59 protein-coding genes and 1 tRNA gene (2 of these 60 only partly in view) are annotated in these 56,262 nt (G+C 54.1%); 36 read left to right on the forward strand and 24 right to left on the reverse strand.

Annotation, left to right across the window (positions count from 1 at the left end; all coding sequences use genetic code 11):
• From ubiI to E0L20_RS08690, 5 genes are all read left to right on the forward strand, one after another.
• On the forward strand, positions 1–186 hold the 3' end of the coding sequence (gene ubiI, locus E0L20_RS08670; protein WP_131633605.1) for an FAD-dependent 2-octaprenylphenol hydroxylase. It extends 1,017 nt beyond the left edge of the window; only the last 186 of its 1,203 coding nucleotides appear in the window; the start codon falls outside the window, past its left edge; it ends in the stop codon at positions 184–186.
• Between the two features lie 397 nt (positions 187–583).
• Positions 584–1,678, forward strand: a complete 1,095-nt coding sequence (gcvT, locus tag E0L20_RS08675) for a glycine cleavage system aminomethyltransferase GcvT (protein WP_131633606.1) — start codon at positions 584–586, stop codon at positions 1,676–1,678.
• 23 nt (positions 1,679–1,701) lie between these two features.
• Complete coding sequence (gene gcvH, locus E0L20_RS08680; protein WP_006178383.1) at positions 1,702–2,091, forward strand: glycine cleavage system protein GcvH; 390 nt, start codon at positions 1,702–1,704, stop codon at positions 2,089–2,091.
• A gap of 126 nt (positions 2,092–2,217) precedes the next feature.
• Positions 2,218–5,091, forward strand: coding sequence for an aminomethyl-transferring glycine dehydrogenase (gene gcvP, locus E0L20_RS08685; protein WP_131633607.1), 2,874 nt, complete (start codon positions 2,218–2,220; stop codon positions 5,089–5,091).
• A gap of 70 nt (positions 5,092–5,161) precedes the next feature.
• Entirely contained in the window at positions 5,162–5,905 is a 744-nt protein-coding gene (locus E0L20_RS08690; RefSeq protein ID WP_131633608.1) for an SDR family oxidoreductase, read from the forward strand.
• A gap of 59 nt (positions 5,906–5,964) precedes the next feature.
• Here E0L20_RS08690 and bglA read toward each other — a convergent pair whose 3' ends face one another.
• Together bglA and E0L20_RS08700 are read right to left on the reverse strand one after the other, a co-directional pair.
• Entirely contained in the window at positions 5,965–7,398 is a 1,434-nt protein-coding gene (gene bglA, locus E0L20_RS08695) for a 6-phospho-beta-glucosidase BglA (RefSeq protein ID WP_131633609.1), read from the reverse strand.
• Between the two features lie 116 nt (positions 7,399–7,514).
• Positions 7,515–8,246 carry a MurR/RpiR family transcriptional regulator gene (locus E0L20_RS08700; protein WP_131633849.1) on the reverse strand — a complete coding sequence of 244 codons (732 nt, stop codon included), beginning with the start codon at positions 8,244–8,246 and terminating at the stop codon, positions 7,515–7,517.
• Positions 8,247–8,296: 50 nt separating this feature from the next.
• Here E0L20_RS08700 and yqfB point away from each other — a divergent pair, with 50 nt between their 5' ends.
• Together yqfB and trhA are read left to right on the forward strand one after the other, a co-directional pair.
• Positions 8,297–8,608: a N(4)-acetylcytidine aminohydrolase gene (gene yqfB / locus E0L20_RS08705; RefSeq protein ID WP_131633610.1), complete on the forward strand. Its 312-nt coding sequence runs from the start codon at positions 8,297–8,299 to the stop codon at positions 8,606–8,608.
• A 165-nt stretch (positions 8,609–8,773) separates the two neighbouring features.
• The gene (trhA, locus tag E0L20_RS08710; protein WP_131633611.1) at positions 8,774–9,433 is read left to right on the forward strand and encodes a PAQR family membrane homeostasis protein TrhA; all 660 of its coding nucleotides are present in this window, start codon (positions 8,774–8,776) and stop codon (positions 9,431–9,433) included.
• A 110-nt stretch (positions 9,434–9,543) separates the two neighbouring features.
• On the opposite strand, the gene ygfZ is transcribed toward trhA, so the two are convergent.
• Entirely contained in the window at positions 9,544–10,524 is a 981-nt protein-coding gene (ygfZ, locus tag E0L20_RS08715) for a tRNA-modifying protein YgfZ (protein ID WP_131633612.1), read from the reverse strand.
• A 294-nt stretch (positions 10,525–10,818) separates the two neighbouring features.
• Between ygfZ and sdhE the strand changes: the two genes are divergently transcribed.
• Both sdhE and E0L20_RS08725 read left to right on the forward strand, forming a co-directional pair.
• Entirely contained in the window at positions 10,819–11,085 is a 267-nt protein-coding gene (gene sdhE, locus E0L20_RS08720; RefSeq protein ID WP_042716098.1) for an FAD assembly factor SdhE, read from the forward strand.
• Positions 11,066–11,476 (forward strand): protein YgfX, encoded by a 411-nt coding sequence (locus E0L20_RS08725; RefSeq protein WP_131633613.1) that lies wholly within the window; start codon positions 11,066–11,068, stop codon positions 11,474–11,476. Before sdhE ends, E0L20_RS08725 begins: the two co-directional genes overlap by 20 nt.
• A gap of 7 nt (positions 11,477–11,483) precedes the next feature.
• On the opposite strand, the gene fldB is transcribed toward E0L20_RS08725, so the two are convergent.
• A complete protein-coding gene (fldB, locus tag E0L20_RS08730) occupies positions 11,484–12,005 on the reverse strand; it encodes a flavodoxin FldB (RefSeq protein ID WP_131633614.1) in 522 nt (173 codons plus the stop codon).
• A 101-nt stretch (positions 12,006–12,106) separates the two neighbouring features.
• On the opposite strand from fldB, the gene xerD reads away from it, so the two are divergent.
• The 5 genes from xerD (at position 12,107) to lysS (ending at position 18,199) form a co-directional block, all read left to right on the forward strand.
• Entirely contained in the window at positions 12,107–13,003 is an 897-nt protein-coding gene (gene xerD / locus E0L20_RS08735) for a site-specific tyrosine recombinase XerD (protein WP_131633615.1), read from the forward strand.
• Between the two features lie 28 nt (positions 13,004–13,031).
• Positions 13,032–13,745: a bifunctional protein-disulfide isomerase/oxidoreductase DsbC gene (gene dsbC / locus E0L20_RS08740; RefSeq protein WP_131633616.1), complete on the forward strand. Its 714-nt coding sequence runs from the start codon at positions 13,032–13,034 to the stop codon at positions 13,743–13,745.
• A gap of 5 nt (positions 13,746–13,750) precedes the next feature.
• On the forward strand, positions 13,751–15,484 hold the full coding sequence (gene recJ / locus E0L20_RS08745) for a single-stranded-DNA-specific exonuclease RecJ (RefSeq protein WP_131633617.1): 1,734 nt from the start codon (positions 13,751–13,753) through the stop codon (positions 15,482–15,484).
• A gap of 89 nt (positions 15,485–15,573) precedes the next feature.
• Positions 15,574–16,672 (forward strand): peptide chain release factor 2 gene (prfB, locus tag E0L20_RS08750; RefSeq protein WP_108416304.1). Its coding sequence is split into 2 segments (ribosomal slippage): positions 15,574–15,648 and positions 15,650–16,672, totalling 1,098 coding nucleotides; the frame shifts between segments, so codons are not numbered across the junction.
• Between the two features lie 9 nt (positions 16,673–16,681).
• Entirely contained in the window at positions 16,682–18,199 is a 1,518-nt protein-coding gene (gene lysS, locus E0L20_RS08755) for a lysine--tRNA ligase (protein WP_131633618.1), read from the forward strand.
• Between the two features lie 38 nt (positions 18,200–18,237).
• Here the strand turns inward: lysS and idi are convergent, their stop codons facing one another.
• Positions 18,238–18,780, reverse strand: a complete 543-nt coding sequence (gene idi / locus E0L20_RS08760; RefSeq protein ID WP_131633619.1) for an isopentenyl-diphosphate Delta-isomerase — start codon at positions 18,778–18,780, stop codon at positions 18,238–18,240.
• Positions 18,781–18,942: 162 nt separating this feature from the next.
• On the opposite strand from idi, the gene actS reads away from it, so the two are divergent.
• The 4 genes from actS to E0L20_RS08780 all read left to right on the forward strand — a co-directional run bounded on the left by actS (position 18,943) and on the right by E0L20_RS08780 (position 21,653).
• Positions 18,943–19,686: an amidase activator ActS gene (actS, locus tag E0L20_RS08765; RefSeq protein WP_131633620.1), complete on the forward strand. Its 744-nt coding sequence runs from the start codon at positions 18,943–18,945 to the stop codon at positions 19,684–19,686.
• Between the two features lie 80 nt (positions 19,687–19,766).
• A tRNA-Gly gene (locus E0L20_RS08770) sits at positions 19,767–19,840 on the forward strand.
• Between the two features lie 70 nt (positions 19,841–19,910).
• The gene (locus tag E0L20_RS08775) at positions 19,911–20,441 is read left to right on the forward strand and encodes a P-loop nucleotide/nucleoside kinase family protein (protein ID WP_131633621.1); all 531 of its coding nucleotides are present in this window, start codon (positions 19,911–19,913) and stop codon (positions 20,439–20,441) included.
• A gap of 246 nt (positions 20,442–20,687) precedes the next feature.
• Positions 20,688–21,653 carry a sugar-binding transcriptional regulator gene (locus tag E0L20_RS08780; RefSeq protein ID WP_131633622.1) on the forward strand — a complete coding sequence of 322 codons (966 nt, stop codon included), beginning with the start codon at positions 20,688–20,690 and terminating at the stop codon, positions 21,651–21,653.
• Positions 21,654–21,754: 101 nt separating this feature from the next.
• Here E0L20_RS08780 and E0L20_RS08785 read toward each other — a convergent pair whose 3' ends face one another.
• From E0L20_RS08785 to E0L20_RS08800, 4 genes are read right to left on the reverse strand one after another with little or no spacing between them, the layout of a single operon-like run.
• On the reverse strand, positions 21,755–22,213 hold the full coding sequence (locus E0L20_RS08785; protein ID WP_004105511.1) for a PTS sugar transporter subunit IIA: 459 nt from the start codon (positions 22,211–22,213) through the stop codon (positions 21,755–21,757).
• Positions 22,213–22,506, reverse strand: coding sequence for a PTS sugar transporter subunit IIB (locus E0L20_RS08790; protein WP_131633623.1), 294 nt, complete (start codon positions 22,504–22,506; stop codon positions 22,213–22,215). Before E0L20_RS08790 ends, E0L20_RS08785 begins: the two co-directional genes overlap by 1 nt.
• 21 nt (positions 22,507–22,527) lie before the next feature.
• Complete coding sequence (locus tag E0L20_RS08795; RefSeq protein ID WP_004105509.1) at positions 22,528–23,898, reverse strand: PTS galactitol transporter subunit IIC; 1,371 nt, start codon at positions 23,896–23,898, stop codon at positions 22,528–22,530.
• Between the two features lie 3 nt (positions 23,899–23,901).
• Positions 23,902–24,438 carry an RpiB/LacA/LacB family sugar-phosphate isomerase gene (locus E0L20_RS08800; RefSeq protein ID WP_097402162.1) on the reverse strand — a complete coding sequence of 179 codons (537 nt, stop codon included), beginning with the start codon at positions 24,436–24,438 and terminating at the stop codon, positions 23,902–23,904.
• Positions 24,439–24,810: 372 nt separating this feature from the next.
• Here E0L20_RS08800 and E0L20_RS08805 point away from each other — a divergent pair, with 372 nt between their 5' ends.
• The 7 genes from E0L20_RS08805 to hxlB all read left to right on the forward strand — a co-directional run bounded on the left by E0L20_RS08805 (position 24,811) and on the right by hxlB (position 30,083).
• Positions 24,811–25,566: a DeoR/GlpR family DNA-binding transcription regulator gene (locus E0L20_RS08805; RefSeq protein ID WP_131633624.1), complete on the forward strand. Its 756-nt coding sequence runs from the start codon at positions 24,811–24,813 to the stop codon at positions 25,564–25,566.
• Positions 25,567–25,924: 358 nt separating this feature from the next.
• Complete coding sequence (gene gatA, locus E0L20_RS08810) at positions 25,925–26,374, forward strand: PTS galactitol transporter subunit IIA (protein ID WP_131633625.1); 450 nt, start codon at positions 25,925–25,927, stop codon at positions 26,372–26,374.
• Between the two features lie 21 nt (positions 26,375–26,395).
• Positions 26,396–26,689: a PTS sugar transporter subunit IIB gene (locus tag E0L20_RS08815; protein WP_131633626.1), complete on the forward strand. Its 294-nt coding sequence runs from the start codon at positions 26,396–26,398 to the stop codon at positions 26,687–26,689.
• Between the two features lie 27 nt (positions 26,690–26,716).
• The gene (locus tag E0L20_RS08820) at positions 26,717–27,970 is read left to right on the forward strand and encodes a PTS transporter subunit IIC (protein WP_131633627.1); all 1,254 of its coding nucleotides are present in this window, start codon (positions 26,717–26,719) and stop codon (positions 27,968–27,970) included.
• An 18-nt stretch (positions 27,971–27,988) separates the two neighbouring features.
• Positions 27,989–28,633 carry a ribulose-phosphate 3-epimerase gene (gene rpe, locus E0L20_RS08825; protein WP_131633628.1) on the forward strand — a complete coding sequence of 215 codons (645 nt, stop codon included), beginning with the start codon at positions 27,989–27,991 and terminating at the stop codon, positions 28,631–28,633.
• 122 nt (positions 28,634–28,755) lie between these two features.
• Complete coding sequence (locus tag E0L20_RS08830) at positions 28,756–29,508, forward strand: SDR family NAD(P)-dependent oxidoreductase (protein ID WP_131633629.1); 753 nt, start codon at positions 28,756–28,758, stop codon at positions 29,506–29,508.
• A 14-nt stretch (positions 29,509–29,522) separates the two neighbouring features.
• Positions 29,523–30,083, forward strand: a complete 561-nt coding sequence (gene hxlB, locus E0L20_RS08835; protein WP_131633630.1) for a 6-phospho-3-hexuloisomerase — start codon at positions 29,523–29,525, stop codon at positions 30,081–30,083.
• Positions 30,084–30,226: 143 nt separating this feature from the next.
• On the opposite strand, the gene E0L20_RS08840 is transcribed toward hxlB, so the two are convergent.
• From E0L20_RS08840 to E0L20_RS08860, 5 genes are all read right to left on the reverse strand, one after another.
• Entirely contained in the window at positions 30,227–31,297 is a 1,071-nt protein-coding gene (locus E0L20_RS08840) for an ABC transporter ATP-binding protein (protein WP_131633631.1), read from the reverse strand.
• The gene (locus tag E0L20_RS08845; protein WP_023309073.1) at positions 31,290–33,059 is read right to left on the reverse strand and encodes an ABC transporter permease; all 1,770 of its coding nucleotides are present in this window, start codon (positions 33,057–33,059) and stop codon (positions 31,290–31,292) included. Before E0L20_RS08845 ends, E0L20_RS08840 begins: the two co-directional genes overlap by 8 nt.
• Positions 33,060–33,139: 80 nt before the next feature.
• Positions 33,140–34,228 carry an ABC transporter substrate-binding protein gene (locus E0L20_RS08850; RefSeq protein WP_131633632.1) on the reverse strand — a complete coding sequence of 363 codons (1,089 nt, stop codon included), beginning with the start codon at positions 34,226–34,228 and terminating at the stop codon, positions 33,140–33,142.
• A gap of 168 nt (positions 34,229–34,396) precedes the next feature.
• Entirely contained in the window at positions 34,397–35,092 is a 696-nt protein-coding gene (locus E0L20_RS08855) for a response regulator (RefSeq protein ID WP_131633633.1), read from the reverse strand.
• Positions 35,076–36,716 carry an ATP-binding protein gene (locus E0L20_RS08860; protein ID WP_131633634.1) on the reverse strand — a complete coding sequence of 547 codons (1,641 nt, stop codon included), beginning with the start codon at positions 36,714–36,716 and terminating at the stop codon, positions 35,076–35,078. The genes E0L20_RS08855 and E0L20_RS08860 overlap by 17 nt, the downstream gene beginning before the upstream one ends.
• A 176-nt stretch (positions 36,717–36,892) precedes the next feature.
• Here E0L20_RS08860 and yjdI point away from each other — a divergent pair, with 176 nt between their 5' ends.
• Entirely contained in the window at positions 36,893–37,123 is a 231-nt protein-coding gene (gene yjdI / locus E0L20_RS08865; RefSeq protein ID WP_032660181.1) for a 4Fe-4S mono-cluster protein YjdI, read from the forward strand.
• Positions 37,124–37,133: 10 nt separating this feature from the next.
• Positions 37,134–37,406 carry a GNAT family N-acetyltransferase gene (locus tag E0L20_RS08870; RefSeq protein WP_008499687.1) on the forward strand — a complete coding sequence of 91 codons (273 nt, stop codon included), beginning with the start codon at positions 37,134–37,136 and terminating at the stop codon, positions 37,404–37,406.
• Positions 37,407–37,433: 27 nt separating this feature from the next.
• On the opposite strand, the gene E0L20_RS08875 is transcribed toward E0L20_RS08870, so the two are convergent.
• Positions 37,434–38,045, reverse strand: a complete 612-nt coding sequence (locus E0L20_RS08875; protein ID WP_131633635.1) for a LysE family translocator — start codon at positions 38,043–38,045, stop codon at positions 37,434–37,436.
• A gap of 115 nt (positions 38,046–38,160) precedes the next feature.
• Between E0L20_RS08875 and E0L20_RS08880 the strand changes: the two genes are divergently transcribed.
• Positions 38,161–38,613 carry an Lrp/AsnC family transcriptional regulator gene (locus E0L20_RS08880; protein WP_131633636.1) on the forward strand — a complete coding sequence of 151 codons (453 nt, stop codon included), beginning with the start codon at positions 38,161–38,163 and terminating at the stop codon, positions 38,611–38,613.
• A 55-nt stretch (positions 38,614–38,668) separates the two neighbouring features.
• Here E0L20_RS08880 and E0L20_RS08885 read toward each other — a convergent pair whose 3' ends face one another.
• Both E0L20_RS08885 and E0L20_RS08890 read right to left on the reverse strand, forming a co-directional pair.
• Complete coding sequence (locus E0L20_RS08885) at positions 38,669–39,898, reverse strand: amino acid permease (protein WP_131633637.1); 1,230 nt, start codon at positions 39,896–39,898, stop codon at positions 38,669–38,671.
• Between the two features lie 119 nt (positions 39,899–40,017).
• Entirely contained in the window at positions 40,018–40,479 is a 462-nt protein-coding gene (locus E0L20_RS08890) for a multidrug/biocide efflux PACE transporter (RefSeq protein WP_131633638.1), read from the reverse strand.
• 101 nt (positions 40,480–40,580) lie between these two features.
• Between E0L20_RS08890 and E0L20_RS08895 the strand changes: the two genes are divergently transcribed.
• The 3 genes from E0L20_RS08895 to E0L20_RS08910 all read left to right on the forward strand — a co-directional run bounded on the left by E0L20_RS08895 (position 40,581) and on the right by E0L20_RS08910 (position 43,717).
• Positions 40,581–41,447 carry a LysR family transcriptional regulator gene (locus tag E0L20_RS08895; RefSeq protein WP_131633639.1) on the forward strand — a complete coding sequence of 289 codons (867 nt, stop codon included), beginning with the start codon at positions 40,581–40,583 and terminating at the stop codon, positions 41,445–41,447.
• A gap of 93 nt (positions 41,448–41,540) precedes the next feature.
• Positions 41,541–42,719: an acetyl-CoA C-acetyltransferase gene (locus E0L20_RS08900; RefSeq protein WP_131633640.1), complete on the forward strand. Its 1,179-nt coding sequence runs from the start codon at positions 41,541–41,543 to the stop codon at positions 42,717–42,719.
• Between the two features lie 314 nt (positions 42,720–43,033).
• Entirely contained in the window at positions 43,034–43,717 is a 684-nt protein-coding gene (locus E0L20_RS08910) for an oligogalacturonate-specific porin KdgM family protein (RefSeq protein WP_131633641.1), read from the forward strand.
• Positions 43,718–43,901: 184 nt separating this feature from the next.
• Here the strand turns inward: E0L20_RS08910 and E0L20_RS08915 are convergent, their stop codons facing one another.
• A complete protein-coding gene (locus E0L20_RS08915) occupies positions 43,902–45,077 on the reverse strand; it encodes an oligogalacturonate lyase family protein (RefSeq protein WP_131633642.1) in 1,176 nt (391 codons plus the stop codon).
• Between the two features lie 297 nt (positions 45,078–45,374).
• Here E0L20_RS08915 and kduI point away from each other — a divergent pair, with 297 nt between their 5' ends.
• The 3 genes from kduI to araE all read left to right on the forward strand — a co-directional run bounded on the left by kduI (position 45,375) and on the right by araE (position 48,765).
• Positions 45,375–46,211 (forward strand): 5-dehydro-4-deoxy-D-glucuronate isomerase, encoded by an 837-nt coding sequence (gene kduI, locus E0L20_RS08920; RefSeq protein WP_131633643.1) that lies wholly within the window; start codon positions 45,375–45,377, stop codon positions 46,209–46,211.
• A 63-nt stretch (positions 46,212–46,274) separates the two neighbouring features.
• Positions 46,275–47,036, forward strand: a complete 762-nt coding sequence (gene kduD / locus E0L20_RS08925) for a 2-dehydro-3-deoxy-D-gluconate 5-dehydrogenase KduD (protein ID WP_042717044.1) — start codon at positions 46,275–46,277, stop codon at positions 47,034–47,036.
• A gap of 313 nt (positions 47,037–47,349) precedes the next feature.
• Positions 47,350–48,765: an arabinose-proton symporter AraE gene (gene araE / locus E0L20_RS08930; protein WP_131633644.1), complete on the forward strand. Its 1,416-nt coding sequence runs from the start codon at positions 47,350–47,352 to the stop codon at positions 48,763–48,765.
• Positions 48,766–48,849: 84 nt separating this feature from the next.
• Here the strand turns inward: araE and E0L20_RS08935 are convergent, their stop codons facing one another.
• The 4 genes from E0L20_RS08935 to E0L20_RS08950 are packed head-to-tail and all read right to left on the reverse strand — an operon-like array spanning position 48,850 to position 53,075.
• Positions 48,850–50,136, reverse strand: a complete 1,287-nt coding sequence (locus E0L20_RS08935) for an ABC transporter substrate-binding protein (protein WP_131633645.1) — start codon at positions 50,134–50,136, stop codon at positions 48,850–48,852.
• Positions 50,137–50,149: 13 nt separating this feature from the next.
• Positions 50,150–51,277 (reverse strand): ABC transporter ATP-binding protein, encoded by a 1,128-nt coding sequence (locus tag E0L20_RS08940; RefSeq protein ID WP_131633646.1) that lies wholly within the window; start codon positions 51,275–51,277, stop codon positions 50,150–50,152.
• A 12-nt stretch (positions 51,278–51,289) separates the two neighbouring features.
• Positions 51,290–52,192 carry a carbohydrate ABC transporter permease gene (locus tag E0L20_RS08945; RefSeq protein WP_131633647.1) on the reverse strand — a complete coding sequence of 301 codons (903 nt, stop codon included), beginning with the start codon at positions 52,190–52,192 and terminating at the stop codon, positions 51,290–51,292.
• A complete protein-coding gene (locus E0L20_RS08950; RefSeq protein ID WP_131633648.1) occupies positions 52,185–53,075 on the reverse strand; it encodes a carbohydrate ABC transporter permease in 891 nt (296 codons plus the stop codon). Before E0L20_RS08950 ends, E0L20_RS08945 begins: the two co-directional genes overlap by 8 nt.
• A 540-nt stretch (positions 53,076–53,615) precedes the next feature.
• On the opposite strand from E0L20_RS08950, the gene wzz(fepE) reads away from it, so the two are divergent.
• Positions 53,616–54,746 (forward strand): LPS O-antigen length regulator Wzz(fepE), encoded by a 1,131-nt coding sequence (wzz(fepE), locus tag E0L20_RS08955; RefSeq protein ID WP_131633649.1) that lies wholly within the window; start codon positions 53,616–53,618, stop codon positions 54,744–54,746.
• 34 nt (positions 54,747–54,780) lie between these two features.
• On the opposite strand, the gene E0L20_RS08960 is transcribed toward wzz(fepE), so the two are convergent.
• Positions 54,781–55,104: a cupin domain-containing protein gene (locus tag E0L20_RS08960; RefSeq protein ID WP_131633650.1), complete on the reverse strand. Its 324-nt coding sequence runs from the start codon at positions 55,102–55,104 to the stop codon at positions 54,781–54,783.
• A 136-nt stretch (positions 55,105–55,240) separates the two neighbouring features.
• Here E0L20_RS08960 and E0L20_RS08965 point away from each other — a divergent pair, with 136 nt between their 5' ends.
• Positions 55,241–55,933: an aspartate/glutamate racemase gene (locus E0L20_RS08965; protein WP_131633851.1), complete on the forward strand. Its 693-nt coding sequence runs from the start codon at positions 55,241–55,243 to the stop codon at positions 55,931–55,933.
• Here the strand turns inward: E0L20_RS08965 and E0L20_RS08970 are convergent.
• A protein-coding gene (locus E0L20_RS08970) for a LysR family transcriptional regulator (protein ID WP_131633651.1) crosses the window boundary here: on the reverse strand, positions 55,928–56,262 show its 3' portion. Its footprint extends 592 nt past the window's final position; 335 of the gene's 927 nt are visible here — the last part of the coding sequence; the start codon falls outside the window, past its right edge; the stop codon is at positions 55,928–55,930. The genes E0L20_RS08965 and E0L20_RS08970 overlap by 6 nt on opposite strands.

Genomic DNA, 56,262 nt, shown 5'->3' on the forward strand with positions numbered 1-56,262 from the left:
AAGCACAGCGCGGCGATGATGCTGGCGGGAATGCAGGGCTTCCGCGAGCTGTTTGCCGGGGCAAATCCGGCGAAAAAACTGCTGCGCGATATCGGTCTTAAACTGGCCGATACGCTTCCTGGCGTTAAGCCACAGCTCCTTCGCCAGGCGATGGGTCTTAACGACCTGCCGGACTGGCTGCGCTAAGTTAGACCCCCGTCACACTTTACTTCCCCGGCCTCCGCGCCGGGGAAATTCCCTCGTTTGAAATATTCTAATTCCACGCTGTTTTTCGCATTAGATAATCTAATGTCGTGTTTTTGAAGGGACGGAAATTCGGCCCATTTTTCCGCACGAAATATCACCATGTGCTAAATCCTGTTAGATCATTGTTAATTTTGTGCGGGTTTAATCGCATTTTTCCAGTGAATAACTCTGTAGGCTTTTCAACGTTTTTTGGTCATAAGCTAATGTGATGACCCGTTTTACCTTATGGTTAACCGCCGGTTTCGGTGGTAAGTTCAGGTAAAAGAGAACGTTTGCGTCGGCATTCGGGAACGAGGCCGATACCGGGTTTCACGGTGAATTTTTCAACGAGGACAAGATGGCTCAACAGACTCCTTTGTACGAACAACACGTGTTATGCGGCGCCCGCATGGTGGACTTCCACGGCTGGATGATGCCGCTGCACTACGGCTCGCAGATTGATGAGCACCACGCGGTGCGCACCGATGCCGGTATGTTCGACGTGTCCCATATGACGATTGTCGATCTGCGCGGCAGCCGCACCCGGGAGTTTTTGCGTTATCTGCTGGCAAATGACGTCGCCAAACTGAAGACGCCGGGTAAAGCGCTCTATACCGGCATGCTGAACGCCTCGGGCGGCGTGATTGATGACCTTATCGTCTATTACTTTACCGAAGATTTCTTCCGCCTCGTTGTAAACTCCGCCACCCGCGAAAAAGACCTCTCCTGGATTTCCCAACATGCCGAACCTTATGCCATCGACATCACCGTCCGTGACGATCTGTCGCTGATCGCCGTGCAGGGGCCGAACGCGCAGGCGAAAGCCGCGTCTCTGTTTACCGACGAGCAGCGCAAAGCAACCGAAGGCATGAAGCCCTTCTTCGGGGTGCAGGCGGGCGATCTGTTTATCGCCACCACCGGCTACACGGGTGAAGCGGGCTACGAAATTGCGATGCCGAACGAGAAGGCCGCCGATTTCTGGCGCGCGCTCGTGGAAGCGGGCGTGAAGCCTGCGGGTCTGGGCGCGCGCGATACGCTGCGTCTGGAAGCGGGCATGAACCTCTACGGCCAGGAGATGGACGAAGGCGTCTCCCCGCTGGCGGCCAACATGGGCTGGACCATCGCATGGGAACCGGCTGACCGCGACTTTATTGGCCGTGAAGCGCTGGAAATGCAGCGTGAGAAGGGCACTGAACAGCTGGTTGGCCTGGTGATGAAGGAAAAAGGCGTGCTGCGCGGCGAACTGCCGGTGCGCTTCACCGATGCCGACGGCAATCATCGCGAAGGCGTGATCACCAGCGGAACCTTCTCCCCGACGCTCGGCTACAGTATTGCACTGGCACGCGTGCCGGCGGGCATTGGCGACACGGCGGTGGTGCAAATCCGCAATCGCGAAATGCCGGTCAACGTGACCAAACCGATTTTTGTTCGCGCCGGTAAGCCGGTCGCCTAATCATTTTTATCAGGAGAACTTCAATGAGCAATGTGCCAGCAGAACTGAAATACAGCAAAGAACACGAGTGGCTGCGCAAAGAGGCGGACGGCACTTACACCGTAGGGATCACCGAGCACGCGCAGGAGCTGCTGGGCGACATGGTGTTTGTTGACCTGCCTGACGTGGGCACGACCGTTAGCGCGGGCGACGACTGCGCCGTAGCGGAGTCCGTAAAAGCGGCTTCTGACATCTACGCTCCTGTGAGCGGCGAAATCGTTGCCGTCAACGACGCGCTGAGCGATTCGCCAGAGCTGGTGAACAGCGAGCCGTATGAAGGCGGCTGGATCTTCAAGATCAAAGCCAGCGACGAAGCGCAGGTTGCCGCGCTGCTGGACGCGACCGCGTACGAAGCGCTGTTGGAAGACGAGTAATCCATTATCCCTCTCCCCTTTGGGGAGAGGGTAGGGTGAGGGGAACAGACGACACCCTCACCCCAGCCCTCTCCCTAAGGGAGAGGGAGAAAACACATTCACTGCACGTTTCAGGAACCATCGCTCATGACACAGACTTTAAGCCAGCTTGAAAACCGTGGCGCCTTCATTGAACGTCACATTGGGCCGGATGCTCAGCAACAGCAGGAGATGCTGAAGACAGTTGGCGCGGATTCATTAAACGCACTGATCGGCCAGATCGTGCCAAAAGACATCCAGCTTGCCACGCCGCCGCAGGTAGGTGAAGCCACCACGGAATTCGCCGCACTGGCGGAGCTGAAGGCCATCGCCGGCCTCAACAAGCGCTATAAGTCTTACATTGGCATGGGCTATACCAACGTGCAGCTGCCGCCGGTTATCCTGCGCAACATGCTGGAAAACCCGGGCTGGTACACCGCTTACACCCCGTATCAGCCAGAAGTCTCCCAGGGCCGTCTGGAAGCGCTGCTGAACTTCCAGCAGGTGACGCTGGATCTGACCGGGATGGACATCGCCTCCGCCTCGCTGCTGGATGAAGCCACCGCCGCTGCCGAAGCGATGGCGATGGCAAAACGCGTGAGCAAGCTGAAAAATGCCAACCGCTTCTTCGTGGCGGCGGACGTGCATCCCCAGACGCTGGACGTGGTGCGTACCCGCGCAGAGACCTTCGGCTTTGACGTGATCGTCGACGACGCCGACAAAGTGCTGGATCACCAGGACGTTTTCGGCGTGCTGCTGCAGCAGGTAGGTACAACGGGTGAAGTACACGACTACGGCGCGCTGATTGCCGAGCTGAAGTCCCGCAAGGTGATTGTCAGCGTTGCCGCTGATTTTATGGCGCTGGTGCTGCTGACGGCACCGGGCAAACAGGGCGCGGATATCGTCTTCGGCTCTGCGCAGCGCTTCGGCGTGCCGATGGGCTATGGCGGTCCGCACGCGGCGTTCTTCGGCGCGAAAGATGAATTCAAACGCTCCATGCCCGGTCGTATTATCGGCGTCTCAAAAGATGCTGCCGGTAACACCGCGCTGCGCATGGCGATGCAGACCCGCGAGCAGCACATCCGCCGCGAGAAAGCGAACTCCAACATCTGTACCTCCCAGGTCCTGCTGGCCAACATCGCCAGCCTGTATGCCGTGTTCCACGGTCCGGCTGGCCTGAAGCGCATTGCCAGCCGTATTCACCGCCTGGCCGATATTCTGGCCTGCGGCCTGCAGCAGAAAGGCCTTAAGCTTCGCCATGAGCACTATTTCGACACCCTGTGCGTGGACGTGGCGGACAAAGCGGCCGTGCTGGCGCGTGCGGATGCGGCAGAGATCAACCTGCGCAGCGACATCCACAACGCCGTCGGCATTACGCTGGATGAAAGCACCACCCGCGACGATATCCTGAACCTGTTCAGCGTGCTGCTGGGTGACGCGCACGGCCTGGATATTGATACGCTCGATAAAGAGGTCGCGCTCGACAGCCGCTCCATTCAGGAAAGCATGCTGCGCAATGACGCGATCCTGACGCATCCGGTGTTCAACCGCTACCACAGCGAAACCGAGATGATGCGCTATATGCACTCTCTGGAGCGCAAGGATCTGGCGCTGAACCAGGCGATGATCCCGCTGGGCTCCTGCACCATGAAGCTGAACGCCGCGGCAGAGATGATCCCGATCACCTGGCCGGAGTTCTCCGAGCTGCACCCGTTCTGCCCGCCAGAGCAGGCGGAAGGTTATCACATGATGATCAACCAGCTTTCCGACTGGCTGGTGAAGCTGACCGGTTATGACGCGCTCTGCATGCAGCCGAACTCCGGCGCGCAGGGCGAGTACGCGGGCCTGCTGGCGATCCGCCACTATCACGAAAGCCGCAGCGAAGGTCACCGCGATATCTGCCTGATCCCAAGCTCCGCCCACGGTACCAACCCGGCCTCTGCCCAGATGGCGGGCATGGAAGTGGTTGTGGTTGCCTGCGATAAGAACGGCAACATCGATCTGGCCGACCTGCGTGCGAAAGCCGAGCAGGCGGGCGACAAGCTTTCCTGCATCATGGTGACCTACCCGTCCACCCACGGCGTGTACGAAGAGACCATCCGTGAAGTGTGCGAAGTGGTGCACCAGTTCGGCGGTCAGGTTTACCTCGACGGCGCGAACATGAACGCGCAGGTGGGCATTACCTCTCCGGGCTTTATCGGTGCGGACGTGTCGCACCTGAACCTGCACAAAACCTTCTGCATCCCGCACGGCGGCGGCGGCCCGGGCATGGGCCCAATCGGCGTGAAGGCGCACCTGGCACCGTTTGTTCCGGGCCACAGCGTGGTGCAGATTGAAGGCATGCTGACCCGTCAGGGCGCGGTCTCTGCGGCACCGTTCGGCAGCGCCTCTATTCTGCCAATCAGCTGGATGTACATCCGCATGATGGGCGCGGAAGGGCTGAAGCAGGCGAGCCAGGTGGCGATCCTGAACGCCAACTACATTGCGACTCGCCTGAAGTCCGCCTTCCCGGTGCTCTATACCGGTCGCGACGGTCGCGTGGCGCACGAGTGCATTCTGGATATTCGTCCGCTGAAAGAGCAGACCGGCATCAGCGAGCTGGATATCGCCAAGCGCCTGATCGACTACGGCTTCCACGCGCCAACCATGTCGTTCCCGGTTGCGGGTACGCTGATGGTTGAGCCGACCGAGTCTGAAAGCAAAGCCGAGCTGGACCGCTTTATCGACGCGATGCTGGCGATCCGCATGGAGATCGACCGCGTGCAGGACGGCGAGTGGACGCTGGAAGATAACCCGCTGGTCAACGCCCCGCACACCCAGCACGAGATGGTGGCAGAGTGGAACCACGGCTATTCCCGCGAGCTGGCGGTCTTCCCGGCAGGCGTGGCAAACAAATACTGGCCGACCGTGAAGCGTCTTGATGACGTCTACGGCGACCGTAACCTGTTCTGCTCCTGCGTGCCGATGAGCGAATACCAGTAATATTGCTGATGTAGTAACGTAGGCCGGGTAAGGCGAAGCCGCCACCCGGCTTTTTTATTGGGAGAAGAGAATGGGTATTGCACTTGTGACCGGCGCCAGCCGCGGTATTGGCAAAGCCACCGCGCTGCAGCTGGCACGCGAAGGTTACACCGTGGCGGTGAACTACCATCACAACGTTAAGGCCGCGACGGACGTCATCAGTCAGATCGTCGAGTCGGGCGGCAAAGCCTTTGCCGTGCGCGCGGACATCAGCGACGAAGCGCAGGTAATGGCGATGTTCGACAGCATCGATCGCGAAGGCGAGCCGCTGACGGCGCTGGTGAATAACGCAGGTATTCTGTTTGAACAATCGACCATTGAGAATTTGTCGGCTGAACGTATCAACCGCGTGCTCTCTACCAACGTCACGGGCTATTTCCTCTGCTGTCGTGAAGCGGTGAAGCGCATGTCTAACAAGCACGGCGGCAAGGGTGGGGCGATAGTGAACGTCTCTTCCGCCGCGTCACGCCTGGGCGCGCCGGGAGAATACGTGGACTATGCTGCATCCAAAGGTGCGGTGGATTCCCTGACCACCGGGCTATCCCTTGAGGTGGCGGGGCAGGGCATACGGGTTAACTGCGTACGTCCGGGTCTAATCTATACCGATATCCATGCGTCCGGCGGTGAACCGGGGCGGGTGGATCGCGTTAAGTCGATGCTGCCAATGCAGCGCGGCGGTCAGCCGGAAGAGGTGGCGCAGGCGATTGTCTGGCTGCTGAGCGAGAAGGCGTCGTACGTCACGGGCAGTTTTTTAGAGTTGGCCGGTGGGAAATAAACCCCTCACCCTAACCCTCTCCCACAGGGAGAGGGGATCAATCGTAGCGCCGCCCGGCGTTAAAGTTTCTCGCCGTTGCTGGCAATCACTTCCTTATACCAGTTAAAGCTCTTCTTGCGGGAACGCGACATATCGCCCGTGCCGTCGTCGTGCTTGTTCACGTAGATAAACCCGTAGCGCTTGCTGTACTGTCCGGTGGTGAAGGAGACGCAGTCGATGCAGCCCCACGGCGTATAGCCCATCAGATCCACGCCGTCGTAAGTCACCGCCTTAATCATCTCTTCAACGTGCGCGCGCAGGTAATCGATGCGGTAGTCGTCGTTGATGCTGCCGTCTTCTTCGACTTTATCGTAGGCACCAAAACCGTTTTCAACGATAAATAGCGGTTTCTGATAGCGTTCATACAGTTCGCACAGCGCATAGCGCAGGCCCACCGGGTCAATCTGCCAGCCCCAGTCGGAGGCCTTCACGTGCGGGTTCGGCACGCTGCCTTCGAAGCCGGAAATGGCGTCACCGGTACCGCCTTCTGCCTTAACCGCGTTGGTCATGTAGTAGCTGAAGCCCAGGTAGTCGCAGGTGCCTTCGCGCAGGATCTGCTCGTCGCCCGCCTCCATTTTGATGGAGAAGCCGCGGCGCTCCCATTCGTTCAGCACGTAGGATGGGTAGTAACCCCGGAGCTGTACGTCGGTAAAGACATAGCGTTCGCGCATGGACTCCTGGGCAAACATCACGTCCTCGGGTTTGCAGGAGAACGGATAGAGCGCCACCATCGCCAGCATGCAGCCAACTTTCATCTCCGGGTTGATGCGACGCGCGGCTTTCACCGCCAGGGCGCTGGCAACGAACTGATGGTGCAGCACCTGGTACATGGTCTCTTCAGGGTTATCGTGTTCGGTGTACACCACGCCAGAGCAGCAGTAGCCGAACAGCGGCGCGCGCCAGTTACGCTGGTTATTGATTTCGTTGAAGGTCATCCAGTATTTGACCTTGTTTTTGTAGCGCTCGAAGACCACTTCGGAGAAACGCACAAAGAAATCGACCACTTTACGGTTGGCCCAGCCACCGTATTCCTGTACCAGGTGCAGCGGCATTTCAAAGTGGGAGAGGGTGATCACCGGCTCGATATTGTATTTCAGCAGTTCGTCGAACATGTCATCGTAGAACTGCAGCCCTTCTTCATTCGGCTGGGTTTCGTCACCTTTCGGGAAGATGCGCGTCCAGGCGATGGAGGTGCGGAAGCATTTGAAGCCCATCTCGGCAAATAGCTTGATGTCTTCTTTGTAATGGCCGTAGAAATCAACGGCTTCGTGGTTTGGGTAGTATTTACCTTCAATCACTTCCTGAGTGATTTCACGCGGTACGCCGTGAGCGCCGCCGGTCAGGACGTCACAAATGCTTGGTCCTTTACCACCCTTATTCCAGCCGCCTTCAACCTGGTGTGCCGCAACCGCGCCGCCCCATAAAAACTCTTTTGGTAAGGTCAATTTTTTCATCGCTGCTCATCTCAATAAATGATTAATTGCTATCGAGTCTAGCAAAGCGAAATTAAATGTCACGATATAACAATTTCCAGGAATTGTGATTTGTTACATCGAAAAAACAGGACGTTTTATTCTGTTAATTTCTTCGCCAGCTTACGCCCGAGCGATTCCAGAATATAGATAACGGGAATTTGAGTGGTAATATCGTAGACGCCACCGATGCGCGTCTGGGGAACATGCCAGGAGAGGTTGAAGTCAGCAAGCTTTGCCAGGCGTGAGTGTTCATGGCTGGTGATGGAGAGCACCTTACAGCGGTGCAGGCTGAACTGGCTGGCAAAGCGCAGGATCTCCTCGGTTTCACCCGACACGGATAAAACGATCGCCAGCGCATTTTTCGCCATATCATTGGTCACCGGGAAATAAGGATCGTCAATATGGTTGCTGAATTTTCCAATATTCGAGAAAAAACGCGCGCCGTATTTCGCCAGTGAGCCGGACGTCCCCGCGCCCACAAATATAATACGTTCGGAGGAGAGGATAATATCTACCGCATCATCCAGTAACGCATCGAACTCTTCATTATTGACGCTTTTAAAGAAGCTGATAATTTCGCTGGCACCGAAATTCGCCTGCTGGGGCTCATTCTGCTCCAGGTAAAGCTTAAAGCGCACGCGAAATTCGGAGTAGCCCTCGCAGTTGAGCTTGCGGCAAAAGCGCAGGATAGTGGTGGTAGAGACGCCAGCCGCGTCCGCCAGCTCGCGGATGGTCATGTACATTACTTTGTCACGGTTCTTGATGACATAGTTGTAGACCATCATCTCAAGATTATTGAGACCGGCAATGGCGGAATGGGAGAACATGCTCACAATGGCTAAACTCACTCATTAACTTTTCTTCAGGGAATAATAACATGCAGCCAAACGACATCACTTTTTTTCAGCGCTTTCAGGACGACATTCTGGCCGGGCGAAAAACCATCACCATTCGTGACGAAAGCGAATCCCATTTTAAGCAGGGCGATATCCTGCGCGTCGGTCGCTATGAGGATGACGGCTACTTTTGCACCATTGAAGTGACAGGTACATCGACCGTTACGCTGGATACGCTAACGGAAAAACACGCAGAGCAGGAGAACATGACCCTGGAGACGCTCAAAAGCGTGATTGTGGAAATCTATCCCCATCAGAACCAGTTTTATGTGATTGATTTTAAATGTCTTTAATGATGATGGTAACACGTGTTAGCTGAAATTAAACCGTAACTACCTGATTGTAAATCAGAAATATTAGGTTTAATTTTATTTTAGCTAACAGGTGTTCTCTGGAATCATTCTCAGTTAGCATAACCAGACGATGAATAATCATCTTTTGTTTTCCCGGAGTTACCTATGGTGAGCAAGCCATTAATCGCACAGGGATATTCACTGGCTGAGGAAGTAGCCAACAGTATAAGCCACGGCATTGGCCTGGTGTTTGGGATAGTCGGATTAGTGCTATTGCTGGTGCAGGCGGTGGACGCCAATGCCAGCGCGATGGCCATTACCAGCTACAGCCTGTACGGCGGGAGTATGATCCTGCTGTTCCTGGCCTCGACGCTGTATCACGCTATTCCGCATCAGCGGGCCAAGACCTGGCTCAAAAAATTCGACCACTGCGCCATCTATCTTCTGATCGCGGGCACCTACACCCCGTTCTTGCTGGTGGGATTAAACTCACCGCTGTCGCGTGGCCTAATGATCGTCATCTGGAGCCTGGCGCTGCTGGGAGTCCTGTTTAAGCTGACCATTGCGCACCGGTTCAAAATACTGTCGCTGGTGACCTATCTGACGATGGGCTGGCTGTCGCTTATCGTGGTGTATCAGCTGGCGATCAAGCTGGCCGTGGGGGGCGTAACGCTTCTGGCGGTGGGCGGCGTGGTCTACTCGCTGGGCGTAATTTTCTACGTCTGTAAGCGCATCCCGTATAACCACGCTATCTGGCACGGCTTTGTGCTGGGCGGCAGCGTGTGCCACTTTTTGGCGATTTATTTGTATGTGGGGCAGGCGTAGGTTTTTCCACCGTGCGGGCGGTTACCCTCACCCCGGCCCTCTCCCACGGGGAAAGGGAGGACACCAAAACCGTAGGCCCGGTAAGCGCAGCGCCACCGGGCGATACAGCATCACTCTTCCAGTGAATACGGCAGCGGCTCGATGCTCAGTGTGTTTACGTCGTCACGCACGCGGAACACGCTGTCGGCTTCCATATCGTTATTCATCACCACCTGAACCAGCAGGCGTCCATCATCCAGCTGTACGGCGGCTAACACCGTACCGGTACGACGCCAGTTTTCACCCATCTTCAGCTCGAGATCTTCACCCGCTTCCGGTACACGGCTTGCGTGGCCCGCCAGCGTCCACAGGGCGCGTTTGTTCGCTCCTCGGAATTTTGCGCGCGCCACCATCTCCTGACCCGTGTAACACCCTTTCTTAAAGCTGATGCCGCCCAGCGCCTGAATGTTGGTAGCCTGTGGAATAAACTGCGCGCTGTTTGCTGCGTCAATCACCGGCAGACCCGCTTCAATGTTCAATGCCAGCCACTGTTGGCTGTTGTTGAACTGCGCTTCACCGCGCAGCGCTTCAGTGACGCGCTCTGCGGTAGCGACATCCGTTACCAGCAGGAAACGCTCGGCAGGATGTTCAAACCACAGGATAGAGGTCGCGCCTTCGCTGACGACCTGCTTTTCCGCATCCGGCAGTTCGCCGAACAGGTTTTTCAGCGCTGCGCGCGCCTGGAAACCCGCCACGCCCAGAAGAACATGTTCATCATCTGCGGCGATGGTGACTTTGGAAAATACCGCATATTTTTTCAGCTCCTTGAGCTGGGCGTCGCGCAGGCTGCGGCGCTCGATAAAGGCAAATCCGTCCTGACGACGAAACAGGCGCAGGTTGCTCCACATTTTACCTTTTGGATCGCAGTGCGCGGCCAGCAGGTGCTGGTGTTCAGTCATCTGACTGACGTCGGCGGTGACCTGGCCCTGCAGGTACTTTTCGGCATCGGCACCGGTGAGCGTTGCCAGCGCCCAGTCATCAAGAGTAATAAGCGTCAGCGGCAGACGCGCGGAGGCGGCGGGCTGGCGAGGAGAGAATGGAGTAAAAGCCATAATGGTATCCTGAGTTGCTTAACGCTTTGATAATGCCTAATGGTAAAAGAGCCTACAGGCATTGCAAGCGCTTTCAGCAGGCCATTCGTGCCATAACGCGGTTATGCGTAGCGCCACGCAAAATGGTGTAATCCGCTGTCTTTGTAGGGATTATTTTGGAATCCGGCTTCCGGCTTGCAATATTCCAGTAATGAAACGGTCAAAAACACGTTACACTAGCGAGTGCTCCCGTAGAGAAACAAAGAACACTGAACGGGGTACCGACTGTGCCAAACGTAATGCAGGAAACAGAACATGGATATTAACAACAAGGCCCGTATTCACTGGGCATGCCGGCGCGGCATGCGCGAACTTGATATCTCCATCATGCCCTTCTTTGAACACGAGTATGACAGCCTCAGCGATGACGATAAGCGTCTGTTCGTACGCCTGCTTGAGTCTGACGATCCTGATTTGTTCAACTGGCTGATGAACCACGGCAAACCCGCCGACACCGAGTTGCAGCGGATGGTGCAATTAATTCAAACACGGAATCGGGAACGTGGTCCTGTGGCAATCTGATCTTCGCGTCTCGTGGCGCTCGCAGTGGATGTCTTTATTGCTCCACGGGCTGGTTGCGGCACTGGTGCTACTGATGCCGTGGCCGCTCAGCTACACCCCGCTGTGGCTGCTGCTGCTCTCATTTGTGGTGTTTGACAGCGTGCGCAGTCAACGCCGCATCAATGCGCGCCAGGGGGAAATCAAACTGATGATGGATTCCCGGCTGCGCTGGCAGGGAAAAGAGTGGGACATAATCGGTATGCCCTGGATGCTGAACTCCGGCATGATGCTGCGGCTACGCAACGTCGGTGGCGGGCGACGTCAGCACCTGTGGCTGGCGGCTGATAGTATGGATATTGACGAGTGGCGCGATCTGCGCCGGACGCTTCTGCAGCAGCCGACGCAGGAATAAGCGCAGGTTAGCTAAACTTTTCAGCCATTTCGCCGAGGATCTGCTCGCACCAGTTTTGCAGGCGCTCGTCGCTAAGATCGTACTGGTTGGTCTCATCGAGCGCGAGGCCGACAAACAGCTGGCCGTCAGCAATAATCGGCTTCTTACTGGTAAACTCGTACCCTTCGGTTGGCCAGTAGCCGATGAAAGTGACGTTTTTGGGGGCCAGCTTGTCATGCAGCATACCCAGCGCATCGAGGAACCACTCGCCGTAGCCAAGCTGATCGCCCATGCCGTACATCGCAATGATTTTGCCGTCGAGGTTGAGCGTATCAAGCTGATCCCAGAGGGCTTCCCAGTCTTCCTGTATCTCACCAAAGTCCCAGGTTGGGATGCCGAGGATTAGCACGTCGTACTGCTCCATCAGCGTGACAGCGTCATCTTTCAGGTTATGCAACGTCACCAGTTCCGGGCCAATGATGTCACGAATTTTTTCCGCCGCCATTTCGGTGTAGCAGGTGCTGGAACCATAGAAAAGACCAATATTCATCGCGTAACTATCTCAATTCTTGCTATGACATTGCGCGTAGTGTACCAGAAACCGGCGGCATTCAGGCATAATGCCCGGATTGCAGAATCAAAGGGGCTGATGTGGAAAAGGATCTCGCACTCATCGAACAGTTTCTCGATACGCTATGGCTTGAGAAGAATCTGGCCGAGAATACGCTCAGTGCTTACCGGCGCGATCTTACCCTGCTGGTGGAGTGGCTGGCGCGCAGGCAGCTTTCGCTGGAGAGTGCGCAAAGCGATGACCTGCAAGGGTTGCTGGCTGAACGTATGGAAGGGGGCTACAAAGCAACGAGCTCTGCGCGCCTGCTAAGCGCGATGCGACGTCTGTTTCAGCACCTTTACCGTGAGAAAATACGAGCAGACGATCCCAGCGCGCTTCTGGCGTCGCCGAAATTACCCCAGCGGCTGCCGAAAGATCTCAGCGAAGCGCAAGTTGAGAGATTATTACAGTCGCCCGCGGTTGACCTGCCGCTGGAGTTACGCGATAAAGCCATGCTTGAGCTATTGTATGCTACCGGCTTGCGCGTTTCTGAACTGGTCGGCCTGACGATGAGCGATATCAGCCTGCGTCAGGGCGTGGTTCGCGTGATTGGTAAAGGAAACAAAGAACGGCTGGTACCGCTGGGGGAAGAGGCGGTTTACTGGCTGGAAACGTATCTGGAACATGGCCGACCGTGGCTGCTGAATGGCGTTTCTATCGATGTTTTGTTCCCCAGCCAGCGCGCCCAGCAAATGACGCGGCAAACCTTCTGGCATCGGATTAAGCATTACGCCACGCTGGCGGGTATTGATAGCGAAAAATTATCGCCGCACGTTTTGCGTCACGCCTTCGCGACGCATCTGTTAAACCACGGCGCGGATTTACGCGTGGTGCAGATGCTGCTGGGACACAGCGATCTTTCAACGACGCAAATTTATACCCATGTCGCGACGGAACGCCTGCGACAGCTACACCAACAGCACCACCCACGCGCGTGAGTGCCGACGAATTGTAACAGGATCACATATGAAAAAGTCTTTCGCGCTGTTCACCCTGCTGGCAGCCTCTTTTACCGGTTTTGCTCATGCTGACGATGCAGCCATCAAACAGTCCCTGACCAAGCTCGGCGTCTCGAGCAGCGACATTCAGCCTGCGCCGGTAGCCGGTATGAAAACCGTGTTGACCAACAGCGGCGTGCTGTACGTCACCGAAGACGGCAAACACATTATTCAGGGGCCAATGTACGACGTGAGCGGCGCGCAGCCGGTCAACGTGACCAATCAGCTGCTGATGAAAAACCTGAACGCGCTCGAAAAAGAGATGATCGTCTATAAAGCGGCGCAGGAAAAACACGTCATTACCGTCTTCACAGACATCACCTGCGGCTACTGCCACAAGCTGCATGAAGAGATGAAAGACTACAACGCGCTGGGCATTACCGTGCGTTACCTGGCCTTCCCGCGTGCGGGCGTGCAGAGCCAGCCAGAGCAGGACATGAAGGCTATCTGGTGTGCGAAAGACCGCAACAAAGCCTTCGATGATGCGATGAACGGTAAGGGCGTTAAGCCCGCGTCCTGTGATATCGATATCGCGAACCACTATGCGCTGGGCGTGCAGTTTGGCGTTAACGGCACGCCAGCCATTGTGCTGAGCAACGGCTACGTGGTGCCGGGCTATCAGGGGCCAAAAGAGATGAAAGAGTTCCTCGACGCGCACCAGAAACAGACCGGTGGTAAATAATTCGCGTGAAAGCTCCGATAAAACTGCGCCGCCGCGAAGCGGCCGACACGGCTGATTTACCTGACGATCTTTCGCCGCTGTTAAAGCGGCTCTATGCCAGTCGCGGCGTGCGAACGGCGGGCGATCTCGAACGCAGCGTCAAAGGCATGCTGCCCTGGCAGCAGCTGAGCGGTGTCGAAACGGCCACTGAAATACTCTATAACGCCCTGCGTGAAGGCACGCGGATTGTGGTAGTGGGGGATTTCGATGCCGACGGCGCAACGAGCACTGCGCTGAGCGTGCTCAGCCTTCGCGCGCTGGGCTGTGATAACGTCACCTACCTGGTGCCGAACCGTTTCGAAGACGGCTACGGGCTGAGTCCGGAAGTGGTCGATCAGGCGCGCGCGCGCGGCGCGCAGCTGATCCTGACCGTGGATAACGGGATCTCTTCCCATGCGGGCGTCGATCATGCTCATGCCTTGGGGATCCCGGTGCTGGTTACCGATCACCACCTGCCCGGCGAAACCCTGCCTGCCGCCGAAGCGATTGTTAACCCAAACCTGCGGGACTGCGATTTCCCGTCGAAATCCCTGGCCGGTGTCGGCGTGGCGTTTTATCTGATGCTGGCCCTGCGTACGCTGCTGCGGGATAAGGGCTGGTTTGAGTCGCGCGGTATTGCAGCGCCAAACCTCGCGGAATATCTCGATCTTGTCGCGCTGGGCACCGTCGCGGACGTCGTTCCGCTGGATACCAATAACCGCATTTTGACCTGGCAGGGCTTAAGCCGCATTCGGGCGGGCAAGTGTCGTCCGGGAATTAAGGCGCTGCTGGAGATTTCCAACCGCGACCCGCTTAAGCTGGCAGCAAGCGATCTGGGCTTTGCCCTCGGGCCGCGCCTGAACGCCGCCGGAAGGCTGGACGATATGTCCGTGGGCGTGGCGCTGCTGCTGTGCGACAACATCGGCGAAGCGCGCGTGCTGGCAAATGAACTGGATGCGCTCAACCAGACCCGCAAAGAGATTGAGCAGGGGATGCAGGCCGAAGCGCTGACCCTGTGCGAAAAGCTGGAGCGCAGCGGCGATACGCTGCCGGGCGGCCTGGCGATGTACCATCCCGAGTGGCACCAGGGCGTGGTGGGTATTCTGGCGTCGCGCATTAAGGAACGTTTCCACCGACCGGTGATTGCCTTTGCGCCGGCTGGCGACGGCACGCTGAAAGGCTCCGGTCGTTCGATTCAGGGGCTGCACATGCGCGATGCGCTGGAGCGTCTGGACACGCTGCATCCGAGGTTGATGATCAAGTTCGGCGGCCACGCGATGGCGGCTGGACTGTCGCTGGAAGAGGCGAAGTTCAACGAGTTCCAGCGGCTGTTTGGCGAGCTGGTGACCGACTGGATTGACCCGGCGCTGCTGCAGGGTGAGGTCGTCTCCGATGGTGAACTCTCGCCGTCCGAAATAACCATGGAAGTCGCGCAGATGCTGCGCGATGCCGGGCCGTGGGGGCAAATGTTCCCGGAGCCGCTGTTCGATGGCCGTTTCCGTCTGCTGCAACAGCGTATTGTTGGCGAACGCCACCTTAAGGTGATGGTCGAGCCGGTTGGCGGCGGCCCACTGCTCGACGGCATCGCGTTTAACGTCGACACCTCCGTGTGGCCTGACAACGGCGTGCGCGAAGTTGAACTCGCTTACAAACTCGATATAAACGAGTTTCGCGGTAATCGCTCCCTTCAGATCATCATCGACAATATCTGGCCAATTTAGCGTCAGTAAAGCTACAAAAAAGGGCGTGGATTCGGTACAATCCCGCTCTTATCACCGCATTTTGACAAGCTCATAAAAGAAAACAGACCATGTTTGAAATTAATCCGGTAAAAAACCGCATTCAGGACCTCACGGAGCGCTCTGACGTTCTTAGGGGGTATCTTTGACTACGATGCCAAGAAAGAGCGTCTGGAAGAAGTAAACGCCGAGCTGGAACAGCCGGACGTCTGGAACGAACCTGAACGCGCACAGGCGCTGGGTAAGGAACGTTCCTCCCTCGAAGCCATTGTAGATACCCTCGACCAGATGTCACAGGGGCTGGAAGATGTCTCGGGTCTGTTAGAGCTGGCTGTTGAAGCCGACGACGAAGAAACCTTTAACGAAGCCGTGGCTGAACTCGACGTTCTGGAAGAGAAGCTGGCGCAGCTTGAATTCCGTCGTATGTTCTCCGGTGAATATGACAGCGCCGACTGCTATCTCGATATTCAGGCCGGTTCTGGCGGTACGGAAGCGCAGGACTGGGCGAGCATGCTGGCGCGTATGTACCTGCGTTGGGCGGAAGCGCGCGGTTTCAAAACCGAAATCATCGAAGAATCTGAAGGTGAAGTCGCGGGTCTGAAATCCATCACCATTAAGATTATTGGCGATTACGCCTACGGCTGGCTGCGTACTGAAACCGGCGTTCATCGCCTGGTGCGTAAGAGCCCGTTCGACTCCGGCGGCCGTCGCCATACCTCTTTCAGCTCCGCGTTTGTTTACCCGGAAGTGAAAGACGATATCGATATCGAAATCAACCCGGCCGATCTGCGAATCGACGTTTACCGCGCATCCGGTGCGGGTGGTCAGCACGTTAACCGTACGGAATCTGCGGTGCGTATCACCCACATTCCAACCAACACGGTAACGCAGTGCCAGAACGACCGTTCCCAGCATAAGAACAAAGACCAGGCCATGAAGCAGATGAAAGCGAAGCTTTATGAGCTGGAAATGCAGAAGAAAAATGCTGAGAAACAGGCGATGGAAGACAACAAGTCCGATATCGGCTGGGGCAGCCAGATCCGTTCTTACGTCCTTGATGACTCCCGCATCAAAGACCTGCGTACCGGGGTTGAAACCCGTAACACGCAGGCGGTGCTGGACGGCAGCCTGGACCAATTTATCGAAGCAAGTTTGAAAGCAGGGTTATGAGGAACCAACATGTCTGAACAACAAGCACAGGGCGCTGACGCGGTAGTCGATCTTAATAACGAACTGAAAACCCGCCGCGAGAAGCTGGCAGCGCTGCGCGAGCAGGGCGTGCCGTTCCCGAACGATTTTCGTCGTGACCACACCTCAGACCAACTGCACGCAGAATTCGACGGTAAAGAGAACGAAGAGCTTGAAGCGCTGAACGTTGAAGTGTCCGTGGCTGGCCGTATGATGACCCGTCGTATCATGGGTAAAGCGTCCTTCGTAACGCTGCAGGACGTTGGCGGCCGTATTCAGCTGTACGTCTCCCGTGACGACCTGCCGGAAGGCATCTATAACGAGCAGTTCAAGAAGTGGGATCTGGGCGATATCCTGGGCGCGAAGGGTAAGCTGTTCAAAACCAAAACCGGTGAATTGTCTATCCACTGCACCGAGCTGCGTCTGCTGACCAAAGCCCTGCGCCCGCTGCCGGACAAATTCCACGGCCTGCAGGATCAGGAAGCGCGCTATCGCCAGCGCTATCTGGACCTCATCTCTAACGATGAATCCCGCAAGACCTTCAAAATTCGCTCTCAGATCATGGCCGGTATTCGCCAGTTCATGGTCAACCGCGACTTTATGGAAGTGGAAACGCCAATGATGCAGGTGATCCCGGGCGGCGCGTCTGCGCGTCCGTTCATCACCCATCACAATGCCCTGGACCTGGACATGTACCTGCGTATCGCGCCGGAACTGTACCTGAAGCGTCTGGTGGTCGGTGGCTTCGACCGCGTGTTCGAAATCAACCGTAACTTCCGCAACGAAGGCATCTCCGTGCGTCATAACCCAGAGTTCACCATGATGGAACTCTACATGGCGTATGCGGATTACAAAGATCTGATCGAGCTGACCGAATCCCTGTTCCGTACTCTGGCGCAGGACATTCTGGGCACCACTGAAGTGCCTTACGGTGAAGAAGTCTTCGACTTCGGCAAGCCGTTCGTTAAGCTGACCATGCGCGAAGCGATCAAGAAATACCGTCCGGAAACCGAGATGGCCGATCTGGATAACTTCGACTCTGCCAAAGCCATCGCGGAAAGCATCGGTATCAAGGTTGAGAAGAGCTGGGGTCTGGGCCGCATCGTGACCGAGATCTTTGAAGAAGTGGCTGAAGCGCACCTGATTCAGCCGACCTTCATCACCGAGTACCCGGCAGAAGTCTCTCCGCTGGCGCGCCGCAACGACGTGAACCCGGAAATCACTGACCGCTTCGAGTTCTTCATCGGTGGCCGTGAAATCGGCAACGGCTTTAGCGAGCTGAACGATGCAGAAGATCAGGCGCAGCGCTTCCAGGATCAGGTTGATGCGAAAGCGGCAGGCGATGACGAAGCGATGTTCTTCGATGAAGACTACGTGACCGCGCTGGAACACGGCCTGCCGCCAACGGCAGGTCTGGGCATTGGTATCGACCGTATGGTTATGCTGTTCACCAACAGCCACACCATCCGTGACGTGATCCTCTTCCCGGCGATGCGTCCAGTGAAGTAAGCCGTCATGACGTAAAAAAAGCCCCGAAAGGGGCTTTTTTATTGCGCCGCGAAAGACTTGAGCTTTTCGCGCGCGGTTGTGGCTTCCATCACCATCCACGGGCTAAATGCCCAGGGCGTGGCGTCCAGCGCGCGGAACAGCGCTTCCAGCTGCACCCACCGGTGCTCCATCACTTCTTCTTGATTTATCGTGATTTCGCCGGTGATGCGAGCGGCAAATACCGGGCAGATTTCATTCTCGACAATCCCGGAAGGGTCGATTTCACGGTAGCGAAACTCTGGCGCAACGGCGGTGATATCGGTCAGTTCGGCGCCCACTTCGAAGCGGCAGCGGCGGATGATCGCCTGTTCAATCGCTTCCCCGGACTGCGGATGCCCGCAAACGGAGTTTGTCCAGACGCCTGGCCAGGCTTTTTTGCTGAGGGCGCGCCGGGTGATCAGACATTCGCCTTTAGCATTAAACAGCCAGGAGGAGAAAGCCAGGTGTAGTGGGGTATCGGAGGTGTGCGCGGCGTATTTTTCCTGAGTGCCAATGACCATTCCCTGGTCATTTACCAAAATAACGTGTTCTTGAATACTCATTGATGCTCCAGTGCCTGAATGCCGTATGGTTCAGCACCATCAGCCGGATAATTATACTGCATTCTTATACGAACGGTTTGGCTTGCAGAGCGGAAAAGGGCTGACCCACATCAGTTTGGGCTGCTATCATAGTGCGCCATTCACGCTGACCGAGGATCTGTTTTGTTTGCAGGAAGCCTGACGAGAAACCCCATCGCTGCCGTTTTTTGCCTGATGCTGACGCTTTTCCTGGCGGGATGCTCGGGAAGCAAATCTTCGGATATGGGCAGCTATTCCGGCGCGGTGTATACCGTTAAGCGCGGGGATACCCTGTATCGCATTTCACGCGCTACGGGAACCAGCGTAAAGGATCTCGCGCGTCTGAATAACATCTCTCCCCCCTATACCATTGAGGTGGGACAGAAACTGAAGGTTAACGGCAGTTCCTCTTCGGCCAAAAAATCCTCTTCGAAGGGCAAAACCGCCAAAGTCACGCCGTCTTATCAGGTGCCTAAGTCCTCCTGGCCACCTGTCGGGCAGCGCTGCTGGATCTGGCCTGCCAGTGGTAAAGTGGTCGCGCCGTACTCCCTCTCTGAGGGGGGCAATAAAGGCATTGATATCTCAGCCGCGCGCGGAACGCCGGTCTATGCTTCTGGTGCCGGCAAGGTGGTCTACGTGGGTAATCAGCTTCGCGGCTACGGCAACCTCATCATGATAAAGCACGGTGAAGACTACATTACGGCCTACGCCCACAACGACACGATGATGGTCAATAACGGGCAGAACGTGAAGGCGGGGCAGAAGATTGCGACCATGGGCAGCACCGGCACGGACTCGGTGAAGCTGCATTTCCAGATCCGTTATAAAGCGACGGCCATCGATCCGCAGCGCTATCTCCCGGCGCAGGGCAGCAAACCGAAGTGCTAAGTGATTATTTAATCGCCACTTAGTGGTAAAGAGGCTTGTATGGAGATGCGTAAGGTCTATAATGCCTTACGCACCTCAAAGCGGGCGTAGTTCAATGGTAGAACGAGAGCTTCCCAAGCTCTATACGAGGGTTCGATTCCCTTCGCCCGCTCCAGTTTCAAGTCTACTACACTCATTTTTCCCAGAATAAATCAGCAGTCTCAGCATTCCACAACGAGATAACTATGTTACTGATCTTTGGCGGTCTGCCCGGCACCGGGAAATCAACCATTGCTCGCCTGCTTGCCGCAAGGCTGGATGCAGTCTGGTTACGCATTGATTCGATTGAGCAGGCGCTGATTCGCGCCAAAACCGTCACTACGCAGGATATGGGGCCCGCCGGCTATCTGGTGGCATACTCCCTAGCCGAGGATAACCTCAGGCTGGGTAACCTGGTGATTGCTGATTCGGTCAATCCCATTGCCATTACCCGCCAGGCCTGGAGAGAGGTCGCGACCGTGAATGCCGTGCCTTTTCTGGAGATAGAATTTACCTGCTCCGACCAAACCCAGCATCGATATCGCGTTGAAAACCGCACTGCGGATATTAGCGGCCATATTTTGCCGGACTGGCAAAAGGTGATTACCCGTGAATACGAACCCTGGCGTTCTGCTAGCCTGACTCTGGACACTTCCATGCTGACCGCCGAAGAGGCGGTAGAGCGGATCCTGCAGCATATGAAGTCGCGCGGTTTCTGCACGCCGGTAAGTTCATAGAGTAAGCCGGGTAACGGATGGAGTGAACATTACGTTGCAAAACGTGGTTGGTTTTTCAGATTATCTTTCTCAACCATTTCCACCCTTTATAATTTACCCTGCCAGGACGTTTTGCATCACAAAACACAAAATTCCGCCAGGGTCCCGTATCTGATGAGCGATTAAAAGTGTACTCTTTTGAGTATGGCATCTGAGCATACCGCTCAAATGACTTGTGATGCCTCTCGTTATATATGGATAACCGCTATGCCAAAAGAGAACAAAAATCCAAAGCTGCGCAACTACGATCCCCGTTTTATCTACTCTCTTGTTGTTAAGCGTTATTTCTCTGAAATGAAGACGAAAATAGAAATCGCCGAGGAGCTCGGTCTGTCTCGCTTCAAAGTTGCACGCCTGATTGATGAAGCCATTGCGCAAGAGTATGTAAAATTTACCTTCCCTAAACAGCAGGCTCTGGACGAGGAAATAGCGCAAAATCTCTGCAAAAAATACGGATTGCAGGATGCCGTTGTGCTCTCCGTTTCCGAGTCCTGGTCTTCCCAGGAACAGCTAAACGTCAAGCTGGGAGGGATAACGGCGACCTACCTGAGTGAGATCCTCAAAGAGGGTATGAAATTTGGTCTCGCCTGGGGGCGGGTTCTTTCAAGTACTGTGAGTCAACTGACGACATTACCCGTGCTGGATGTGGTTCAGCTTTCTGGCGTTCATCCAGGCATTGAATTTAGTCAGGGGCCGATTGATTTAATTCACAAAGTCGCTGCCATTTCCCACGGAAGAGCGCACCCGATGTATGTACCCATGTGGGTGGATGACGAAAGTTTAGCCCAGAAACTCGCAGAGGATCAGGCTGTTCAGGATACGCAAAAGTTTTACTCAAATATGGATGTCGTTATTACGGGCATTGGGGCCTGGAAAACCGGCTCTTCCAGTTTATGCGATATATTCCCTGAAGCGTGGCGTGAGACTTTACTTAGTCAGGACATTACTGCTGATGTATGCGTAACACTGGTAAATAGCAAAGGGGAAATACTGGATAGCCCGCTGAACCGCCTGGGGTTCGGCATTACGACAGAACAATTGCGGGCCACAAAGAAACTGATTGGGGTTGCTGGGGGGGACGAAAAATATGAAGGTATAGTTGCCTCTCTCAAATCAGGTCTTCTGAATGTGCTGATTACTGATTTTGATACGGCTATAAAACTTCTGGATTAATGGTCACATTGAATTCATTTTGCGCCGCATTGTGTTTCATATATGCACTGCTTACTTTCTGATTTGAAAAAGGCAGATAAGTGATATCTGCCTTTTGTTTATCAGGATGCTACAAGCATCTCTTCAACATATTTCCCGACTTCGTGCGTTTTAAGGTTACGGCACGACTCGATGAACGAAATATCCTGGAAGAGCGTAAAGAGGCGGCGCAGCACAGACATATGCTGATCGCTGGTGGCGAAGGCGAGATTAAACATAATGCCGCATTCCACTGTGAGGTCAGCATCTTCCATCTGACCAAACACGACTCCTTTATCAAAACGCACAATGCTTATGCTATTGGTTTTTACCAGCGTATAGTCTGCATGCGGGATGGCAATGCCCTGACCGTTCGCCATTAATAAACCAGTTGGATAAGTCTTCTCACGCTCCAGGCAGGCCTGAATATACTCGGGAGTGATATAGCCTTTTTCCAACAGCTTCTGGCCTGCAAACTCAATTGCTGCATGCCAGTCAGCGATCGTACCCTCGACGTCATTTACCAGAATCTCAAGTTTCATCATTTCTCCTGGCTAAGCATTTCTTCTTTAACAGCATCAAAAATCTCATCTTCGCCCAGACCCGTTAACAGGCCCGCCCCCACAATCACACGAGTAGTGATGCCTGGGTTATCCAGCTTGGTTGAAGAAACAATCAGGTCATAGCTGTTAAACGTGTCCGTGGTGCAGGCCATTAAAGAGGATTTATCTACCTGCGCTTCGATGTTCTGTTCTTTCAGGTAATCCTGCAGGACAGAAACCATAATGGAAGAGGAGGCAATACCGTTTCCGCATACAACTAAAATTTTTTTCATTTTTAATTACCTTCTGAAGTTTTAAGCCGTTTTTTCTGCCTCAGTTTTCAACTGGCGGCGCGCTTTCTGTTTGAGTAAATAGCCTACGGACAACAGCAACACAGCGGCGAGAGCATAGCCTGCGATGCCAACGTGGCTGAGTCCAGCAAAGAGACCGGTGAAAGGGTTAGCTGACGGGTTAAGCGATGAGTACATCACGCTGGCATCGGGATTGGTGCCGAACTTCTGGAACACTTCATTTGTTGCCGGAGCCATCCAGGAAGCGATGTATAAGCCGCCGCCAAACAGGATGATGGAGGTCACCCAGGTACGAATTATGTTGCCATTAAAAACAGGTACCATACACGCAATAAAGAATACGAACTGCGAGAGGTCCCCCAGAGGCATCACTCGGTTGCCGGGAAGGACAACGGCGAGGATAACAATGACCGGAATCAGTAGCAGTGCAGGTGCGATAACTGAAGGATGACCAACAATCAGCGCGGTATCCATCCCGACAGTGATCTCACGATCCGGGAAACGTTTAACCAGTTTCTTACGTGCCACGTTGGACAGTGGTACCAGACCTTCCATCATGATTGAGGTCATGCGCGGCAGCAGGAGCATCACGGCGGCAAGGTACATACCCAGCTGCAGGCTGGCGATAATGGTGTGATACGGAGATTCCCAACCATAACCACAGAAGCCAAGAAGAATGCCAATAATGAAACCAACCATGGTCGGATCGCCAAGGATACCAAAGCGTTTCTGAATGCTTTCCGCCGTGACGTTCAGGTTACGGAATCCAGGAATACGATCGTAAATCCAGTTAAACGGATAAGCGAACAGCAAATAGGTATTTGCAACCGGGTGAGAGATGGCAACGCCTTTTGGCAGGTTGAAGAATTTCTCGTTGTTTTTGGCACCGAGGTCAGCCGCGATAAGCGCCCAGACATGGAACAAGGCAGCCGTAAGAACGCCGTAAAGGAAGCTGCCGGAGTAAGCGCCAACAATGGCACCCATCGAGGCATTCTGATGAAGGTTAAACACGTCAACGTTTACGCAGTCCGTCAGACGGGCCACCAGCATGGCAATATTCACCGCGACGCACAGAGGGATAATAATCGCCCCCATGCTTGAGCCAAAACCCATGACGGCGGTGGCTGCGCCGCCAACGTCAATGGCGCTCAGTGAGGAACCGGTGGCCTCAGCAAGCCCCGTCACCGCCGGCTGCATTTTTTCAAGCATCAGCTTGATGGTCATGGTTAATGCAATAAAACCAATGCCGACTTTAATGGCTGATGAAATACACTCCGACAGGGGGCGCCCCAGAAGTTTCATCAGTATAAGGAAGATGACCGGTATAAAAATAAAGTTACCCAGGTCATTGATAAACTGTGTGATCAGTTCCATTTATTAGCCCTCAGATTTCTCATCATCTGGTCTGAAACCCATATTCCATCGAACATCTTCAGGTTTCGTCAGCAATGCGTTGTCACTGCGTTCTGCTTCCAGTAGATTCTTTTTGGAATTTTCCCTTGCAGTGGCAAAGTCGAACGCGTTGTCATACCAGGCATCAACGATCATTTTTGTGTATTCAAGATCATTCACTCTGCAGCCAAGCCCAATCACCTGCGCATTGTTACTGAGTCTTGCTCGCCTGGCCGAGTACGGGTTGGTGACGGCAACAGCACGAATCCCCCAGTGCTTATTTATCTGGCAAGTAAAGCCAATTCCGGTTCCGCAAATGTAGATACCAAGGCGGCATTCGTCCCGCTGAATAACACCTGCCATTTCATCCGCAAGACGAGCGAAGTTGTTGAAACCGTCTTCTTTTCGTTTAACGGGATCGTACACGACCTCGGCATTTTTCTCTTCTTCGAGGTATTTTTTAATCTCCTCCTTACGATCAAATCCCACATCATCACATGCGATTGCAATTTTCGTTTTCATCTCATCTAACCTGTCATAAAGAACTTAAGCCAAGTATGCGGTTGGTAAATATTGGTTGTCAACTGAGATATAAATCACAAAATTTATAACATATTGATTTAATTGAATTTAAAAATCAACAAAAACAAACAAAGGCTAATTTTAACCAATGCTTCAGTGTTGCTCAGGAAAATGGGATTTACAGATTGTAGCGTTGAAAATTGATGGGTTTTAATTAATTTATTGTTTTTTATTAAAGCCTTACTGTCGTTCTCAGAAACGACGGTTCCCAGACCCAGTGCTATTTTTCCTCCCCTTGTGTTTGTTTTAGTTTGCATCTTCTGTGCTATGATTCGCTTCATTGCATTGAGCTGAAAGGTTATAGGGGGAAGGATGTACCTGGTTGAAGAAAGGAGAAAATTGATCCTGGAAGAGATTATTTCGGCGGGTACCGTGTACGTGAGCGACTTGGCCAAAAAGTATGAAGTCACTTATGAAACCATCCGCAAAGATCTCACTTATCTTGAAAAAAAAGGGCTGCTGGTTAAAAGCCATGGAGGGGCAACCTTAAAGCAGGGGGCTGTCGAGCATCCTTTCCAGGTCAGGGAAAAAGAAAACAGTACCTTCAAACAAGCTATAGCCAGGAAAGCGCTGGACTTTATTCCCCCCAATAGCTCAATGATCATTGGTACAGGGAGCTCTAACTATGAACTGGCCAATCTGTTGTGCATGAAATCTGGCTTTAAAATTTTTACCGATTCTCTCCCGGTGGCCAGCATGCTGATCGAGTCAGATAACCAGGTCTTTCTGTTCGGCGGAGAACTGAGGAAGAAAAGCTCTTCTGTCTTTGGCGGGTGGGCTGTGTCAATGATTAATGATATTAACGTCGATCTCTGCTTTATCGGTACCGACGGCTTCAACAATATGACGGGCCCGTCCACTCCATCCTCTTCGGATGCCTTTCTTGATCGAACGATCATTGCCCATTCCGAGAAGAAATATATCTTAGGCGATTACACTAAGTTCCAGCGAAGCAGCTTGTTTAAGATCTGCGACTGGTCTGAGATTACCGCGCTGATCACTAATGATATTGCTGATAAAGACGGTATTGCCGAGGTTGCGAAGCATACGACAGTAATAACCTGCTGATTTTTAATCCAATAACTCCATTAACGGTACATAGCATGTGCCGTTGTCCCGCAGAAACAACATCAACCTGACGCTCTGCTCATAAGAGCATTTTGCGTATCGCTATCTTAAAAGTCTCTCCAGCATAAAGTGAGTTAATGAAATCCGATAAATATCATTAGCTTACATGTTTTCCCCGGATTATCTCTCGCCAATTAATGCTCACATGAGCGCATCTTATTATGCGCTTATGTGATTTATTGTGATCAAGATATAACTTTTGCAAGCTCCCTATTTTAGCAAATCACCGATGTGCTATAACTGCTCATGTGATTAGTTAAGTGCTCACATGAGCATTTGATAAGGTGAGGAGAAAAAAGTGGGTACAATTTCTATCAGTGTCGCGGATGGGGCGGCATACAAAACGTATGATGAAGTGCTGGAGCACATTCACAAGAAACATCAGGCCGAGGGGATCGTCAAAGAGACTTACCTCCAGGCACTGCGTGAACGTGAAGCTGATTACCCAACCGGGATTTTACTTGATGGCTATGCTGTCGCCATTCCACATTGCGATAGCCAGCACGCCGTCAGCCCGGCGATATATATCATCCGTTTGCCAGAAGAAATTGAAGTTAATCAGGCAGATGGCGATGAAAAATTATGGGTTCGCCTGGTTGTCAACCTGGTTGTTACTCAACCTGCAGATCAACTGCAATTGTTGAAGGCGCTGTTTAACCATCTTCAGCTAACTGATTTTTACCACCAGATGCTGGAGCTTCCTGCTGAAGAAGCACAGGCATTGTTTATTAACACGATAATTAAATAACAATTACCCGGAGATTTTACCATGATTACTATCCTCGTAGCCTGCGGAAGCGGTGTAGCAACCTCCACACTAGCCGCTGATGAAGTTAAATCGGTTTGTGCTGAATACGGCATTGCCAACGTTAAGATTAATAAATGCAGTATGTCCGAACTGGCCTCTGAAATGCAAAGCGCTGATGTTGTCCTGACAACGAATAATTATAAAGGCGATATTGGTAAGCCGCACATGAGTGTCGCAGGTTTTATTACCGGTATTAACGAAGCCGCGTTGCGTCAAAAATTAGGCGAACTGTTAAGCGAAATTTCCAAAGGCTAAAGTCTGAAAAAGACGGGGGATGGTTAAATGGAAATGTTAAAAAGCATCATGTTTACTATTACAAGCATGGGCGCTACAGCAATATTGCCGCTTGTTATTTTCCTTTTAGGTCTGGTTTTTCGAATGAAAATTGGTGCTGCCATTAAATCTGGCATCACTGTCGGTATCGGTTTCATTGGTCTGGGACTGGTTGTTGGGTTGCTAAACACAGCCCTGCAGCCAGCAATTGCATATTACTCAAAAATTGGCAGCGGATTCACCGTGGCTGATATTGGATGGCCTGCCGTTGGCGCAGCTGCGTGGGTTGCCCCGTTTGCCGCAATGGTTATTCCTATTGGCATTATCCTGAACCTGATCCTGGTTCGTCTGAAGCTTACCAAAACTCTCAATGTGGACATCTGGAACTACATGCATTTCCTTGTTCCGGGGGCGCTTGCGTATTTCGTCTTTGACAGCTTTTTCCTTGGGCTGGGTGTCGCCGTGGCTCTTAGCGTAGCCGCGCTGTTTATTGGCGATCTTATTGCGCCAAGATGGCAGAAATACTACGGCCTGGAGGGAACGACCTGTACCACGATGATCCACATCGGATGGACACTTCCATTTGCATGGGTTGTTAACAAAATTATCGATTTCATTCCAGGTTTAAACAAGCTGGATGTGGATTTAGAGAGCGTTCAGAAGCGACTGGGTGTATTCGGTGAACCCGCAATCATCGGCGTGATTGTCGGTTGTCTCCTGGGATTGTTAACCAAACAACCTATTACAACCATCGTGCCAATGGCGATGGGCGTGGCTGGCGTCATGGTGCTGTTGCCAAAAGTGGTTGGGGTCCTTATGGAAGGGCTTAACCCGATAGGTAAGAGCGCTAAAGAAATCATGCAAAAGCAGATGGGTAAAGATGCGGAACTGAATATCGGGATGGACTGCGCCCTGGCGCTTGGCGACCCAGCGACGGTTACCGTCACCGTTATTACCATCCCTCTGACAATGCTTTGTGCGCTGGTTTTACCGGGTATTCAGATATTCCCAATCGGCGTGCTGATGTCAATTATCTACATGACGACCATGACGGTCATGGTCAGTAACGGCAACGTTATTCGCTCGATTATCTCAACCTTACTGTTCTGCGTGGTGGTTATGTATCTGGGGGGATATGTCGCGCCCGGTGCAACTCAGTTCCTGAGCGGTGCTGGCGTCGGCCTGAATGGTCTGGGTACGGACTTCGTATTAACCGGCCCTTGGGAGATTCTCACCTACTGGTTGAGCACGGTTACCCATTAATTTACGGAGTTGACTAAAATGGCACAAATTTTACCATCAATATTTGGTGCAAACATATTACGTTTGCAGGAAGAACTTCAGTTTCTGGAAACGGAAAATACCGAAATTCTGCATGTTGATTTAATGGATGGCACTTACGTAAGTAATATTGCTTTCGGTCCTAATCAAATTGCGGTAATGAAAAAAGCCAGCTCAATGATATTTGATGTACATATGATGCTGGTTAATCCGGAAAGACATGTTGATGATGTTATTAAAACCGGCGCGGAAATGATTTCTGTTCATTATGAATCAACGCCACACGTGCATTATATTATTCAGAAGATCAAAAAAGCGGGGCGCAAAGCTGGCGTAGTACTCAATCCGGGGACGCCGGAACACGTAATTGAATACCTTCTCGATGATATTGATTACATTTTAATTATGACCATTAACCCTGGTCAGCCAGGCCAGACATTTATTGAAAAAAGTCTGGAGAAGATCATAAATACTAAAAAGATGGTTGCCGGACGCAATATTCAGATTGAAGTTGATGGCGGCGTTAATGCTGAAATTGCTAAAAAGGTAAAAGAGGCGGGGGCTGATTTAATTGTTGTTGGCGGTGCATTATTTAATGATGCACCCCGAGAAAGCTATCAGGCATTAAGGGTAGCGATCCAATAGCAGTTTGGTACCAAATAAACCCAGTAACCCTGCACGCTATTATTAGCATTAATTAAATCACCAATTGCCTGAAAGGGGAGTTGTCCTCCCCTTTTTCCTGAGATTTTGAGGAGTATAGTGAAATGAGTAATTTTGAAGGTAAAGTCGCGCTAGTAACCGGTGGGGCACATGGAATCGGTAAAGGTATTGCTCAGCAATTCGCTGACCGTGGGGCTCATACTGTCATTGTCGATTACAATGAAGGAAATGGTAAAAAGACGGCCGAAGAGTTAACTTTCGGTAATGTTAAATCCTTATTCGTTAAAACCGATGTATCCGATCCGAAGGCTCTGGAAAACGTTCGCGAGCAGGTTTTTCAAACCTTCGGACGTATTGATATTTTGGTATTAAACGCGGGCGTGGCGTTTGCTAATAAGGTTAATAACATTACTTTTGAAGAGTGGAATAAAACAATTGCAATTAACCTTACAGGCCTGTTTAACACCGTTAAGGCGTTCTACGACGACTTCACCACTAACCGTGGATCTATCGTTTATATCTCATCTGGCTCCGCGCTTTCCGGCACTGGTGGCGGTGTAAGTTACCCGGCCAGTAAAGCAGGCGGTGAGGGATTGATTCGCGGCCTGGCAAAAGAACTGGGGCCTAAGGGTGTCAATGTTAACGCTATCGCTCCACGCCTGATTGATACCGGTGAAATGATGCGCGTCAATTATCCTACCCAAGCCGATCTTGATGCTGTTCTGGAAAAAATTCCGGTGCGCCGCCTTGGCACCATTGACGATGTGGCTAACCTGGCAATCTTTTTGGCTGATAAAGATAACTCGTACATCCAGGGGCAAACCATTCTGATGGATGGTGGCCGTACCATCGCTTAAAGGGAGGGAATCACATGAGTGTTCAACAAAATACCTTAAATATCCTGAGCGAGCTGCAGCAAAATGCGATGAAAATTGATGATGCCCAGGCAGCCCAATTTGTCGCACAGATTAAAAATGCCAGGCATATCTTTCTGCAGGGCGCGGGTCGTAGCGGCATCGCCATCCGCGGCTTTGCAAACCGTCTTCTCCACCTCGGTTTTTCAGTAAGCGTTGTAGGCGAAATTTCTTCTCCTCATACGAAACCGGGCGACCTGGTCATTATTGGCTCCGGCAGCGGTGAGACCGGCAGTCTTGTGAGCCTGGCGCAGAAGGCCGTAGCCTGCGGCGTGGATGTGGCGCTTGTTACGATGAAAGCCGAGTCCACAATCGGCAAACTGGCCAAAAGCACGCTTGTGTTGCCTGGCACCGTAAAAGAAGACAACGATCGTGAAGACGGTGCTTTTTCCCAACCCATGGGATCGGCTTTTGAGCAGCTCTGCTTTATCGCTTATGACGCAATCGTGCTTGAGCTGATGGCCCAGCTCGGCGAAACCAGCGACACGATGTTTAAGAGACACGCTGACCTTGAGTAATCGCCAGGAAGCGTCCATTTAACGGGACGTCTTAAGTTTTGATAGGCCCGGTAAGCGCAGCGCTGCCGGGCAAGGGTTGTCTAATTAGTCGATAAACGTCGGGTGAAGGCATTGCCTTACCCGACCAATAACCCGTCGTTTTTTTAATTTTTCGGGAACACCCAAACATGCTTCTCAGGCAGCGAAAGATGGCAGTGCTGCGGATCCCGAACCTCATGCCCATACGCACGAATGACAAAATCATCCCCCACTGTGCGGAATAGGTACTCCCACCGGTCGCCGAGATACATGCTGGTGAGCAGCGGCAGCTTAAGCTGATTCTCCCCAGGCCCCTCGACCACCGCCACGCGCTCGACGCGGATCACCGCCGTGGCTTCTTCACCGCTCTGTACCCCTTCACCGGCCTGGCCCCACAGCACCCAGCCTTTTCCTTCGATACGCGCTTTGCCGTCGCGCACTTCGGTGACCTTGCCGTGCAGGCGGTTGTTGCTGCCCATAAACTCGGCGGTAAACAGCGTTTTCGGCGAGCCGTACATCTCCTGCGGCGTGCCCTGTTGCTCAATTTTGCCGTTGTTGAGCAGCAGGATGCGGTCGGAAATGGACATCGCTTCGTTCTGGTCGTGCGTCACCATCAGCGCGGATAACCCGAGCTTGATAATCAGCTCGCGCAGGAACACGCGGGCCTCTTCGCGCAGCTTGGCGTCGAGGTTAGAGAGCGGTTCGTCCAGCAAAATCACCGGCGGGTTGTATACCAGCGCACGGCCAATCGCCACGCGCTGCTGCTGCCCACCGGAGAGCTGGTGCGGGTGACGTTTACCAAGATGGCCCAGACCCAGCTGGTCCAGCACGCCCTGCACGCGCTGCTGGATCTCTTTGGCCGGAACTTTGCGCAGCTTGAGAGGATAGGCCACGTTCTCAAACACGGTCTTGTGCGGCCACAGGGCGTAGGACTGAAACACCAGCCCCAGGTTACGCTCTTCCGCCGGGATCTCGCTGCGCGGCGTGCCGTCGTAAACTTTATTGTTGCCAATGACAATCGACCCCTGCGTCGGTTTTTCCAGACCCGCGACGGCGCGCAGCAGGGTGGTTTTACCGCTGCCGGAGGGGCCTAACAGGGAGACCACTTCGCCGCGCTTCAGGTTCATGGAGACACCTTTTAAAACAGGATTGTCGCCGTAGGTTAAGTGCAGATCGTCAACCGCTAATTCAATCATGTATTTTCACTCCGAAACGAAGGGCAATGCCCAGACCTACCACGACCAGCAGGATGTTAATGAAAGAGAGCGCCGCCACGATATCGATGGCACCCGCGGCCCAGAGGGAAACCAGCATCGAGCCGATGGTCTCCGTGCCGGGTGAAAGCAGGTACACACCCGTTGAGTATTCGCGCTCAAAGATCAGGAACATCAGCAGCCACGAACCGATAAGACCGTAGCGGGAGAGCGGGATGGTGACGTGGCGGGTGATCTGCCCGCGCGTCGCCCCGGTGCTGCGCGCCGCTTCTTCAAGCTCCGGCCCCACCTGCAGCAGCGTGGAAGAGATAAGCCTCAGCCCGTAAGCCATCCACACCACGGTATAGGCCAGCCAGACGCTGAAAATGGTGCTGCGCAGCGAACGCAGCCAGACGATGACGTTTTCGCGCATCCAGTCGGTCCAGGCGAACCCGGAAAGCCAGCCGGATTTCAGGGAGTTATCCAGCCACATCGGCAGGAACAGGAACACCCACAGGAACGCCAGACCCGCCAGCAGGCCAGGCACGGCGCGCGGCACCAGCACGCTGTAGTCCAGGAAACGCGTGGTGTTATCCGGCTTGCGGTGCATGGCAATGCCGACAAACAGGTAGCACACCACGGCCAGCGCGCCGCCAATCACGCCAATCGCCATGGAGTTAACGATGGCGCGCAGCAGGTTGGGCTGCGCCCAGATGGTGCGGAAGGTGTTCAGAGAAAGCTCGTCCCACAGCGAAACGCCCACGCCCCAGTTGGAGATAAACGCGCGCAATACCACGCCGAGCAGCGGAACGCCGATGGTGACGGTGAGCCAGAAGGCAATCACTCCGCCAGCCACCCAGCGCCATTTACCCAGCGGCAGCGCGCGGGCCTGCGAGGCCTTGCCCTTCATGGTGACGAAGCGGTTGGCGGTACGCATCAGGCGACGCTGGAGCATCACCAGCGGGATGGTGATGCAGATCAGTACCACGGCAACCGCCGCCATCAGGTTATAGGATGGGGTGCCCATCTTGTTCGTTAGCTTATAGAGATAGGTCGCCAGCACCATGTTGCCTTCCGGGTCGCCGAGGACCAGCATCAGGCCAAACACTTCGAGCCCCAGGAAGAACAGCAGCACGGTGGCGTACAGAATGGACGGACGCACCATCGGCAGGCTGACGGAGGTCATCACCTGCCAGGGCGACGCCCCCGCGGTGCGCGCGGCTTCTTCCACATCGGAGCCCACGCTGCGCAGCGCTGACGAGATATACAGATAGGCATGCGGGACGTGCGTCAGGCCGGCAATGACCACAATGCTCGACATGTCGTAGATATTCCACGGCACAAAGCCAATCAGCGCCTGAGCCCACTGGGAGAGAAAGCCCACCGGACCGGCGGCCACCACGTAGCCGAAGCCCAGCACCATTGGTGAAACGAAAATCGGGACCAGGATCAGCGGCTCAATCAACCGGCGACCGGGCAGGTCGGTACGCACCATCAGAAACGCCAGCACGCCGCCCAGCGGAATGGAGATAAAGACCAGCCCGAAAGCAAGAATAAAGCCGCTTTTCAGGGCCTTATAAAAATCAGGGTCGGTGAAAATAAATTCAAATGATTCAAAGCTCCACTCTTTTGACGGCGAAAAGAACGGGGCGGACAGGAAGCTCTGTATCACGATAAACGACAGCGGCGTGTAGATAACCAGGGCGGTTATCAGCACGACGATGCCTCGCGGCAGGCTTTGCCACTTTCTGCGTAATGTATTCATGGGGTATCCCTGGTGTTGCAGCCCAGAAAAACGAACTCAGTCGATAAGGGAGCGCGGCGGCCTGCGCCGCGCTCAGACGCTTATTTACCGGCGGCGGTACGCCACTCTTTGATGTACTCCAGGCGTTTTTTCGGCTGCAGGTATTCCAGCAGCGTTTCATCAACCGGAATTGGCTTCAGCGCGTTGCCGAGGATTTTGGTCAGGCCGTCGATATCATTTTTCCCTTCGATATCGTTACGAATGGAGGGAATATCCGCCTGATTGGCCAGAATGTTTTGCCCTTGTTCAGACAGCACATAGTCCAGCCACAGCTTCGCGGCGTTGCCGTTTTGCGCCTGCTGGCTGATGAACGACACGCGCGACAGCACCAGGGTGTAATCTTTTGGATAGGAAATGCCGAGCGACGGATCGTTCTTCGCACGCGCTTCCGCGTAGGAGCCAAGGATGTTGAAGCCGATCAGGTTTTCACCGGAGGAGACGCGCTCCATCATGGTGCCGGTAGATGACTGCACCGATAAGCCGCCTTTGGCGACGTCGGCCAGGGTCTTAAAGTAGTTAGGATCGGCGTTGTGATCCTGAACCGAGAGCATAAAGCCCAGGCCCGATTTTTCGATGTCGTAGGTGGTGACTTTGCTCTTGAATTTGTCCGTCTGGCTGGCAATCAGCTTCGCCAGTGCGGCGTGAGAGTCCGGCACGTCGCCGGCCGGGATCAGACGCTTGTTGTAGATAAAGACCACCGGCTCATAGGTAGTGCCGTAAGCCTTATCCTTCCAGACCGCCCATTTCGGCAGCTGGCCTTGCTCCGGAGATTTATACTCCATGGCGTAGTCGGTGGCGAGCTTCAGCCCGGTGTCCATAGAGGAGCTCCAGACCACGTCGCCGCTCACGCCACCGGAGGCCTGTTCGCTGATGAAACGGTTGTACAACTCGGTGCTGTTCATGTCGTTGTATTCAACTTTAATGCCCGGGTAGGTTTTTTCGAAGCCCTGGATCAGCGGCCCGGCGGCTTTGATGTCGGTGGTCGAGTAAATAACAACCTTGCCCTCTTTCGTTGCGGCATCAACAACTTTTTGATACTCAGCAGGATAGCCCTGCGGCAGGGCAGACAGTGCAGAAGCAGAGAACAGTACGGTAGCGGTAAGCAGAGAAATTCGGAACGTGTTCGACATTATAGTTAACCTTTTAGTTACATTTGAGGAACTAATTGTCAACATAGCGTATCGGGCTCCACCCACAATAGGGGGGAGCGGGTAATGATTCCGAAGTGTGATTGTCGCCGTCGTTTCAGCAATTAACACCATAAAATCCACGAACGTTAGCTTACGAACGGTTCTGGATTACGGTTTCTCGGGCGCTTTGCGGTATAACCTTCGCGGATGGCCGATATTGCCATACAGCATTTCGACGCTGATTAACCCGCTCTCCACGCAGTATTCAAGGTAGCGACGTCCCGTGGTTTTGCTGATCCCCACGTTATCCACCACCTCTTCAACCGACATCGCGTTGTCGGGATGCTCGGCGAACAGGCGTTTAATCCGTTCCAGCGTCTGGGGCTCAATGCCCTTCGTAGACGGGGTAATGGAGGCTTCCGCAGCAGGCAGATTAAACAGGCGATCCAGCGCATGCTGGTCGACCACCTTCACCTGCTGCACGGTGTGGATGAAGCGCATAAAGCGCTCCAGCGAGGCGTGCAGGCGCTGGAAAAAGACGGGCTTAATCAGGTAGTCAAACGCGCCGCTGCGCATGGTGTGGCTGCAGGTCTGCATATCGCTGGCGGCGGTGATGAAGATCACCGAGCACTCATAGCTTTTCAGCAGCGGGTTATCGATGAGCTCCACGCCTTTACCGTCCGGGAGATAGTTGTCCAGCAGGATAAGCCGCGGCTGATGCTGACGAATCAGGCTGCACGCCTGCTCAATCGACGCGGCGATGCCCACCACGCGCAAATGAAAATTTTGCTCGATATACTCGCGATGCAGCTCCGCCAGGTGCGGCTCATCCTCAACGATCACAACGTCAAGTGGTCGGGTCATGCTGTTGCCCATTCGGAATAAACACGGAAAAAATAGTGCCCTGCGGCGTGTTGTCGGCTATCTCAATACTGCCGCCGGCCTTGTCGATATATCCTGCCACCAGAAACAGGCCAATACCGTGCTCGGTACCCACAATGTCGTTTTCGCTGTCCGGTTTGCTGCTAAACCCCTGGCGGAAAATATGCGGCTTCATCGCATCGTCCACCCCGCAGCCCCGGTCGGCTACCTCGATCAGCAGCTCCTGGTTACGGTCAGAAATATAGAGTTCTACCGGCGCGTGGACCGGCGCGTTGAGGGTCGCCTCCACGGCGTTATCCAGCAGATTACCAATAATGGACATCAGCTCCGTTTCACTCAGCGCGGCAGGCATGCGGGTGAGCTGGCAGGCGGGATCAAACAGCAGCTCGATGCCTTTTTCGCGCGCGCTGACGTATTTTCCGAGCAGCAGCCCGCACAGCGCCGGAGAGACAAAATGGGCGGAGACAAAATCCAGCACGCGCTGCGCGCCTTCTGACTGCACCTGGATGTAGCGGATCGCCTCGTCATAGTGTTTCATCTGCAGCAACCCGACCAGCGTGGCGGTCCAGTTCAGCTGTTCGTGGCGCATAATGCGCAGGTTATCCGCATAGCGTTTGATCTGACTAAGCTGGCTGCTGAGCGTGTTAATGTCATTTTTGTCGCGAAAGCTGTACACCCAGCCGCTTTCAACACCCGGTTCGACCTCAATCGCTACGCGGTTGACGATCACCTCCCGCTGGTTCAGCACCGCAATCTGGTCGTGGCTCCCGCTGCTCACCGAGGCGTAGCGCTGGGATAAAAAGCCCGGCGACGTTTGCAAAATGTTTTCCAGCGGTTTACCGATAAGTTCTTTCTCACTTTGCCGAATATCCAGCATTTCTCGTGCCGCGCGGTTAATTAAAATCAGCTGCTTCTCACCGTTGACGGCAAATACCCCTTCGTACATGGCTTCTAATAGCGCGCGCTGCTGTAACACCAGCTGAGCGATATCTTTTGGCTCCAGTCGGAACATCTGTTTTTTGAGGTTGCGGGTAAACAGCCAGGAGAAAATAAACAGCAGGAGCAGAAGCGCAGCGCCGTACAACCCCGACTGCCAGAGAATGCGGGCGTTAATGTTGGCAATATACGAGGTCAGATAGCCGACCGAGACAATGCCAATCACCTGATGCTGCGCGTTGAAGATGGGGGCTTTGCTGCGTAGCGACACGCCAATCCCGCCCTGACGCACGGAAATAATGGTTTTACCCTTTAACACCTCCGCATTATCCCCGCCGATCATCGGTAAATTAATACGCTCCGGAGATTCCGAATGATAAAGGTGCTGTTCCTCGGTATCGCCAATCACAATGTAGCTGGCATCGCTTTCGGCGCGCAGCGGCTGAATTAATCGGGCGATGCCGGGGATATCTCTGGCTGCAACCATAGCCGCCAGACCCGGCATCAGCGCGATCTGGCTGGCCTGAACCCGGGCGCGCTGGCCGAGATCGTGATGGAGCTGTCGGTCAATAAAATGAAACAGGATTGTTCCCAGCAGAACTAACAGCAGGCAGGAGAAGCACACCAGCGCTAAAAACAGCTTTACCTGAAAAGAGAGTCTGCGTTTCATTCAACCTGCGGAAGTTATGCAAAAGTGACATTTGCCGAGCCTGACATGTGCCAATAGCGGACGCAATCTGGCGAGAAAAGAGTTGTGACCTGGCTTTTCGTTTTCGGCGTTATAGCCATCAGGATCCCGTAAGGCTATGCTTCATTCAGCACGATAATAATTACAGAGGCAATGTCATGGATAAAGAACTACTGGATGCGGGTTACCGGGCCTATACCGGCGAGAAAATTGACGTTTACTTCAATACCGGGATCTGCAAACACTCAGGTAACTGCGTGCGTGGGAGCGCAAAGCTGTTTAATCTGAAACGTAAACCGTGGATCGTTCCCGATGAAGTGGACGTTGAAACGGTTGTCCGCGTGATTGATACCTGCCCGAGCGGTGCGCTGAAGTATCGTCAAAAATAAGCGAGGAACCATGGATATTCTGGAAGGCCATAACAAGTTTTACGTGAATGATGCGAACGGCAACCAGGTCGCGGAGATTGTCTTCGTACCGACCGGCGAGCACCTGAGCATTATCGAGCACACCGACGTGGATGAGAGCCTGAAAGGGCAGGGCGTTGGCAAACAGCTGGTGGCGAAAGTGGTGGAGAAGATGCGCGGTGAGAACCGCAAAATTATTCCCCTGTGCCCGTTCGCGAAGCATGAGTTTGATAAAACGCGGGAATATGACGATATTCGGGCGTAAATAACACCGGCGATGGCCGGTGTTTTTTCATCTCGCCTGCTCAAATAGCAATATCAACGCGATCAGCACCATTATCCCTCCTGATGCCATGCTTACCAGACGCGCCGCCTGCGGCCGGGTCGCCAGTACCGCTTTCGAACCATACCCCACCAGCAGATAGACCAGCGTACAGGTGATAAGGTGCATCACGCCAAGCGCGGACATTTGCATTGCTATCGACCAACTTCCGGTCGGATCGGTAAACTGCGGAAGCAGCGCCAGGAAAAGTAAAAAAACTTTCGGGTTAAGACCGCTAATACAGAGTCCTTTCACCGCCCACTGCCTCCAGTTTCCCGCATGGTGGGTGGCCTTTTCCGGTGCGGCAGGGTGACGCAACAAGCCTATGCCAAGCCACAGGAGATACAGGGCTCCCGCCACGGTCAACCCGGTTAACGCCAGCGGATGTTGAGCAATCACTACCCCCACGCCAGCCACCACAATCAGCGTGGCTAACATATGCCCGGACATCAACCCCATCACCGCCGGCACCACGCGTCGCCCGTTAATTCCGGCGCTAATGGCGTAGGCCCAGTCGGCGCCTGGCGTCATGATAAGCAGAAAAGAAACCACCCAAAAGCCGGCCACAATACTCATTTCCATCGTCCTGAAGACTCCCGCAGTGCGTCAAAGGTTGAGAAAAAGAATATCGCTAACCCTGCGAAATAGGCTTTCAATGTTATGCTCATAACACCGTGAAATTGAGAAAATCTTCCACATGGATAGCATCGATCGAAAAATTCTTGCTGAGCTACAGTCTGATGGCCGCTTATCCCTGACCGAGCTGGCTGAAAGAGTGAACCTGAGCCTCTCGCCGTGCCATCGTCGCGTGCGGGCGCTGGAGCAAAGCGGGGCCATAACGGGATACCGGGCCAGCCTCGACCCCGCCAAAATGGGATTCAACTTCCTGGCGATAGTGTTTGCGACGCTGAAGGAGGGGGACAGAAAGGCGGTTAGCGCGTTTGAAGCGGCGGTGGAGAAGATCCCGCAGATTGTGCTGGCACAGCGCCTGTTTGGCGATCCCGATTATCTGATGCACGTCGTGACCCGCGACCTTCCCGCTTTCCAGAAGCTCTACGACGAGAAGCTCTCCGCCATGCCGGGCGTGCAGCATCTTCGCTCAACGCTTGTCATGAAAACGGTCGTGCAGGACAGGCCTTTTCCGCTGTAAGCAGCAGGCCAGGACTGAATAGCCTGCCCGGCAGAGCACCGGGCAGGAAAGGGGATTAGCCTACAAACATCACCGACACGCACAGCACGCCGACGATCAGCGTCAGCAGGTTGCCAATAGAACGATACTGTTTCAGCGACGGGATCAGGTACGTCGACAGCGTCGGCATGATAAACAAAATCATGGCGATAAGCGGGCCGCTAATGGCGTAAATCATTGAGATCGCATTCGGGTTAATGCAGCAGACCACAAAGGTAATCAGCGACACGCCCAGAATGGAAATTGCGCGGTTAAAGGCGCGGCTTTTCTTCACGCCCACCTGACCCAGCGACGATTTTACAATCTCCGTCGCCCCTTCAATCACCCCAAAATAGGTGCCGAGGAACGATTTTGACATCGCCACGATCGCCACGATAATCCCGGAAATGCCCAGCCATGTCGGTGAGGAAGGCATCATAGACAGCGCCGACAGGATCGTGACCCCTTCCTCTTTCGCCGCCACGATATAAGACGGTGGAATGGACAATAAGCAGCTAAACACGAAGAACAGCACGCTCAGGCAGATAATCAGGTACGCCACCTTCATGATTTTTTTGCATTTACCCATGGCTTCGTCACCGTACTTCTCGCGACGATCGACTGCAAACGTCGAGATAATCGGGGTATGGCTAAAAGCGAAAACCATCACCGGGATCGAAATCCACACCTGATGCAGCGTATGTTGATTGAATGCCATCTGGCTGGTGAGCAGCGACGGCTGCCAGCTTCCGGTCAGGTACAGAGACACAAACAGGAAATAGGCGATCAGCGGGAACACCAGGAATCCCATTACTTTTATCGTAATGTGACGCCCCATCAGGAAGATCATGTTCAGCACCAGCACGACGCCAAAGCTCACCAGCATGCGCACGCCGGTATCGACCGTCATTCGCTTTGCCAGCTGTTCGGTTAATGAGTTCGTTATCGCCACCGCGTAAATCAGCACCACCACAAAGAAGGCGACAAAATAGAGCGTGGTGATCAGATTGCCGATCTTCTTACCGTAGTAGTGGCTTACCGCGCCAGTAATCCCTTCGTTACCTTTAGTTTTGGACGACAGGATAAATTGCGCCAGCGCTTTGTGCGGCCAGTAAGTTAATGGATAGGCCACAAGGGCGGTAATAAGCAGGACAATCGCGCCTGCGGAGCCAAGCTGAATGGGCAAGAACAGCGTTCCTGCGCCCACGGCGGTGCCATAGAGGGCGAAACTCCAGAGAGTCTCTTCTTTTGACCAAATTTTCGACATTAGAGCAACGTATCAACTATAAAACGAACAAAAAGAAGTGCAATTTACCATAATTATGAGGCGAGGACGCAGTTGCTTCGAAAGAGATTGGCCGGAGCAGGCGTCCGGCCAGAAGAGAATTAGTTTGCCAGGGCGCGTCGCTGCTGGCGGCGCTTGATAAATTTTTCGCGCAGGGTGTCATACGCCCAGTTATAGAACATGGTGTACGGCAGGAAGAACAGGAAGAAACCTATTTCCAGAGTGAATGCCTGAAGCAGCGTCACGCCCAGTACGGCGGCGACAATAGACACGCCAATCACAATAAATCCGCATTCAAATCCTAAGGCGTGCAGGGCGCGAACTTTGGCCGTGCGTTTCACGCGCTGAACGGGCCAGAAACGGTCAAACCCGAAATTATAGATAATGTTCCAGAGCATCGCCGTGGTGGCGAGGATGATGGTTAACCCTCCCATTTCAACCACGGAGCGCTGCATGAGCCAGGCTGCGGTGGGCGCGAGGATGGCGGTGGCAATCCCTTCAAAGCAGACGGCATGGAAGATCCGCTCCGGCAGTTTACGTTGGAGTGCATCCTGATGTTGCATAGTGACCTCATTAATTCGCCGGTATGGGCGTTGATGTGGCCTATTTTTATCGCTAAAGCTGATATATTAAAGATGGTATCCATCGATAAAGTAGATAGTTCATGCGCTATTCCCCCGAAGCTCTCACCGCGTTTGTCGAGACGGTTGCTGCCGGCTCTTTTTCTGCTGCGGCCCGTCGCCTGCGTAAAAGCCAGTCCACGGTCAGCACCTCCATTGCCAACCTTGAGGCGGATCTGGGGTTCGATCTTTTTGACCGCTCGGCCCGCCAGCCGGTGTTAACCGCCCAGGGCGAGCAGGTGTTGGGCTATGTGCAGTCGATCCTCGCCGCCAGCGCGCGGCTTGACGAGCTGGCGGTATCCCTGACGGCGCAAACCGAGGCGCGCCTGACGTTTGTGCTTTCCGACACGCTCAACCCGGACGTGCTCGAAGATCTGATGAAACAGTTCGACCAGCGTTTTCCCCATACGGAATTCGAATGTCTGATTGGTGAAGAAGAAGATGTTATCGACCTGCTCCAAAAGGAGAGGGCGCAGATTGGCCTGACGGAAGCGCGCGACAGCTACCCGACGGATATCGGCGCGACCCGCCTTCCCATGCAGACCCGCATGGCGATCTATGTCTCTGCAGAGCATCCTCTTGCCGGACAACACGAAACAAAAAGCGACGAGCTGCACGGCTGGCGCGAGCTGCGGTTGAGCACCTATCTTGAGCGCGAGACGCCGCTTGCCCGAGGGCCCATCTGGTCGGCGCCAAATTACCTGTTACTCTTGAGTATGGCGGTGCAGGGATTTGGCTGGTGCGTGCTGCCGTGCGCATTGGTAGACGAATTCGCCGCCGCAAAATCACTGGTGCAACTGAACGTCCCCGGCTGGCCGCGCGCGATCGGCATCGATCTGCTGTGGAACAAACGATCGCCCCCAGGCGTCGCCGGAAGTTGGCTGCGACAGTATTTGCAGGACGCTCGCTAATCCTTGTGATTTAACTCACTATTTTTAAACAATTACGATAATTGTTGATAACAATAATCTACTATCGTCAGGTCATTTAACACTGAGGTCGTGATGAAAGATGTCGTCATAGTGGGTGCGTTGCGTACAGCTATCGGCTGTTTTCAGGGGGCACTTGCGCGCCACTCGGCTGTTGAGCTGGGCAGCGTAGTGGTGAAAGCGCTGGTGGAGCGCAGCGGGATCGCAGCACATGAAATTGATGAGGTGATCCTCGGCCAGGTTCTCACAGCGGGAGCCGGGCAAAACCCTGCCCGCCAGGCTGCCCTGAAAGGCGGCCTGCCTAACACCGTATCCGCGATCACCATTAACGACGTCTGCGGCTCCGGCTTAAAAGCGCTGCATCTTGCCACTCAGGCCATCCAGTGTGGCGAGGCGGACGTGGTCATCGCTGGCGGTCAGGAGAACATGAGCCGCGCCCCGCACGTACTCACCGACAGCCGCACCGGCGCACAGCTGGGCAACAGCCAGCTGCTCGACAGCCTGGTGCACGACGGCCTGTGGGACGCCTTCAATGATTACCACATGGGCGTGACGGCGGAAAACCTGGCGCGTGAATACGGCATCAGCCGCGAGCTTCAGGACGCCTGGGCGCTCAGCTCGCAGCAAAAAGCCCGCGCCGCGATAGACGCCGGACGCTTTCGTGACGAGATCGTTCCGGTCAGCACACAGCGCCAGAACGGCGACACCGTGATGGTGGATACCGATGAACAGCCGCGCACCGATACCAGTGCAGAAGGGCTGGCAAAGCTCAATCCGGCGTTTGAAACGCTCGGTTCCGTCACGGCGGGAAACGCCTCTTCCATCAATGACGGTGCGGCTGCCGTGATGATGATGAGCGAAAGCAAAGCGCTTGAACTTGATCTCCCCGTGCTGGCGCGAATCAAAGCCTTCGCCAGCGTGGGGGTCGATCCTGCCTTTATGGGGATCGCGCCGGTATATGCCACGCGCCGCTGTCTTGAACGCGCCGGCTGGCAGCTCTCTGATGTGGATCTGATTGAAGTGAACGAAGCCTTCGCAGCGCAGGCCATCTCGGTGGGAAAAATGCTGGAATGGGACCCGCAGCGGGTAAACGTTAACGGCGGGGCGATTGCGCTCGGCCATCCTATCGGCGCGTCCGGCTGCCGGATTCTGGTATCGCTGGTCCACGAAATGAAAAAGCGAAACGCCCGTAAAGGCATCGCCACGCTCTGTATTGGCGGCGGACAAGGGGTTGCGCTGGCGATTGAGCGATAACGCCTTGTCACCGTGAAGAACCTCCCTTTGGGAGGTTTTTTTTTACATTCAGAACGACAAATTTACCCTCATCAGTTCATTCTCACGCGGAATTGAATAATTGCGTTCTGAATTATTCGCAACGCTAGCATCAGACTGTGATCTCTCTCCGGAAATTTAATCTTAAGTTCCCCTTTTTGTTGATGAAGTTCACGTCCATCTTTGCCAAAAAAAGTGAAACAAATAATTACGATCCTGGTCACTAAAATAACGTTATTTAAAAAATAAACTGCAGTTTCATAAAAACGAAACGTTATTTTAATTGAGGGTTTTTCATGTTTAATAAATCTCTGGTCCTTGCTTCCCTTATTGGTGCGTCCTTCGCGGCTAATGCTGTTACCGTCGATCTGCGTCATGAATACATTGACAGCGGCTCGAACGCCGACCGCGTCTCCGTCTCGCACCGCTTTGCAAATGGCTTAGGTTTTTCCGTCGAAGCGAAGTGGAAATCTGGCGGCGACAAAGCCGATCAGCCGTTTGCGGACGTCGTGGGTAACGGCCACGAAGATCAAATTAGCTGGCGCTGGAAAGCCACTGACAATATTGCGCTGACGCCTGCTTTTACGATTGAAAGTAATGATAGCCGCACCATTTATAAACCGAATCTGCATTTGCAATATAGTTTTGATAGTGGCTTCTACGTGGCGGCACGTTACCGCTATGAATATACCCGCTATCCGTCAAGCTCAAATAAAGAAGATGATAAAGTAAACCGCGGTGATGCCTGGGTGGGTTGGGTATTAGGCGACTGGCGTACCGAGCTTAACTATGTTTATGCGAAAAGCTCTGAGGGTATGATTCGAAATAACAACAAAGACTATTCCAACGAATATAACGCCAAGCTGGCCTATAAATGGGATAAAAACTGGGCGCCGTATGTTGAAGTGGGTAACGTAGGCGTGAAAGAGACCGACGAACGCCAGACCCGCTTCCGTTTAGGCGTGGCGTATTCCTTCTGATTGTCCTGCTCCTTTTCTAAAAACCGCCGGGTGGCGCTGCGCTGACCCGGCCTACTTTGATCCCTCCCATTTCACTCTGTAGGCCCGGTAAGCGTTAGCGCCACCGGGCAAAACGCGCGCACCAGGCCCAAAAAAAGCCCTCCGCAGGGGAGGGCAAGGCCAGTTACAGAAACACTAACTCAAATCATGCTTGCAACATTTCAGGTTGCTCGGGAAGTTTCGCGATATAGAGCGCCGGCTTGCCGTCTTTATCGGAACTGTACAGCACCGCTTTATCATCCGGGGTAAAGGAGGGATGCGGATGGGTGACCTGGCGGCTGTTATCCACCGTCGCCCAGGAGGTATCGTGACGGGCGATGCGGAAGTACGCTTTCTTCGCCACGTCAAAGGCATACAGGTACGGATCGTTATCGATGGTATAGCCGCTGGTGTCTTTAACGTCGACCGGCGTGCCGGAACCGTCGCCCACCAGCAGCGTGCCGTCGAAGTTACTCATCAGGTGCGAACAGGAAGGCATCTGCATCACCGCCTCGTTAACGCCCGTGTCCGGGTTAAAGCTGTAGATGGTGCGGCCCTGCTGGCCTTTTAGATAGGAAACATAGACCAGGGCAGAACCGTTTGGCACCCAGAATTCATGCGTGCAGCTTTCACCTGCGGCGTGCTCTTTTACTTTGCGCACGTTGCTCCCGTCTTCGTTGACCAGCCACATGCGGGCGTCAACCAGGTCGTGCGGGCCTTCGTGGCAAAACGCGACCGTACTGTCATCAAACGGACGGTAAATCGGGTGCCCAAGCCAGTTCTTTTCTTCATGGATGGTGGAGCTTGCGCCGGTTTTCAGATCGACGCGCAGGAGGCGGCAGTGCGGCCCTTTATGGAAAAAGTCGTGGAAAATCTTCCAGTCATTCAGCGGCGTCCAGTCCCGTTTGGCAATTTCAATGCCGACCAGTTTGGTGCAGTCGCTGTTTGCAACCCAGGTGCCATAGCCGACCCACTCATCAGAGACGCGATAGACTTCGCGCTCTACCAGCGTCTGCAGATCCACCTCCAGCAGGGTGCGATCGTTCTTCACGTAGTAGAAGGAGGCATCATCCGGCGAGAGGAAGCCGCCAAAGGTGTTATCGCCCGCGCCTTCCGTCAGCTGTACCGCTTCGGCCTTTTTCAGATCCAGCAGGTAGTAGTTCCAGTGGCCGTCGAACTCCCCCGCGAACAGCAGATGGCTGCCGTCGTTAAAGAAGCACTTCTGGTAAAAGTAGTTGCGATGACAGGTTACTTCCGGGGGGGTCAGGCGGGTCACTTCCACGCCTGTATCCGGATCGCGGCTGACCTCGTAGTTCAGATTGACCCGCATACCTTTAGCCATAGTGCGCTCCTTGTAGGAAAGATAAGTTAAAAACTGGGTGTCAAAATATCAAAACGTCGTTTCAATATGTGTGACTTAAGACGCAATTCGTAAGAATCATTTATGTGAATTATGGCGGCACGGCATTATCGTGATCGAAACATCATTTTCGGTATTAAGATACAGAAAAAGTGAAACAACGTTTTAAATGCAATTGAAATGCCTAATCTCTGCGGATACTATGTGCTCATCAATAAAACGGAACGCCGTTTCGTTAATTATCTTTGCCTTTGGGCACGATCAATTCTGGAGGTTTACGTGGACATCAGACAAAGCATCCACAGTGCACATGCTAAGACGCTGGACACCCAGGGCCTGCGCAATGAATTCCTGGTTGAACAGGTGTTCGAGGCCGACAAATACACCATGGTCTACAGCCACATTGACCGCATTATTGTCGGCGGCATTATGCCCGTGGCGAAAACCGTCTCCGTGGGCGGCGAGGTGGGTAAACAGCTGGGCGTGAGCTATTTCCTGGAACGCCGCGAGCTGGGCGTGATTAATATCGGCGGGCCGGGTACCGTCACCGTCGACGGTCAGTGCTATGAGATAGGCCACCGCGACGCGCTGTACGTCGGTAAAGGGGCGAAAGAGGTGGTCTTTGCCAGTATCGACAGCGCTAAACCGGCGAAGTTTTACTACAACTGCGCACCGGCACACACCACCTATCCAACCAAAAAAGTGACCCCTGCAGACGTTGCGCCGGTCACGCTGGGGGATAACCTCACCAGCAACCGCCGCACCATCAACAAATACTTTGTTCCGGACGTGCTGGAAACCTGCCAGCTCAGCATGGGGCTGACCGAGCTTGCGCCGGGCAACCTGTGGAACACCATGCCGTGCCACACCCACGAGCGCCGCATGGAAGTCTATTTCTACTTCAACATGGATGAAGATGCCTGCGTGTTCCACATGATGGGGCAGCCGCAGGAAACGCGCCATATCGTGATGCATAACGAGCAGGCGGTGATTTCTCCAAGCTGGTCCATTCATTCAGGCGTGGGAACGAAAGCCTATACCTTTATCTGGGGTATGGTGGGTGAGAACCAGGTCTTTGATGACATGGACCACGTCGCTGTTAAAGATCTGCGCTAGTCGCGGGCAGTTAAGCATAAACCTGCCTGTTCGTGACAGGCGCTGAAAGAGTAAGGAACAAACATGATTCTGGATGCATTTTCTCTGCAGGGTAAAGTGGCCGTGGTTTCCGGGTGTGACACCGGTCTGGGCCAGGGCATGGCGTTAGGCCTGGCGGAAGCGGGCTGCGACATCGTCGGTATCAACATCGTTGAGCCAACGGAAACCATCGAGCGCGTCACCGCGCTGGGCCGCCGTTTTCTGAGCCTGACGGCTGACCTGCGTAAAATCGATGCGATCCCTGAGCTGCTGGATCGTGCCGTGGCGGAGTTCGGCCATATCGATATCCTGGTGAACAACGCGGGCCTGATCCGTCGCGAAGATGCGATTAACTTCAGCGAGCGCGACTGGGACGACGTGATGAACCTGAACATCAAGAGCGTGTTCTTTATGTCTCAGGCGGCGGCGAAGCACTTCATCGCGCAGGGTAAAGGCGGCAAGATCATCAACATCGCCTCTATGCTCTCCTTCCAGGGCGGCATCCGCGTGCCGTCTTATACCGCGTCGAAAAGCGCGGTGATGGGCGTAACCCGTCTGCTGGCAAACGAGTGGGCGCAGCACAACATCAACGTCAACGCGATTGCGCCGGGCTATATGGCGACCAACAACACCCAGCAGCTGCGCGCTGATGAAGAGCGTAGCGCGGCGATCCTTGAACGTATCCCTGCGGGGCGCTGGGGTCTGCCGAGCGATCTGATGGGGCCGATTGTGTTCCTGGCCTCCCCGGCATCGGATTACATCAACGGCTACACCGTGGCCGTCGACGGCGGCTGGCTGGCGCGTTAATTCCGCCTGTATCAATAACCTCTGCCCATGGGCGGAGGTTTTTTTTGCGCAAAAATTGGCTTAGTCCATATCGATAAAGATGAAAAATCCATACTGAAAAATCATAAATGACGGTAATCACACTTTTATTGCTTAAATATTAACTAATTAGTAAAAATACGTGATTATTCGCCACGCGTTGAAATTGTAATGTCCATCACAGAACGGTATGCCGCAGCGAAATAATCCATAACTTCGCGATTTCCCGCCTGACACTTTTCCTCACTTTCTCGTAATTTCAGTTAACGAATTTTGCTGTTGAGGCAGGAAAAATATGACATCTATAAATGACTCTACCCTTATGCCCGCTGCGCTGCGTGATACCCGGCGCATGAATCAGTTTGTCTCTATTGCGGCTGCCGTGGCGGGTTTGCTGTTTGGCCTGGATATCGGCGTGATTGCCGGTGCGCTGCCGTTTATTACCGATCACTTTACCCTCAGTAACCGTCTGCAGGAGTGGGTGGTGAGCAGCATGATGCTCGGCGCGGCCATCGGCGCGCTGTTCAACGGCTGGCTGTCGTTCCGTCTTGGCCGCAAATACAGCCTGATGGTCGGGGCGATCCTGTTCGTTGCGGGCTCGATCGGCTCCGCGTTTGCAACAAACGTAGAGGTGCTGCTGCTCTCCCGCGTGCTGCTGGGCGTGGCGGTGGGGATTGCCTCCTACACCGCGCCGCTTTATCTCTCCGAGATGGCGAGCGAGAACGTGCGCGGGAAGATGATCAGCATGTATCAGCTGATGGTGACGCTCGGCATCGTGCTGGCGTTTCTGTCTGATACCTATTTCAGCTACAGCGGTAACTGGCGCGCGATGCTCGGCGTGCTGGCGCTGCCCGCGCTGCTGCTGATCGTGCTGGTGATATTCCTGCCGAACAGCCCGCGCTGGCTGGCGCAAAAGGGGCGTCACGTGGAGGCGGAAGAGGTGCTGCGCATGCTGCGCGATACCTCGGAAAAAGCGCGTGAGGAGCTGAACGAGATCCGCGAAAGCCTGAAGCTCAAGCAGGGCGGCTGGGCGCTGTTTAAGATTAACCGTAACGTACGCCGTGCGGTGTTCCTCGGCATGCTGCTCCAGGCGATGCAGCAGTTCACCGGGATGAACATCATCATGTATTACGCCCCGCGCATCTTCAAAATGGCAGGTTTCACCACCACCGAACAGCAGATGATTGCCACGCTGGTTGTCGGGCTGACCTTTATGTTCGCCACGTTCATTGCGGTATTTACGGTGGACAAAGCCGGACGCAAGCCGGCGCTGAAGATTGGTTTTAGCGTGATGGCGATCGGCACGCTGATCCTCGGCTACTGCCTGATGCAGTTTGATAACGGCACCGCGTCCAGCGGGCTGTCGTGGCTCTCCGTTGGCATGACCATGATGTGCATCGCCGGTTACGCAATGAGCGCCGCGCCGGTGGTGTGGATCCTGTGTTCTGAAATTCAGCCGCTGAAGTGCCGCGACTTTGGTATTACCTGCTCCACCACCACCAACTGGGTGTCGAACATGATCATCGGCGCGACCTTCCTGACGCTGCTGGATTCGATTGGTGCCGCCGGCACCTTCTGGCTCTATACGGTGCTGAACGTGGCGTTTATTGGCGTGACGTTCTGGCTGATCCCTGAAACCAAAGGCGTGACGCTGGAGCATATTGAACGCAAGCTGATGGCAGGGGAGAAATTGCGGAACATCGGCGTGTGATTTTATCGCCCGGTGGCGCTACGCTTACCGGGCCTAAGGGTTCGAGTAGGCCGGGTAAGGCGAAGCCGCCACCCGGCTTGGTTTTTACCGCATCGCGCGTCTCAAAATACGCTCTGCCTGACGCTGGAAGTCAGCCGCCGTCTCTTCCACGGTTTTCTGGCCGTAGTCGATATACTGCAGAGACGTACCGAACTGGGCCACAATCTGCGGATCGTCAAAGTATGGCGACACGGAAAGTTTCGCAGGCAGCGACTGCGCCAGGCGCAGGCCCGCTACGGAAGGATCGCTCTCTTTGATGGTGCCGTCTTCGGTCAGGAACTGCACCGCCGCTTTGCTCAGCGGTACGCCGCGCTCCAGGCCCAGCGTATCCACACCCTCTTTGCTGTTCAGCAGGAAGTTAATCAGCTTCGCCGCCGCTTCCGGGTTTTTGGTGGATTTACCAATCGACAGCATCTGCGCTGGCTTAAAGAACAGGCCCGCATCGGTTGCGCCCGGCAGCATAGGGTAGCTGCCCAGCTCCAGCTTCGCCGGTGGCTTCAGGTTGTCGGAATACTTGTTGATGGTGGAGTTCCACATGTAGGTGCCGCCCCATTCGCCCTGGATCCACGGCTTCATCTCGTACATGTTGCTCTTGCCAAACGACGCATAGTATTTGGTATCCGGCATCACGTGGCTATCCACCAGCTTTTTGTAGGTCTGGAAGAACTCCACCCACTGATCTTTGCTGTAGCTGAATTTTTTGGTTTTCTCGTCCACGGCAGGAATGTTGTACTTCTGGATCATGTACGAGTTCAGCAGCGCCAGCGTGTCCTGATGCTCCAGCACGACCGGGTAGTACTGCTTGCCAAGCTTGGTCTCGAACGTCTTGCCCGCCGCCATCAGCTCGTCCCAGGTTTTCGGATATTCAACGCCCGCTTTTTTCCAGGTCTCGTCGTTGAAGTAGAATACGCGCGCGGTCACGGAGATCGGAATGCCGTTCAGCTTGCCGTTCACGGTGGTGGACTGCAGCTCTTTTGGATCGAACTGCGTCAGGTCGATGACGTCCTTCATCTTGTTCAGATCGTAAAAGCCGTCGCCGGTTTTGGAGAAGATCGGCAGCCAGTTCCAGTTAGTCTGCATCACGTCCGGCTCGGTGCCGCCCGCGATCTGGGTGGTCAGGCGCGAGAGATGGCCGTCCCAGCCGGTGTACTCTGCCTTCACGTTGATGTCTGGGTTCTGTTTATGGAACTCTTCCAACGCCTTCAGCGTGACCTGGTGACGACCGTTGCCGCCCCACCAGGACATACGTAAATCAACATCTTGCGCCATCGATGGCAAAGCGGTAAGGCCCAGGGTCGCGGAGATTGCTGCGCTTAAAAGCACTTTTTTCATTTTTATAACTCCATCAGAGAGAGAGGTTCTGTTCAGTTTTTGCGTCAAAAATATGACACTTATTCATATCAAACGTGAAGTACACCTTGCGATGAAGGCCTTTATCGATCATTGGCTTAGCTTCATCGGAAGGAATTCGGGCGGTCAGTTCATAGTCCGCAACTTTCAGGTACACAAAGAATTCGTGGCCCATGTTCTCGACGCGCACCATCTCGCCGCTGCAGCCGCCGTCCTGGAACGGCTCGTCAGAGAGCGACACGAACTCCGGGCGCACGCCGTAGAAGACCTCCTGACCGGCCCAGGCAGACACTTTCTCCTGCTTCTCGGCGTTTAGCGGCATGGTTTCATTGCCGATGGCGATATGCAGCTGCCCCGCGTTGTCCACCAGCTGGCACTTGCGAATGTTCATCTCCGGCGCGCCGATAAAGCCCGCCACGAACATGTTCTTCGGCTTGTGGTAGAGGTTATCTGGCGTATCAACCTGCATGATGTGGCCGAGCTTCATCACGCAGATACGGTCGCCCATGGTCATCGCTTCGGTCTGGTCGTGGGTGACGTACACGGTGGTCGCCGGTTTACCGGATTGCTTCAGCTGCTTGTGCAGGTCCGAAATACGGATACGCATTGAGGCGCGCAGCTTGGCGTCGAGGTTGGATAGCGGCTCGTCGAACAGGAACACGTCCGGCTTTTTCACAATCGCGCGGCCTACCGCCACGCGCTGCGCCTGGCCGCCGGAAAGCTGGCGCGGCAGGCGGTCGAGCAGCTCCTCCAGCTCCAGGATTTTGGCGGCTTCATTCACCTGGGCTTCAATCTGATCTTTCGGCAGCTTGCTCAGCTTCAGGCCGAAGGCCAGGTTCTCGCGCACCGTCATGTGCGGATAGAGCGCATAGTTCTGGAACACCATCGCTATCCCGCGCTCCTTCGGCGCGAGGTTGTTCACGATCTTATTGCCGATACGCACTTCGCCGCCGCTGATGGTTTCCAGCCCGGCCAGCATGCGCAGGGTGGTGGATTTGGCGCAGCCGGACGGCCCGACGATCACCATGAATTCCCCTTCGGAGATGGAAAGGTCGATAGCATGTACCGCTTTGAAGCCGTTGGAGTAAACCTTTTCCAGTTTGTTGAAGATAACTTCAGCCATGATATTTCCCTCTTAACCTTTAATTCCGCTGCTGGTAACGCCCTGTACGAAGTAGCGCTGTGCCAGGAAGAAGACAATGATGGATGGCAGAATGGAGATGCTCGCCATTGCCAGAATTTCGTTCCACGGCGCACCCTCGGTGACGTCGATGGACATTTTCAGAGCCAGTGCAATCGGGTATTTGTCCACGCTGTAGACGTAAATCAGCGGCCCGATAAAGTCGTTCATTGACCACATGAACTGGAACAGGGCGACGGAGATAATGGCCGGCTTCAGGATCGGCACCACCACGTACCACAGCACCTGGAAGGAGTTACAGCCGTCAATTTGCGCCGCTTCCTCCATGTCACGCGGTACCCCGCGCAGGAACTGGATCAGCATGAAGACGAAGAACCCCTGCGTGGCGAAGGCCAGCGGCAGGTACAGCGGCATGTAGCTGTTGAGCATGCCCATTTCACGGAACATCAGGTACTGCGGGATCAGCAGCACGGTGCTGGGCAGCAGCATGGTGGTGATGAGCGTGGCGAACCAGAATTTCTTCCACGGGATCTCGAAGCGGGCAAAGCCGTACGCCACGATGGTGGAGGAGATAATGGTCAGGATCACTTTCGGGATCACATACTTGAACGTGTTCAGCATGTAGTGACCGAAGTTGTACTCGGTCCCGGTTTTCCAGCCGTTCACGAAGCCGTCCCAGGTGGCGTGTGCGGGCCACAGGCTGAGGGTGGTGAAGATCTCGTGGTTCGGTTTGAACGACGCCGAGAACATCCACACCAGCGGGTAGAGCATCAGCAGGCCGACAAACAGCAGGATCACATAGCGAATGCTGGCGTTGATTTTCTCTCTGCGCAGCGTGCGCGCCACTTCGCGCTCGGCAACGCTTCTTGCCGTGGAGAGTTGTGGGATATCAGCCATTTTTGCCTCCTTTATCGGCGGAGTAGAAGACCCAGTATTTCGACGACTTAAAGGCGATACCGGCAAAGACGGCGACCACCAGGAACAGGATCCACGCCAGCGCGGCGCCGTAGCCCATATCGAAGTATTTGAATGCGGTGTCGTAGATGTAGAGCGAGAACAGGTAGGTCGAATAGGTTGGCCCGCCGCCGGTAATTACGTACGGCCCGGTAAATTCCTGGAACGCCTGGGTAGTCTGCATGATGAAGTTAAAGAAGATCACCGGCGTAATCAGCGGTACGGTCACTTTCGTGAACATCTGCCATTTGGATGCGCCGTCGATCATCGCCGCTTCGTACTGCGATTGCGGAACGTTTTGCAGCGCCGCCAGGAAGATCACCATCGCAGAACCAAACTGCCAGACGCGCAGCAGGGTAACGGACATCAGCGCCAGCGACGGCTCGCCGAGCCAGTTCACCGGGTCAAAGCCAAACACGCCGATAAAGCTGTTCAGCAGACCATCAATAGCAAACAGCGCGCGCCACAGTACGGCAATGGCGACGGAGCTGCCGAGGATGGACGGAATATAGTAGGCAGTTCGGAAGAATCCGATGCCGCGTAATTTAAAGTTCAGAACAAACGCAATCCCTAATGCGAAGGCGAGCTTTAACGGAATGGTCAAAAATACGTAGGCAAAGGTAACGCCCATGGATTTCCAGAAGAGCGTGTCTTCGGTAAACATGTAGCGATAGTTTTCGATGCCGTTAAACACCGGCGGACTCATCAAATCGTAATCCGTAAAGCTGAGGAAAAACGATGAGACGAAGGGGAAAGCCGTGAAGAGTATCAGCCCAATTATGTAGGGCGATATCCACGCTAACCCCAGCAGCTTGTTTTCATTCATACATACCTACCTGGCGATCAATGGTTAAAACGGAATCTGCTTTTGTTACGATTTCTCATGCACGAAACGCCAGCATGAGAGGGAATATTCAGGGCCGTGCGTATAACGTTTAATTCGTTACAAATTGTTTTATAACGTTTTTCTGTGATTATCGCTGTCAGGCGCGGTTTGAGTTTCAAACCAGGCGAACCAGCGTTCTTGAATACTAAAACATCGTTTTATTTTATTTTATTGCTATTTGTTTCTGCGTCATTCGCTTAATGATGGAAATGTGATCGAGGTCGAAACGGCGTTTCAATAAGGTGAGGGAGGTGGCATTTTTGCCTTATTTCGGGCGTTCAAATAAGAGCGGACGGATAAGAGGAAAGGTAAGCAGATGATGAGTAACAACAATACGCTTTGATAGCTAACTACTAATTCTGATAGTCGGTCTACAGATGGAGCAATCTGGCATTCAGATAATTCTTACTTTCTTGTATCATCGAATCAACGGAATCACACAGGCAGAAATTTACTGCATCCCCTAAAAGAAGAACGTTTATGTCAGCTATGGATTTCAAAAAAAACACGGACCTCGATTTTCCCCACTACACTACCCCGGCCGTCAGTGCTAAAGAGATCGACCTTCTGGGATTGTTAGATATCCTTCTTGCAGCGAAAAAACGCATCATTACCATTGCGTTTGCCTTCGCTTTGATTGGCCTGGCGATAGCATTTTTACTGCCGCAAAAATGGACCAGCAAGGCCGTGATTACCCCGGCAGAGCAGACGCAGTGGAACCCGTTACGCCAGATGATGGTTACGCTGCAGGTGCTGGACGTGGACGTAAAAATTTCCCGCCCGGACGTATTCAACCTGTTTATCAAAAAGTTTCAGTCACAGACCCTGCTTGAAGAGTATATGAAGAGCTCGCCGTACGTGATGTCTCAGCTCGAGGGCACACAGGTCGATCCGCAGGAGCTGCACCGTGCGGTGGTGGGCGTCTCTGAAAACATGAAAGCGAAAAATGACACGCAGGTAAAAGACGCCGATAAAGCGCCTTTTACCTCGTGGACGTTAAGCTTCACCGCGCCGACCGCCGAAGATGCCCAGACGGTGCTTGATGGCTACATCGACTATATCTCTCGCATCGTTGAGCAGGAGACGATGGAGAATATTCGTAACCAGATCGCCCTGAAAACCAAGGTGGTGCAGCAGCAGCTGGAGCTGGATCGCGTGCGTTTGACCAATATTCACAACACCAACCTGCAGCGTCTTAACTATTCGCTTGAGGTCGCCAACGCGGCGGGTATTAAGAAGCCGGTCTACAGTAACGGTCAGGCGGTTAAGGACGATCCGGATTATTCGGTGGCGCTAGGCGCTGACGGTATTTCACAGAAGCTGCAGATCGAGAAAAACATGAAAGATGTTGCAGAGCTGAACGCCGACTTCCAGAACCGTGAATATTATCTGGCGCAGTTGAAAAAATTATCCGTTGAGGACGTCAAGCTTGAGCCCTTTAAGTATCAGCTTTCGCCATCCATGCCGGTGAAAAAGGAGGGTCCGGGCAAAGGCCTGATTGTGATCCTGGCGGGTGTTCTGGGTGGGTTGCTCGCGTGCGGTAGCGTGCTGCTGCGCGAGGCGATGCTCGCCCGTAATCCGCTGCCGGAGCCGATAGCGGAACAAATCTAATTATGAAGAAGGGCGCTGATAACAGCGCCCTTTTTTATTTCAGGAAGTCTTCGCGTACCGGGGTAAAGGTATCCAGAAGTGTGCCAGGCTTGAGGCACACGCAGCCGTGCATCACGTGCGGCTCCTTGTAGAGCGTATCGCCCGCCGTTACCACATGCTTCTCTTCACCGATGGTGAACTCGAACTCGCCGGAAAGCACATAGGTGAGCTGCTCGTGCGGGTGGTTGTGCATTGGGCCGATCGCCCCCTGTTCAAAGTTGACCTCAACCGCCATCATCTTGCCGCCGTGCGCCAGAATGCGACGCGTCACGCCATTGCCCAGATCCTCAAGCGTCGTCTCTTTGTGGAAAATAAACATATCTCCGCCTTGTTATGATGTGAAACATTGTTTCATTTAATTTATATCACTCCGATTTAAAAAGAAACGACGTGACAAAGAACTGGAAACAGGATCACAAGTTTGCTTCACTGGGATAAACCTATAAGGAGGAATGATGAAAACAATCGGCCTGCTGGGCGGGATGAGCTGGGAGTCAACAATTCCCTATTACCGTCTGATTAACGAGGGCGTGAAGCAGCGTCTGGGCGGGCTGCATTCCGCTAGCCTGCTGCTGCACAGCGTGGATTTCCATGAAATCGAAGCCTGCCAGTCGAGCGGGGAATGGGATAAGGCCGGGGAGATTCTGGCGGAGGCGGCGCTGGGGCTGGAGCGGGCGGGCGCAAAGGGCATCCTGCTGTGTACCAATACCATGCACAAGGTAGCGGCGCATATTGAAGCACAGTGTTCGCTGCCGTTCCTGCATATTGCGGATGCCACCGGGCGGGCGATTGCGGCATCCGGGATGACGCGCGTGGCACTGTTGGGTACGCGCTATACCATGGAGCAGGACTTTTATCGTGGCCGTTTGCACAGCGAATTTGGCATTGAGAGCCTGATCCCGGACGAGGCTGACCGGGCGCGCATTAATCAGATTATTTTTGATGAGCTTTGCCTCGGCACCTTCAGCGAACCTTCCCGCGCGTATTACGCCAGCGTAATTGAGAAACTCGCGCAGCAGGGTGCCGAAGGGGTTATTTTCGGCTGCACGGAGATCGGTTTGCTTGTACCCGCCGAGCGCAGCCCGATCCCGGTGTTCGACACCGCAGCCATTCACGCCGCCGATGCCGTCGAGTTTATGCTTTCATAGTGGGTTTTGCAGGCCAGGTAAGCGCAGCGCAGCCTCACGCGCGTGCTCGATCAGATGCCCGGTAAAAGCGTCAACCAGCGCCGAAGCCGGGCGGTGCAGCGGGCGGATCAGGCTCACGGTGAACGGAACGGACACGCTAAAGCGGCGGATGACGATCCCGCTTCCGGCATAGTCCAGCGCCGTGAGGGGATTGACGACCGCGACGCCCACGCCCGCGCGCACCATGGCGCAAATTGACGCCGCGCTATGCGTTTCCACCACCATCCGCCGCTTCACCTGATGCTCGGCAAACAGCGCGTCCAGCAGCTGACGGTAGCTGTCGGTCTGCG

The organism is Enterobacter wuhouensis, from assembly GCF_004331265.1.
Taxonomy (GTDB): Bacteria; Pseudomonadota; Gammaproteobacteria; order Enterobacterales; family Enterobacteriaceae; genus Enterobacter; species Enterobacter wuhouensis.

Coding starts and splice junctions, on each gene's coding strand:
- gcvT (WP_131633606.1), top strand. CDS start 584: ATGGCTCAACAGACTCCTTTGTACGAACAACACGTGTTATGCGGCGCC.
- gcvH (WP_006178383.1), top strand. CDS start 1,702: ATGAGCAATGTGCCAGCAGAACTGAAATACAGCAAAGAACACGAGTGG.
- gcvP (WP_131633607.1), top strand. CDS start 2,218: ATGACACAGACTTTAAGCCAGCTTGAAAACCGTGGCGCCTTCATTGAA.
- E0L20_RS08690 (WP_131633608.1), top strand. CDS start 5,162: ATGGGTATTGCACTTGTGACCGGCGCCAGCCGCGGTATTGGCAAAGCC.
- bglA (WP_131633609.1), bottom strand. CDS start 7,398: ATGAAAAAATTGACCTTACCAAAAGAGTTTTTATGGGGCGGCGCGGTT.
- E0L20_RS08700 (WP_131633849.1), bottom strand. CDS start 8,246: ATGTTCTCCCATTCCGCCATTGCCGGTCTCAATAATCTTGAGATGATG.
- yqfB (WP_131633610.1), top strand. CDS start 8,297: ATGCAGCCAAACGACATCACTTTTTTTCAGCGCTTTCAGGACGACATT.
- trhA (WP_131633611.1), top strand. CDS start 8,774: ATGGTGAGCAAGCCATTAATCGCACAGGGATATTCACTGGCTGAGGAA.
- ygfZ (WP_131633612.1), bottom strand. CDS start 10,524: ATGGCTTTTACTCCATTCTCTCCTCGCCAGCCCGCCGCCTCCGCGCGT.
- sdhE (WP_042716098.1), top strand. CDS start 10,819: ATGGATATTAACAACAAGGCCCGTATTCACTGGGCATGCCGGCGCGGC.
- fldB (WP_131633614.1), bottom strand. CDS start 12,005: ATGAATATTGGTCTTTTCTATGGTTCCAGCACCTGCTACACCGAAATG.
- dsbC (WP_131633616.1), top strand. CDS start 13,032: ATGAAAAAGTCTTTCGCGCTGTTCACCCTGCTGGCAGCCTCTTTTACC.
- lysS (WP_131633618.1), top strand. CDS start 16,682: ATGTCTGAACAACAAGCACAGGGCGCTGACGCGGTAGTCGATCTTAAT.
- idi (WP_131633619.1), bottom strand. CDS start 18,780: ATGAGTATTCAAGAACACGTTATTTTGGTAAATGACCAGGGAATGGTC.
- E0L20_RS08775 (WP_131633621.1), top strand. CDS start 19,911: ATGTTACTGATCTTTGGCGGTCTGCCCGGCACCGGGAAATCAACCATT.
- E0L20_RS08780 (WP_131633622.1), top strand. CDS start 20,688: ATGCCAAAAGAGAACAAAAATCCAAAGCTGCGCAACTACGATCCCCGT.
- E0L20_RS08785 (WP_004105511.1), bottom strand. CDS start 22,213: ATGAAACTTGAGATTCTGGTAAATGACGTCGAGGGTACGATCGCTGAC.
- E0L20_RS08790 (WP_131633623.1), bottom strand. CDS start 22,506: ATGAAAAAAATTTTAGTTGTATGCGGAAACGGTATTGCCTCCTCTTCC.
- E0L20_RS08795 (WP_004105509.1), bottom strand. CDS start 23,898: ATGGAACTGATCACACAGTTTATCAATGACCTGGGTAACTTTATTTTT.
- E0L20_RS08800 (WP_097402162.1), bottom strand. CDS start 24,438: ATGAAAACGAAAATTGCAATCGCATGTGATGATGTGGGATTTGATCGT.
- E0L20_RS08805 (WP_131633624.1), top strand. CDS start 24,811: ATGTACCTGGTTGAAGAAAGGAGAAAATTGATCCTGGAAGAGATTATT.
- E0L20_RS08815 (WP_131633626.1), top strand. CDS start 26,396: ATGATTACTATCCTCGTAGCCTGCGGAAGCGGTGTAGCAACCTCCACA.
- E0L20_RS08820 (WP_131633627.1), top strand. CDS start 26,717: ATGGAAATGTTAAAAAGCATCATGTTTACTATTACAAGCATGGGCGCT.
- rpe (WP_131633628.1), top strand. CDS start 27,989: ATGGCACAAATTTTACCATCAATATTTGGTGCAAACATATTACGTTTG.
- E0L20_RS08830 (WP_131633629.1), top strand. CDS start 28,756: ATGAGTAATTTTGAAGGTAAAGTCGCGCTAGTAACCGGTGGGGCACAT.
- hxlB (WP_131633630.1), top strand. CDS start 29,523: ATGAGTGTTCAACAAAATACCTTAAATATCCTGAGCGAGCTGCAGCAA.
- E0L20_RS08840 (WP_131633631.1), bottom strand. CDS start 31,297: ATGATTGAATTAGCGGTTGACGATCTGCACTTAACCTACGGCGACAAT.
- E0L20_RS08845 (WP_023309073.1), bottom strand. CDS start 33,059: ATGAATACATTACGCAGAAAGTGGCAAAGCCTGCCGCGAGGCATCGTC.
- E0L20_RS08850 (WP_131633632.1), bottom strand. CDS start 34,228: ATGTCGAACACGTTCCGAATTTCTCTGCTTACCGCTACCGTACTGTTC.
- E0L20_RS08855 (WP_131633633.1), bottom strand. CDS start 35,092: ATGACCCGACCACTTGACGTTGTGATCGTTGAGGATGAGCCGCACCTG.
- E0L20_RS08860 (WP_131633634.1), bottom strand. CDS start 36,716: ATGAAACGCAGACTCTCTTTTCAGGTAAAGCTGTTTTTAGCGCTGGTG.
- yjdI (WP_032660181.1), top strand. CDS start 36,893: ATGGATAAAGAACTACTGGATGCGGGTTACCGGGCCTATACCGGCGAG.
- E0L20_RS08870 (WP_008499687.1), top strand. CDS start 37,134: ATGGATATTCTGGAAGGCCATAACAAGTTTTACGTGAATGATGCGAAC.
- E0L20_RS08875 (WP_131633635.1), bottom strand. CDS start 38,045: ATGGAAATGAGTATTGTGGCCGGCTTTTGGGTGGTTTCTTTTCTGCTT.
- E0L20_RS08880 (WP_131633636.1), top strand. CDS start 38,161: ATGGATAGCATCGATCGAAAAATTCTTGCTGAGCTACAGTCTGATGGC.
- E0L20_RS08885 (WP_131633637.1), bottom strand. CDS start 39,898: ATGTCGAAAATTTGGTCAAAAGAAGAGACTCTCTGGAGTTTCGCCCTC.
- E0L20_RS08890 (WP_131633638.1), bottom strand. CDS start 40,479: ATGCAACATCAGGATGCACTCCAACGTAAACTGCCGGAGCGGATCTTC.
- E0L20_RS08895 (WP_131633639.1), top strand. CDS start 40,581: ATGCGCTATTCCCCCGAAGCTCTCACCGCGTTTGTCGAGACGGTTGCT.
- E0L20_RS08900 (WP_131633640.1), top strand. CDS start 41,541: ATGAAAGATGTCGTCATAGTGGGTGCGTTGCGTACAGCTATCGGCTGT.
- E0L20_RS08910 (WP_131633641.1), top strand. CDS start 43,034: ATGTTTAATAAATCTCTGGTCCTTGCTTCCCTTATTGGTGCGTCCTTC.
- E0L20_RS08915 (WP_131633642.1), bottom strand. CDS start 45,077: ATGGCTAAAGGTATGCGGGTCAATCTGAACTACGAGGTCAGCCGCGAT.
- kduD (WP_042717044.1), top strand. CDS start 46,275: ATGATTCTGGATGCATTTTCTCTGCAGGGTAAAGTGGCCGTGGTTTCC.
- araE (WP_131633644.1), top strand. CDS start 47,350: ATGACATCTATAAATGACTCTACCCTTATGCCCGCTGCGCTGCGTGAT.
- E0L20_RS08935 (WP_131633645.1), bottom strand. CDS start 50,136: ATGAAAAAAGTGCTTTTAAGCGCAGCAATCTCCGCGACCCTGGGCCTT.
- E0L20_RS08940 (WP_131633646.1), bottom strand. CDS start 51,277: ATGGCTGAAGTTATCTTCAACAAACTGGAAAAGGTTTACTCCAACGGC.
- E0L20_RS08945 (WP_131633647.1), bottom strand. CDS start 52,192: ATGGCTGATATCCCACAACTCTCCACGGCAAGAAGCGTTGCCGAGCGC.
- E0L20_RS08950 (WP_131633648.1), bottom strand. CDS start 53,075: ATGAATGAAAACAAGCTGCTGGGGTTAGCGTGGATATCGCCCTACATA.
- E0L20_RS08960 (WP_131633650.1), bottom strand. CDS start 55,104: ATGTTTATTTTCCACAAAGAGACGACGCTTGAGGATCTGGGCAATGGC.
- E0L20_RS08965 (WP_131633851.1), top strand. CDS start 55,241: ATGAAAACAATCGGCCTGCTGGGCGGGATGAGCTGGGAGTCAACAATT.